The organism is Candidatus Filomicrobium marinum, from assembly GCF_000981545.1.
GTDB lineage: Bacteria > Pseudomonadota > Alphaproteobacteria > Rhizobiales > Hyphomicrobiaceae > Filomicrobium > Filomicrobium insigne.
This window is the reverse complement of sequence record NZ_LN829119.1, coordinates 3,777,345-3,833,997: the sequence shown is the minus strand read 5'-3', so window position 1 is coordinate 3,833,997 and position 56,653 is coordinate 3,777,345. Positions and strand designations below refer to the sequence as shown.

At 57.4% G+C, this 56,653-nt stretch carries 56 protein-coding genes (2 of these 56 only partly in view); 18 read left to right on the top strand and 38 right to left on the bottom strand.

Going from position 1 to position 56,653, the window contains the following annotated elements; genetic code table 11:
* Positions 1–539: the end of a ribonuclease D gene (rnd, locus tag YBN1229_RS17905; RefSeq protein ID WP_046479524.1), read on the top strand. 631 nt of this gene lie to the left of the window's left edge; only the last 539 of its 1,170 coding nucleotides appear in the window; its start codon lies off the left edge, out of view; its stop codon occupies positions 537–539.
* 13 nt (positions 540–552) lie between these two features.
* On the opposite strand, the gene YBN1229_RS17900 is transcribed toward rnd, so the two are convergent.
* The 7 genes from YBN1229_RS17900 to YBN1229_RS17870 form a co-directional block, all read right to left on the bottom strand.
* The gene (locus YBN1229_RS17900; protein WP_046479523.1) at positions 553–1,458 is read right to left on the bottom strand and encodes a DnaJ C-terminal domain-containing protein; all 906 of its coding nucleotides are present in this window, start codon (positions 1,456–1,458) and stop codon (positions 553–555) included.
* A 119-nt stretch (positions 1,459–1,577) separates the two neighbouring features.
* Positions 1,578–3,113, bottom strand: a complete 1,536-nt coding sequence (locus YBN1229_RS17895) for a Ppx/GppA phosphatase family protein (protein ID WP_046479522.1) — start codon at positions 3,111–3,113, stop codon at positions 1,578–1,580.
* On the bottom strand, positions 3,110–5,329 hold the full coding sequence (locus YBN1229_RS17890; RefSeq protein ID WP_082101207.1) for an RNA degradosome polyphosphate kinase: 2,220 nt from the start codon (positions 5,327–5,329) through the stop codon (positions 3,110–3,112). The genes YBN1229_RS17895 and YBN1229_RS17890 overlap by 4 nt, the downstream gene beginning before the upstream one ends.
* A 253-nt stretch (positions 5,330–5,582) precedes the next feature.
* Positions 5,583–6,269 (bottom strand): HdaA/DnaA family protein, encoded by a 687-nt coding sequence (locus tag YBN1229_RS17885; RefSeq protein ID WP_046479521.1) that lies wholly within the window; start codon positions 6,267–6,269, stop codon positions 5,583–5,585.
* 43 nt (positions 6,270–6,312) lie between these two features.
* Positions 6,313–7,401: an AI-2E family transporter gene (locus tag YBN1229_RS17880; protein ID WP_046479520.1), complete on the bottom strand. Its 1,089-nt coding sequence runs from the start codon at positions 7,399–7,401 to the stop codon at positions 6,313–6,315.
* A gap of 32 nt (positions 7,402–7,433) precedes the next feature.
* Positions 7,434–7,967, bottom strand: a complete 534-nt coding sequence (locus YBN1229_RS17875; RefSeq protein WP_046479519.1) for a CDP-alcohol phosphatidyltransferase family protein — start codon at positions 7,965–7,967, stop codon at positions 7,434–7,436.
* 154 nt (positions 7,968–8,121) lie between these two features.
* Positions 8,122–9,234: a DUF2066 domain-containing protein gene (locus YBN1229_RS17870; RefSeq protein ID WP_052744068.1), complete on the bottom strand. Its 1,113-nt coding sequence runs from the start codon at positions 9,232–9,234 to the stop codon at positions 8,122–8,124.
* 249 nt (positions 9,235–9,483) lie between these two features.
* Between YBN1229_RS17870 and purM the strand changes: the two genes are divergently transcribed.
* The 3 genes from purM to YBN1229_RS17855 all read left to right on the top strand — a co-directional run bounded on the left by purM (position 9,484) and on the right by YBN1229_RS17855 (position 13,057).
* Complete coding sequence (purM, locus tag YBN1229_RS17865; protein WP_046479518.1) at positions 9,484–10,602, top strand: phosphoribosylformylglycinamidine cyclo-ligase; 1,119 nt, start codon at positions 9,484–9,486, stop codon at positions 10,600–10,602.
* Positions 10,599–11,276 (top strand): phosphoribosylglycinamide formyltransferase, encoded by a 678-nt coding sequence (gene purN, locus YBN1229_RS17860; protein WP_046479517.1) that lies wholly within the window; start codon positions 10,599–10,601, stop codon positions 11,274–11,276. Before purM ends, purN begins: the two co-directional genes overlap by 4 nt.
* A gap of 425 nt (positions 11,277–11,701) precedes the next feature.
* Positions 11,702–13,057, top strand: coding sequence for a cytochrome P450 (locus tag YBN1229_RS17855; RefSeq protein WP_090228073.1), 1,356 nt, complete (start codon positions 11,702–11,704; stop codon positions 13,055–13,057).
* Between the two features lie 62 nt (positions 13,058–13,119).
* Here YBN1229_RS17855 and YBN1229_RS17850 read toward each other — a convergent pair whose 3' ends face one another.
* The gene (locus YBN1229_RS17850) at positions 13,120–13,638 is read right to left on the bottom strand and encodes a dihydrofolate reductase family protein (protein WP_046479515.1); all 519 of its coding nucleotides are present in this window, start codon (positions 13,636–13,638) and stop codon (positions 13,120–13,122) included.
* Positions 13,639–13,689: 51 nt separating this feature from the next.
* Positions 13,690–14,112 carry a nucleoside-diphosphate kinase gene (ndk, locus tag YBN1229_RS17845; RefSeq protein ID WP_046479514.1) on the bottom strand — a complete coding sequence of 141 codons (423 nt, stop codon included), beginning with the start codon at positions 14,110–14,112 and terminating at the stop codon, positions 13,690–13,692.
* A gap of 345 nt (positions 14,113–14,457) precedes the next feature.
* Between ndk and YBN1229_RS17840 the strand changes: the two genes are divergently transcribed.
* Complete coding sequence (locus YBN1229_RS17840) at positions 14,458–15,915, top strand: DUF4339 domain-containing protein (RefSeq protein ID WP_046500987.1); 1,458 nt, start codon at positions 14,458–14,460, stop codon at positions 15,913–15,915.
* An 85-nt stretch (positions 15,916–16,000) separates the two neighbouring features.
* The gene (locus YBN1229_RS17835) at positions 16,001–17,908 is read left to right on the top strand and encodes an ABC-F family ATP-binding cassette domain-containing protein (protein WP_046479510.1); all 1,908 of its coding nucleotides are present in this window, start codon (positions 16,001–16,003) and stop codon (positions 17,906–17,908) included.
* A gap of 366 nt (positions 17,909–18,274) precedes the next feature.
* Here YBN1229_RS17835 and YBN1229_RS17830 read toward each other — a convergent pair whose 3' ends face one another.
* The 4 genes from YBN1229_RS17830 to YBN1229_RS17815 all read right to left on the bottom strand — a co-directional run bounded on the left by YBN1229_RS17830 (position 18,275) and on the right by YBN1229_RS17815 (position 22,377).
* Positions 18,275–18,691: a gamma-glutamylcyclotransferase family protein gene (locus YBN1229_RS17830; protein WP_052744067.1), complete on the bottom strand. Its 417-nt coding sequence runs from the start codon at positions 18,689–18,691 to the stop codon at positions 18,275–18,277.
* A gap of 240 nt (positions 18,692–18,931) precedes the next feature.
* Positions 18,932–21,142 (bottom strand): glycine--tRNA ligase subunit beta, encoded by a 2,211-nt coding sequence (gene glyS / locus YBN1229_RS17825; protein WP_046479509.1) that lies wholly within the window; start codon positions 21,140–21,142, stop codon positions 18,932–18,934.
* Between the two features lie 6 nt (positions 21,143–21,148).
* Positions 21,149–21,418 (bottom strand): hypothetical protein, encoded by a 270-nt coding sequence (locus YBN1229_RS17820; RefSeq protein ID WP_046479508.1) that lies wholly within the window; start codon positions 21,416–21,418, stop codon positions 21,149–21,151.
* The gene (locus YBN1229_RS17815) at positions 21,415–22,377 is read right to left on the bottom strand and encodes a glycine--tRNA ligase subunit alpha (protein ID WP_082101205.1); all 963 of its coding nucleotides are present in this window, start codon (positions 22,375–22,377) and stop codon (positions 21,415–21,417) included. The genes YBN1229_RS17820 and YBN1229_RS17815 overlap by 4 nt, the downstream gene beginning before the upstream one ends.
* Before the next feature lie 182 nt (positions 22,378–22,559).
* On the opposite strand from YBN1229_RS17815, the gene YBN1229_RS17810 reads away from it, so the two are divergent.
* Entirely contained in the window at positions 22,560–22,766 is a 207-nt protein-coding gene (locus tag YBN1229_RS17810; protein ID WP_046479507.1) for a dodecin family protein, read from the top strand.
* A gap of 42 nt (positions 22,767–22,808) precedes the next feature.
* On the opposite strand, the gene YBN1229_RS18795 is transcribed toward YBN1229_RS17810, so the two are convergent.
* The 4 genes from YBN1229_RS18795 to YBN1229_RS17795 form a co-directional block, all read right to left on the bottom strand.
* Positions 22,809–22,997 carry a hypothetical protein gene (locus YBN1229_RS18795; protein WP_046479506.1) on the bottom strand — a complete coding sequence of 63 codons (189 nt, stop codon included), beginning with the start codon at positions 22,995–22,997 and terminating at the stop codon, positions 22,809–22,811.
* A 46-nt stretch (positions 22,998–23,043) separates the two neighbouring features.
* On the bottom strand, positions 23,044–23,817 hold the full coding sequence (locus tag YBN1229_RS17805) for a S49 family peptidase (RefSeq protein WP_348270693.1): 774 nt from the start codon (positions 23,815–23,817) through the stop codon (positions 23,044–23,046).
* A 178-nt stretch (positions 23,818–23,995) separates the two neighbouring features.
* Positions 23,996–24,811, bottom strand: coding sequence for a tRNA1(Val) (adenine(37)-N6)-methyltransferase (locus YBN1229_RS17800; protein ID WP_090228089.1), 816 nt, complete (start codon positions 24,809–24,811; stop codon positions 23,996–23,998).
* Positions 24,795–25,028, bottom strand: a complete 234-nt coding sequence (locus YBN1229_RS17795) for a DUF2007 domain-containing protein (RefSeq protein ID WP_046479503.1) — start codon at positions 25,026–25,028, stop codon at positions 24,795–24,797. Before YBN1229_RS17795 ends, YBN1229_RS17800 begins: the two co-directional genes overlap by 17 nt.
* Positions 25,029–25,142: 114 nt before the next feature.
* Here YBN1229_RS17795 and YBN1229_RS17790 point away from each other — a divergent pair, with 114 nt between their 5' ends.
* Complete coding sequence (locus tag YBN1229_RS17790) at positions 25,143–26,159, top strand: polyprenyl synthetase family protein (protein ID WP_046479502.1); 1,017 nt, start codon at positions 25,143–25,145, stop codon at positions 26,157–26,159.
* 9 nt (positions 26,160–26,168) lie between these two features.
* Here the strand turns inward: YBN1229_RS17790 and YBN1229_RS17785 are convergent, their stop codons facing one another.
* The 3 genes from YBN1229_RS17785 to YBN1229_RS17775 all read right to left on the bottom strand — a co-directional run bounded on the left by YBN1229_RS17785 (position 26,169) and on the right by YBN1229_RS17775 (position 30,869).
* Complete coding sequence (locus YBN1229_RS17785; RefSeq protein WP_046479501.1) at positions 26,169–27,050, bottom strand: 4-(cytidine 5'-diphospho)-2-C-methyl-D-erythritol kinase; 882 nt, start codon at positions 27,048–27,050, stop codon at positions 26,169–26,171.
* Positions 27,051–27,192: 142 nt separating this feature from the next.
* Positions 27,193–28,998: a tetratricopeptide repeat protein gene (locus tag YBN1229_RS17780; RefSeq protein ID WP_052744066.1), complete on the bottom strand. Its 1,806-nt coding sequence runs from the start codon at positions 28,996–28,998 to the stop codon at positions 27,193–27,195.
* 185 nt (positions 28,999–29,183) lie between these two features.
* Positions 29,184–30,869 (bottom strand): electron transfer flavoprotein-ubiquinone oxidoreductase, encoded by a 1,686-nt coding sequence (locus YBN1229_RS17775; protein ID WP_046479500.1) that lies wholly within the window; start codon positions 30,867–30,869, stop codon positions 29,184–29,186.
* Positions 30,870–31,007: 138 nt separating this feature from the next.
* Between YBN1229_RS17775 and YBN1229_RS17770 the strand changes: the two genes are divergently transcribed.
* The 3 genes from YBN1229_RS17770 (at position 31,008) to moaB (ending at position 33,289) form a co-directional block, all read left to right on the top strand.
* The gene (locus YBN1229_RS17770; protein ID WP_046479499.1) at positions 31,008–31,913 is read left to right on the top strand and encodes a uracil-DNA glycosylase; all 906 of its coding nucleotides are present in this window, start codon (positions 31,008–31,010) and stop codon (positions 31,911–31,913) included.
* Between the two features lie 146 nt (positions 31,914–32,059).
* On the top strand, positions 32,060–32,554 hold the full coding sequence (locus tag YBN1229_RS17765; protein WP_082101203.1) for a GyrI-like domain-containing protein: 495 nt from the start codon (positions 32,060–32,062) through the stop codon (positions 32,552–32,554).
* Positions 32,555–32,749: 195 nt separating this feature from the next.
* The gene (moaB, locus tag YBN1229_RS17760) at positions 32,750–33,289 is read left to right on the top strand and encodes a molybdenum cofactor biosynthesis protein B (RefSeq protein WP_046480816.1); all 540 of its coding nucleotides are present in this window, start codon (positions 32,750–32,752) and stop codon (positions 33,287–33,289) included.
* Between the two features lie 44 nt (positions 33,290–33,333).
* Here the strand turns inward: moaB and YBN1229_RS17755 are convergent, their stop codons facing one another.
* From YBN1229_RS17755 to YBN1229_RS17745, 3 genes are all read right to left on the bottom strand, one after another.
* A complete protein-coding gene (locus YBN1229_RS17755; RefSeq protein WP_046479497.1) occupies positions 33,334–34,116 on the bottom strand; it encodes a hypothetical protein in 783 nt (260 codons plus the stop codon).
* Positions 34,117–34,277: 161 nt separating this feature from the next.
* Positions 34,278–34,937 (bottom strand): TIGR04282 family arsenosugar biosynthesis glycosyltransferase, encoded by a 660-nt coding sequence (locus tag YBN1229_RS17750; protein WP_046479496.1) that lies wholly within the window; start codon positions 34,935–34,937, stop codon positions 34,278–34,280.
* Positions 34,937–35,692, bottom strand: a complete 756-nt coding sequence (locus YBN1229_RS17745; protein ID WP_076605357.1) for a TIGR04283 family arsenosugar biosynthesis glycosyltransferase — start codon at positions 35,690–35,692, stop codon at positions 34,937–34,939. The genes YBN1229_RS17750 and YBN1229_RS17745 overlap by 1 nt, the downstream gene beginning before the upstream one ends.
* Positions 35,693–35,868: 176 nt before the next feature.
* On the opposite strand from YBN1229_RS17745, the gene YBN1229_RS17740 reads away from it, so the two are divergent.
* Both YBN1229_RS17740 and YBN1229_RS17735 read left to right on the top strand, forming a co-directional pair.
* Complete coding sequence (locus tag YBN1229_RS17740; RefSeq protein WP_046479495.1) at positions 35,869–36,972, top strand: PA0069 family radical SAM protein; 1,104 nt, start codon at positions 35,869–35,871, stop codon at positions 36,970–36,972.
* A 134-nt stretch (positions 36,973–37,106) separates the two neighbouring features.
* A complete protein-coding gene (locus YBN1229_RS17735; protein WP_052744065.1) occupies positions 37,107–37,790 on the top strand; it encodes a ribonuclease HII in 684 nt (227 codons plus the stop codon).
* 33 nt (positions 37,791–37,823) lie between these two features.
* On the opposite strand, the gene YBN1229_RS17730 is transcribed toward YBN1229_RS17735, so the two are convergent.
* From YBN1229_RS17730 to YBN1229_RS17685, 10 genes are read right to left on the bottom strand one after another with little or no spacing between them, the layout of a single operon-like run.
* On the bottom strand, positions 37,824–39,512 hold the full coding sequence (locus YBN1229_RS17730; RefSeq protein ID WP_046479494.1) for a Na(+)/H(+) antiporter subunit D: 1,689 nt from the start codon (positions 39,510–39,512) through the stop codon (positions 37,824–37,826).
* Positions 39,502–39,762: a hypothetical protein gene (locus tag YBN1229_RS17725; protein ID WP_076605429.1), complete on the bottom strand. Its 261-nt coding sequence runs from the start codon at positions 39,760–39,762 to the stop codon at positions 39,502–39,504. Before YBN1229_RS17725 ends, YBN1229_RS17730 begins: the two co-directional genes overlap by 11 nt.
* Before the next feature lie 2 nt (positions 39,763–39,764).
* A complete protein-coding gene (locus YBN1229_RS17720) occupies positions 39,765–41,270 on the bottom strand; it encodes a proton-conducting transporter membrane subunit (protein ID WP_046479493.1) in 1,506 nt (501 codons plus the stop codon).
* Entirely contained in the window at positions 41,270–42,766 is a 1,497-nt protein-coding gene (locus YBN1229_RS17715; protein WP_046479492.1) for a monovalent cation/H+ antiporter subunit D family protein, read from the bottom strand. Before YBN1229_RS17715 ends, YBN1229_RS17720 begins: the two co-directional genes overlap by 1 nt.
* A complete protein-coding gene (locus YBN1229_RS17710; protein WP_244464962.1) occupies positions 42,763–43,131 on the bottom strand; it encodes a cation:proton antiporter subunit C in 369 nt (122 codons plus the stop codon). The genes YBN1229_RS17715 and YBN1229_RS17710 overlap by 4 nt, the downstream gene beginning before the upstream one ends.
* On the bottom strand, positions 43,128–43,544 hold the full coding sequence (locus tag YBN1229_RS17705) for a Na(+)/H(+) antiporter subunit B (protein ID WP_046479491.1): 417 nt from the start codon (positions 43,542–43,544) through the stop codon (positions 43,128–43,130). Before YBN1229_RS17705 ends, YBN1229_RS17710 begins: the two co-directional genes overlap by 4 nt.
* Positions 43,541–44,143 carry a DUF4040 domain-containing protein gene (locus tag YBN1229_RS17700; protein ID WP_052744063.1) on the bottom strand — a complete coding sequence of 201 codons (603 nt, stop codon included), beginning with the start codon at positions 44,141–44,143 and terminating at the stop codon, positions 43,541–43,543. The genes YBN1229_RS17705 and YBN1229_RS17700 overlap by 4 nt, the downstream gene beginning before the upstream one ends.
* Positions 44,140–44,517, bottom strand: coding sequence for a monovalent cation/H(+) antiporter subunit G (gene mnhG / locus YBN1229_RS17695; RefSeq protein WP_197540869.1), 378 nt, complete (start codon positions 44,515–44,517; stop codon positions 44,140–44,142). Before mnhG ends, YBN1229_RS17700 begins: the two co-directional genes overlap by 4 nt.
* Positions 44,514–44,801 (bottom strand): monovalent cation/H+ antiporter complex subunit F, encoded by a 288-nt coding sequence (locus YBN1229_RS17690; RefSeq protein WP_046479489.1) that lies wholly within the window; start codon positions 44,799–44,801, stop codon positions 44,514–44,516. The genes mnhG and YBN1229_RS17690 overlap by 4 nt, the downstream gene beginning before the upstream one ends.
* Positions 44,801–45,277 (bottom strand): Na+/H+ antiporter subunit E, encoded by a 477-nt coding sequence (locus YBN1229_RS17685; RefSeq protein WP_046479488.1) that lies wholly within the window; start codon positions 45,275–45,277, stop codon positions 44,801–44,803. Before YBN1229_RS17685 ends, YBN1229_RS17690 begins: the two co-directional genes overlap by 1 nt.
* A 484-nt stretch (positions 45,278–45,761) precedes the next feature.
* On the opposite strand from YBN1229_RS17685, the gene YBN1229_RS17680 reads away from it, so the two are divergent.
* From YBN1229_RS17680 to YBN1229_RS17665, 4 genes are all read left to right on the top strand, one after another.
* A complete protein-coding gene (locus tag YBN1229_RS17680; RefSeq protein ID WP_139165310.1) occupies positions 45,762–46,151 on the top strand; it encodes a hypothetical protein in 390 nt (129 codons plus the stop codon).
* 334 nt (positions 46,152–46,485) lie between these two features.
* Complete coding sequence (locus YBN1229_RS17675; RefSeq protein WP_046479486.1) at positions 46,486–47,619, top strand: site-specific DNA-methyltransferase; 1,134 nt, start codon at positions 46,486–46,488, stop codon at positions 47,617–47,619.
* Between the two features lie 223 nt (positions 47,620–47,842).
* Positions 47,843–49,231 carry a YiiX/YebB-like N1pC/P60 family cysteine hydrolase gene (locus tag YBN1229_RS17670; protein ID WP_052744062.1) on the top strand — a complete coding sequence of 463 codons (1,389 nt, stop codon included), beginning with the start codon at positions 47,843–47,845 and terminating at the stop codon, positions 49,229–49,231.
* Between the two features lie 173 nt (positions 49,232–49,404).
* The gene (locus YBN1229_RS17665) at positions 49,405–49,803 is read left to right on the top strand and encodes a c-type cytochrome (protein ID WP_052744061.1); all 399 of its coding nucleotides are present in this window, start codon (positions 49,405–49,407) and stop codon (positions 49,801–49,803) included.
* 31 nt (positions 49,804–49,834) lie between these two features.
* On the opposite strand, the gene YBN1229_RS17660 is transcribed toward YBN1229_RS17665, so the two are convergent.
* The 5 genes from YBN1229_RS17660 to YBN1229_RS17640 all read right to left on the bottom strand — a co-directional run bounded on the left by YBN1229_RS17660 (position 49,835) and on the right by YBN1229_RS17640 (position 55,930).
* Positions 49,835–50,080 carry a hypothetical protein gene (locus YBN1229_RS17660; RefSeq protein ID WP_046479485.1) on the bottom strand — a complete coding sequence of 82 codons (246 nt, stop codon included), beginning with the start codon at positions 50,078–50,080 and terminating at the stop codon, positions 49,835–49,837.
* Positions 50,081–50,121: 41 nt separating this feature from the next.
* Positions 50,122–53,586 (bottom strand): chromosome segregation protein SMC, encoded by a 3,465-nt coding sequence (gene smc / locus YBN1229_RS17655; protein WP_046479484.1) that lies wholly within the window; start codon positions 53,584–53,586, stop codon positions 50,122–50,124.
* Between the two features lie 75 nt (positions 53,587–53,661).
* The gene (locus YBN1229_RS17650; RefSeq protein ID WP_046479483.1) at positions 53,662–54,459 is read right to left on the bottom strand and encodes a DsbA family protein; all 798 of its coding nucleotides are present in this window, start codon (positions 54,457–54,459) and stop codon (positions 53,662–53,664) included.
* 19 nt (positions 54,460–54,478) lie between these two features.
* Positions 54,479–55,159: a DsbA family protein gene (locus YBN1229_RS17645; protein WP_244464961.1), complete on the bottom strand. Its 681-nt coding sequence runs from the start codon at positions 55,157–55,159 to the stop codon at positions 54,479–54,481.
* 192 nt (positions 55,160–55,351) lie between these two features.
* Positions 55,352–55,930, bottom strand: coding sequence for a DUF721 domain-containing protein (locus YBN1229_RS17640; protein ID WP_160298735.1), 579 nt, complete (start codon positions 55,928–55,930; stop codon positions 55,352–55,354).
* 118 nt (positions 55,931–56,048) lie between these two features.
* Between YBN1229_RS17640 and mutY the strand changes: the two genes are divergently transcribed.
* Positions 56,049–56,653, top strand: the 5' portion of a protein-coding gene (gene mutY, locus YBN1229_RS17635) for an A/G-specific adenine glycosylase (protein ID WP_046479482.1). Its footprint extends 499 nt past the window's final position; only the first 605 of its 1,104 coding nucleotides appear in the window; its start codon is at positions 56,049–56,051; its stop codon lies off the right edge, out of view.

The window sequence follows — 56,653 nt, the reverse complement described above, 5'->3', positions numbered from 1 at the left end:
CCCTGGGCGTGTTGATGGAGCTTGCCGCGTGGCGCGAAACCGCGGCCCAAAACCAGGACGTTCCCCGCCAACGGATTATGCGCGATGACGCGCTTTACGATATCGCCAACCAATCGCCGACGTCGGTAGAACAACTCTCGGGATTGCGCTCACTCTCCGATGGGTTCGCGCGATCGGCCCGCGCCAAGGAGATCGTCGCAGCCGTTCGTCGCGGCCTCGATCGCGATCCGTCGACCGTACCGCCACTAAGTCAGGGGCAACCCCTGTCGGCGGAAGCGACGGCCACACTCGAACTCCTAAAAGTTCTATTGAAATCGGCTGCTGCGCGTCATCGCGTGGCCCCACGCCTCATCGCAGATGCCAGCGACCTGGAACGACTTGCGCGCGAAAACGAGCCTGACGTAGCGGCGTTGACGGGCTGGCGTCGTCAGCTTTTCGGTGAAGACGCCCTGCGATTGAAGAACGGCGAACTGGCTCTAACCCTGAAGGCCGGAGACGTGCGCATCGTGACCACCAACGATATCCGCGTTGAAACCTGACACCACCGGTGTATTAGCGCGGCCCTGGATCGTAGCGATGCTTCTGCCGCCAGACCGTGAAGAAATAGCTTAGCTCGTCATCGATCTCATTCGGGAGCACGATGCGTACCGTCACCATTTGATCGCCCGTATGACCGGTCTGACGGTTCTTTACACCCTTCCCCTTGAGACGAAATACCCGTCCGCCTGACGTACCCTTAGGCAACGTGAGCTGAACGCGGCCATTAATGGTGGCGACTTCGATTTTGCCCCCCAAAACAGCCTCGTCGATCGTAATCGGAACGTCGATGTGAATATCATCGTCAACACGCCGGAATCGTGTGTGCGGCCGAACCTTGATTTCCACCAGCGCGTCGCCCGGCTGACCGCCCCCAAGGCCTGGACCGCCTTTGCCCTTTAGGCGCAGAACCTGGCCATCGTGAACCCCTTCAGGCACCGTCAGATCCAGGACGCCGCCCTCCGGCATAGTTACTCGCTTTTTGACGCCGGTTATCGCCTCGACGAACTCGACATCAAGGGTATAGCGAACATCGGCACCACGCTTGGTAAAGCCGCCACCAGCGCCGGCATTACGGCGTCCGGAAAACATCTCGTCAAAAATGTCACCGAAACCAAACCCGCCAGCGAACCCGGACCCAGCGCTCGCACCTTGCGCCCCGCTGTATTGCGGATGCTGAAACCCGCGCCGAGGCTCGCCCTGTGCATTGATTTGTCCGGTATCATATAGCTTCCGCTTTGGCGGGTCCCCGAGGATTTCATAGGCAGCCGAGACCTGCCGGAAACGGTCGGACGCCGTCTGATCCTGTGGATTAAGGTCGGGATGCAGCTCTTTCGCGAGCTTGCGGAAGGCACGGCGAATATCCTCGTCCGAAGCGTTCCTTTCAACGCCCAGAACCTCATACGGATCTATCACCGTCATCTAACGTGCCCCGAAACGATCAAGTCGGCATTGCCTCAATGTAACAACAATTGTGGCGGACCTGCGCTTAACATCTACCAGCGAGCCGCAATGCAATCAGTCCACACACATTTTTGAGGCTAGACGATACGCACTTCTGGCTTACGCGCGACAAGTTCGGCCAAAGTCGCAAACCGCCGACGCAACCGCTCGCCATCAAGAGCAGCTCGCGCACGCGGAATTGACAGGACCAAAGAGTCGCCGTTGTACGACAGAGGCGTATGACAAACAATTCCCGGCATGCCCGCCGACATCATATGTGCAACGCGAATTGCCGCGCCTAGCACCCGGGCGCGCAAAAGCGAACGCCGGCTGGCGGCAGCTTTGAGCCGTCCGGACAGTTGATCGTTCCCCCCGGTTGATTGCCCTGCGTGCCGGAAATAAACGGCAAGTGCCAGGAAAATACGCCCTGGATGATCGATGCCGCTCAACGCAGCATGCGCCACCACGTTGAGGCTCTGTTCTCCGCGATAATCGGGATGCGCACGCCAACCGATGTCCGACAAGAGGCATGCGGCACAGCGTAAGCGGCGTTCCTCAGGTGTTTCATCAAAACCCGGTCCCTCGAATAGCGGGTCCGTCCAGCTGCAAAGCTCCTGTGCATGCTCCGCCGAGCGGGAGCGCAATTTCGCGTAGTCCTGGCAAAAACTCAGAAGCGGGTCTCGGGCCATCTCCGCTGCCGACAGAAGATTGTAGATGTAGCCCTCACGCACGCCGAAAACGGAGATCTGTACCTTTTGTGGAGCCAGCCGCACTAAGAGGCGCTCAAGAACAGCCGCCCCCATGGGAAGCACCTCACGCCGCGCTTTGGCCACCTCTGAAATGCCGCGCAGACTGGTGAGTTTCTTCGCCTTGCGGATCATCCCGGCGTAGTCGATCAGTTCCTGGGTGGGGACCACATAGCCGTGCATGACATGGAGGGGATAATCGATCTGCGCCATATGCATGGCAGCAATCGCGCGCCAGGTGCCGCCCACCGCATAGAATGTACGGTCCCGACCCTCCGGGAGCCAGTCGACACGATCGAGCTGTTCATCGATCAGACTCATGGCCTTGTCGATTTTGTTGCCCGTTGCGTCGATCAAACGCAGACCGCCGAGCGGTAATGTCGTCGCTCGGCGAAAGTCATTATCTCGCAGATCGATAAGTTCGAGGCTGCCACCACCCAGGTCGCCAACGATGCCATCAGGGTTGGAAATCCCCATGACGATACCCTGAGCGGCAAGCCGTGCTTCTTCTTCACCTGTAAGCACGCGAATAGGCGCGCCACATACGCTTTCACCCTCGTCGATAAATGCAGCGCCATTTTCCGCTTCACGAGCTGCAGCCGTAGCAAACACCTGCAACGACTTGACCTTGAGAACGTCGGCAAGCGCGCGGAATCGCGCAAGGGCCCGGATAGCACGTTGGACAGCCTCGTCACCTAACCGACCCGTCGTCGCAACATTCCGTCCAAGACCGCACAGCACCTTCTCGTTGAACATCACGACTGGTGCGCGTGAAGCCCCCTCATAGACAACCAGCCGAACGGAGTTCGAACCGATATCGATCACAGCGAGAGGGGATAGATTCGAAGACCGACGCCGATCCTCGAACAACTGCTTCACCAGCGTCACGCGTCTCCCCCCACTTCAGCCGCCTTTGCCACACCGCTAAAGCGACGCGGGAAGTGCTTCTGCAGAGCCTCTCCCCGCCCGGAAAGACTTGGATTCGTCATGAAATACTCATGCGCGTTGAAGGGTTCCTCTCCGCGTTCCGGCATTATGCGCTGCGACGAGCCATCAGGCAGGATGCGCCAGCTCTGCTGATTATCCTTGAGGTTGGCAACCATAATTTGATTGAGCACCTGCTCATGGACTGTCGCGTTGATAATCGGGGTCAATGCCTCAACCCGCCGATCCAAATTGCGCGGCATGAGATCCGCGGAGCTGATGTAGACGGCGGCTTGTGGCGATGGCAACCCCTTGCCTCGTCCGAAGCAATAGATTCGCGCGTGCTCCAGGAACCGGCCAACCATGCTCTTCGCGCGAATTCGCTCCGACAGCCCTGGCACCCCCGGACGAAGACAGCAGATGCCGCGTACGACCAGATCTATCTCCACGCCTGCTTGGCTCGCCTCATAGAGTTTATCGATGATCTGCGTATCGACCAGCGCGTTCATTTTGAGCCACATAGCCGCAGGCCTGCCGGCCTTGGCATACTCAATCTCCTCTTCGATGTGATCGAGAATGCGGCGCCGAATTCCGTACGGGCTTGCGGCCATGAGTTCCAGCTCACCTGGCTCTCCATAACCGGTCACGAAATTCAGAACACGTGTGACATCGCGCGCAATTTTGGGGTCATCGGTAAAAAGCGAGAGGTCGGTGTAAATTTTCGCGGTTTGTGGATGATAGTTGCCCGTCCCAATGTGCGAATAAGTGACAAGGTCACTGCCTTCCCGCCGCACAATGATGCCCAGCTTGGCGTGGGTCTTGAGCTCAATGAACCCATAGACAACGTGGACGCCCGCCTTTTCGAGATCGCGCGCCCAACGAATGTTCGCCGCCTCGTCGAACCGTGCCTTGAGTTCTACGACAGCGGTAACGGACTTTCCTGCCTCGACAGCATCCTTGAGCGCTTCCACAATTGGACTGTCATTCGATGTCCGGTAAAGCGTCCATTTGATCGCCATCACGTTGGGATCGTTCACAGCCTGTCGTAGGTATTGCACCACGACATCGAACGACTCGTAGGGATGATGAACAACGAAATCTTTCGCCTTGATCGCCGCAAAGATGTTGCCGTCGAACTGGCGGACACGCTCCGGGTAACGGATATTGAACGGCTTGAAGAGCAGATCAGGACGCTCAGGTGTGATGAGCTGTGTCGTATCGGCAAGGCCTAAAAGACCTGACTTCACAAACACCGCATCGTCACTCACGTCGAGTTCCTGGATCACAAGATGCCGCAAATTCTCCGGCATCCCCTGATCGATTTCGAGGCGAATGACATTGCCACGCCGGCGCTGCTTCAGCAGCTCCTCGAAGGTAAGGACCAGATCTTCCGCTTCTTCTTCCAGCTCGATATCGCTATCACGCAAGACACGGAACGCCCCCTGAGACAGGATATTAAATCCTGGGAACAGCGTATCCATGAACATGCCGATCACGGACTCGACCCGGATGAACCGCATCTGATTTGCGTCATCCTTGTCGGTTCGCAGACGAATGAAGCGTGTAAGTTGACTCGATATCGGAACGAGGCCGTTCTGCCGCTTCCCTTTGGTCTTGTGCTCCATCAAGGCAGCTAACGTCAGCCCCTTGTTCGGGATGAAAGGAAACGGGTGCGCCGGATCGACCGCAATCGGCGTGAGCAGCGGGTAGATGTTCGACAAGAACTGATCACGCAGCGCCGTCTCTTCCTGCTCGGTCAGTTCATCAGGTCCCACAATGAAAATGCCGGCTTCTATCAGCTCTGTGTTCAGTCGGCTCCACGTCTCCTGCTTCTTGGCAACGAGATCGTTGACGAATGCATTGATCTGCACAAGCTGCTGCGAAGGCGTCAGTCCATCCTTCGACAAGGAGGTCACGCCATTGATTATCTGGCCGTGGATACCAGCCACACGCACCATGTAAAATTCATCGAGATTTGAAGCGGAAATAGAAAGAAAGCGCAGCCGCTCGAGCAGCGGATGGCGTTCATTGCTCGCTTCCTCCAGCACTCGGCTATTAAACTGAAGCCAGGATAACTCCCGATTGTAATAGCGTGACCTACCCTCAAGTGCGACATCCCCTGACTCAGGTATCACTTGCGGTTCCGGTCTGACGGGAGGCGTTCCTTTGCTAACAGGCATTGTTATCTCCGCTCAGAAAGATCGTCTCTTGAACTGAATATCGAGCATACCCGCCACCTACCGATTGGCCAGGTTCCCCGCGCTCAAAAGCCAGACCAAGCGTCACCACCCGGCCTTCTTACGGCATCGGCTTCTCAATTGGGACTCGGGAGTATTCGACCCGTTTAATCGAAGTGAATATCGGGCCACCCAATTGCCAGCTGGGGAATTTCTAAGCCTCCGGTGGCCGGGCGCGAGGACGAAGTCCCGGCTACTATTTACCGCCGCTTGCCATCTGCTCCAATGCCGTCTGCGCAAGCGGCTTAGTCACCTTCCGATGCATCGCGAGTGCCAATCGATCAATTTCATCGACCACAGCGTTAGCTGCCTGCATCGACCGCTCCATACGTAGCGTCAGGAACTTCACAACGGCCGGTTCGACTGCCAGTTGCCGGTCGGCAAACAATTTTACCAGAACGGCCTGCAAGAGCGAATCGTCAGGAGCCTGTATCTCTGCGATTGGTAAAGCACGTGTCCGCGACCGAAGATCCGGCAGCGCCAACGTTAACTGCCCGGGTGCGACACGCGACGTCATGAGCACCAATCCACGTCCCTGGCGAGCCATGTTGAGCAGATGGAACAGGACTTGCTCGTTGGCAACTCCCCGTTCCAAATCCTCCACCACCAACGCGCCGGCCGTCTCCAGCTTACCAATCGCCTGTTCATTGAGGTCAGATGCAGCAATCAGATCAGAGCTGTGCGACAAGCGAAAGACATTCGCCAAATGGCTCTTTCCAGAGCCTTGTGGGCCAATCAGAAGCAACGCGCTATGCGGCCACGCCTGAGGTTCATCAATGAGTTCGACCGCCGCAGCATTCGACTGGCTGATCAGAAAGTCTTCCCGATCCAGAGCCGAACGATGAGACAAATCCAGAGTCAGTTGGCGCGGAGCGGTCGTCATGGCTTCGTTTGCATAAATCTTAGATCAAGCGAAATGCTGTTCATCAAACAGGCGGATCGCCCGGAGCAGCAGGTGCCTCTCCCGTATATACCGAACTGGCAAGATAGGCTTTCAGCCCATATCGGACGATAACACCCACTGCGGCCGCCAGCGGTACTGCAACAAGCGCCCCGACAATCCCAAATAGATAGCTAAACGCAAATAGGGCGAAGATCAGCCACACCGGATGTAATCCGATCTTTGAACCTACGATATTGGGACTAAGGATGCCGGCGTCGAGCGCTTGACCTGCCAGAAAAACACCGAGGACCAACATCACCGGCAGTGTATCGGGCCAGAACTGCAGCACCGCCAACGTCATCCCAATGAGTGTACCAATCGCCCAGCCGAGCACCGGTACGAACGCCAACACTCCTGTAGCAAAGCCGATAAGCGCCCCGTAGTGCAGGCCGACGGCCCACAAACTGAGCGCATAAAAGCAGCCAAGGATCAGACAAACCGTGCCTTGCCCGCGAATAAACGCACTGACTGCACCGTTGATGTCACGTGCCATCTGACGCAAGGGTGCCGCATGCTCTCGCGGTAACCATCGGTCAACCTCGCCCAGCATACGCTTCCAGTCGACCAGAAGATAAAACACAACAAGCGGCGTGATGAGGACCAACGACAGCACGTTGAAAAGCGCGCGTCCCTGCGTCCACAGCGATTGAGCAACCCAAGATGCAACGCCCTCCCAGTTCTCGGACAAAGAGGTGAGCACCGAGTTGAAAGCCTGAAGGGCTGCAGGAGAATGCGTTCCCAATTTCTCTTGAGCCCACGTTTGGAGAAGGTCCTGCAGCCGTTGCAGCTCGGTCGGTAAAGCATTCGCAAACTGCGTGACATGCTCCACAAGAACCGGCCCGACAAACACAATCACCAGCACAATCGCGATGACGAGAAGCGCGACAATCGCAAGACAGCTGACCACGCGCGGCAAACCAATCCGTTCAAGCGCATCCGCTACCGGATTCAGCCCATAAGCAAACAAAATGCCGAGTACGAAAGGTAGAAGAATCTCTTGCAGAAGTCCGATAAGCAAAACAAGGACCACCGCCGCAATCAGCCAGAACAGAGCTTGCTGCTCAACACGCATTGCCCAAGCCCCCCGTATGCCAGGCTAGAAGTTTAATCCCGCGACATATGCACCAGCCAACTGCGCAGGTACGCTGCCAACGACAGGATGGTCAAAACTGCAGTGACCCACACAAGCCCCTGTCGATAGGCGCCAACATTAAGCATAAAGCCTTCATCCGCCAGCACCAATGCCGCAAGCGCCAATTGCGCAAAGGTTGTCGCTTTGCTGACGGCAAGCGGATCAATCTTGATCGGTTTGTTCAACAGCCACGACACGATGATCGCCAAGAGGATCAACAGATCTCGCGAAACAACCGCCACCACGAGCCAGGACGGCAAATCTCCTCGCACGCCCAAAGCCAGGAAAATGCTGACAATTAAAAGCTTGTCAGCAAGTGGATCGAGATACGCACCAAGTTCCGTCTGCCAATTGAAACGCCGTGCGAGCAGGCCATCAATCCCGTCCGATACACCAGCAATAACGAAGACGACGAACGCCGCTTTGATATAGCCCGCAAGAAGCAGCCAAAACACGACGGGTACCAGAATGGCCCGCATGAGCGTGATCAAATTGGGTATGGTCACGTGTCGGCGGTCCAAAAACAATTGCGATTCATCGATCAGATCCCATCATTGTCGGCGCGCGGCCCTGTAACCGGAATTGTCACCCCGGTTGAACCACCGTGTCGAGACTTATTGAAGTTTAATGCCGCATTTGGCGCAGGCGTAAGCGTGGAAATCAGTAGCTCTTACGCATAACCCACTGTCCACCGTTGTTGGTGAGCGAAATACCCTCACGCGCCAGAGCGTTGGCAAGTTGTTGTCCGCCCCCCGGAAAACGCAGCACAACTTCAGCCCCACGCGCCGAAACCGACCCAACCTGAAAATCCTGCACGCCAGGCCGCCCCGAGATGTTTTGTTGTAGGCGATACCATTCAGCAGCGCTGTTGAAAAGCACCTGAATATGTATCTGCGCCGCAGGACTGGCCATTACATCAAGCCCGCCCATATCGCGTGCCTTTATCGCCTTCCAGCGCCCTTCAAGCACGCCGAGAGATACCACAGCCGCGTACTCCATAGCATACGCCACATCGCCGTCACTGATCCGATAGCTGTGCTTCCATGAGATCGGACCGGCCGCGTCGCGGCCGCTCAACGTCACATGAAGCCGCGCCGCAGCCTGATCGACTTCCGCTTCAGCCACAACAACGCGATCACCGCCATAAGCAGACCCGAGATGACGCATGGCCTCGCCCGCACCATCATTCTTGAGCTGTTGCAGCGTGTTGGTCGGCAGACTGTCGTTCCAGCCCGTCACCCGCAAAGGCGAAACGGTATTGACGATATCTAGCCCAGACCAAACGCTGGCCCAGTTGTTTGCCCCTTGAGCCGGGACACCACCTTGCGAAGGGATAACGATCGGCACCAGCGTAAGAGAAGGCGCCTGTTCATCAACGAATGGAATGCCCTCACGCTGAAGCAGGTCGCGAACGGCGTTGGCAGAAAAGGAAAAATCCAAGGATGCGTAATACTGCGTCGATGAGTTCTGCTCCGAGCGTACCGACATCCCCGAAATGTACTTTGACGACTGCACCGCCTTGACGCGATCCAGCCCAGCATAGGCCGTCACCGGGACAATTCGCTTCAACAACGACTTGAAAGCCGCCGTCTGACCATCCTCGATAGCCAGGCGTTTGGCGGTCACCGCATCCTTGGCCTGCCCCTGCACTGGATAATTCGCAACAGTAAAGACAGGCGATTCGGCCGCCAGAACCCGGTTTACCGGCACGAAAACGACGGCAAGAAGCAGCAAGCTCCGCAGGATTGTGTTCAACTGCCCGCAGTATTTCACGTCGCCTTCTCCCCTCTGCCACGCCTCGAAGCGCCCCAATCGTGCACCCGAATTCTAACTCGACGATTGACGGATCGCGTCGATTAAGCTTCATGCCGTCCAACGTCCGCAAATCGGTCCCGGCCAGCTATATCGCCGGACTTGGGGCCAAATTGGGTGAGCCATCGAACTCCGATAAGCTTAACCCGTCTCCGCAGTCCCGCTGCTATAACAGAACCTGCGCACTTCACGCGAGGTCCCCCTGACGCGATGACAGATAACACCGAACGACCCATCACCTATCGCGACGCTGGCGTCGATATCGATGCGGGAAACCAGCTCGTTTCCGCGATCAAACCTTTGGTACGCGCCACCCAGCGCGCAGGTGCTGACGGTGACGTCGGCGGCTTTGGCGGCCTCTTCGACCTCCAGCGCGCCGGCTATAGCGATCCGATCCTGGTCGCAGGAACAGATGGCGTAGGCACCAAGCTCAAGATCGCCATTGAAACCGGTCGCCATCATACGATTGGCATAGATCTAGTCGCGATGTGCGTAAACGACCTGATCGTTCAGGGCGCGGAACCCCTGTTCTTCCTCGATTATCTGGCAACCGGCCATCTAGATGTGGAAACCGCACGCGACGTCGTTGGAGGCATTGCCTCGGGATGTCGTGAGGCTGGATGTGCGCTCATCGGCGGTGAAACCGCTGAAATGCCAGGCATGTACCAGGGCTCCGATTACGACTTAGCGGGGTTTGCTGTCGGAGCAGTCGAACGCCGCGATCTTTTGCCTCGCCGGGACATCGCCATTGGTGATGTGCTCATTGGCTTGGCCTCTTCCGGGGTACATTCCAATGGATACTCCCTCGTGCGCCGGCTCGTAGACGAAGCACAATTGAAATGGTCGGCTCCCGCTCCTTGGCAACCCAACACGTCCGTCGCCGAAGCGCTGTTGACACCCACACGCATCTACGTGAAGCCCATCCTCAGCGCGCTACGCGAAACCGGCGGCATCGACGGACCAATCAAGGCAATCTCGCATATCACTGGCGGCGGTCTTACAGAGAACGTGCCACGGGTTCTCTCACCTAGCATCGGAGCACGGATCGATCTGTCCAGCTGGAACGCACCGGCTGTCTTTGGATGGCTCGCGCGCACAGGTCGGCTCGATGAAACCGAATTACTACGTACCTTCAACTGCGGGATCGGCCTCGTAATCGTCGCTGACCCGGCCGGTGCGCCCGCTGTGCTGGAAGTGCTCGCGCAAGCTGGTGAAACAGCGAGTATCGTCGGGGAAATATCAGAACCGACCGGGCAGCGCACGCAGGCCAAGGGCCACGGCGAGACAGAAGCCGTAACGTATATCGGTCGTTTGGAATTCGCATCATGAGCTCGACCGAAGCGGGCTCCAAACCCGTCAAAAAGCGCGTAGGCGTGCTAATCTCCGGCCGCGGCTCCAACATGATGTCCCTGGTCGAAGCCACAAAGGCACCCGACTATCCTGCTGAGATTGTCGTTGTTGTCTCAAATCGTCCGGAGGCTCCGGGGCTTGCCTGGGCAAAGGACCGCGGCATTCCAACAATCGCGCTGGATCACCGCACGTTTCGGTCCCGTGAAGAGTTCGATGATCAGCTCCACCGGCTATTACTCGCCGCCCGGGTTGAGATCGTTGCCTGTGCCGGCTTCATGCGCTTGATGACCCCAGAACTTGTTGCGAACTGGCACAATCGGATGATCAACATTCATCCCTCTTTACTACCTTGTTTCAAAGGCTTGCATACGCACGAACGCGCGCTCGCAGCAGGGGTGAGAATATCGGGCTGTACCGTCCACGCAGTTCGACATGAAATGGACACGGGCCCGATTCTTGGCCAAGCAGCGGTTTGTGTAGCTGCAAATGACACCGCAGAATCTCTCGCTGCGCGGGTGCTGGCGGCGGAGCACAAGCTCTATCCCCAAATACTGCGGCTATTTGCTTCAGATCAAATCCTGTTGGATGAGAATGCCGTAATCACGAAACATTCATTTCCAGAGTCTCCGGCAATATTTTCCCCGAATATTTAACCGTACATTCAACATCTTAACGACTTTACTTAATCTATTGCGCCAAAATGTAGCGGAAGCCAGGAGACTAATAGACTCTGTCAACCCTCAGGTGATAGAGCCTGTCTGTTTCGCACGATTGAAATGCGGATCATTGGGGGCCTTTCGCATCACGTTCCACCGTTTTCCAATTTGGAAACGTCGAAAAACCATGCCTGCCGTTCGATGATTTCGCTAACTGTGCCGCGCGTAACACACTTTTTTTGCGGACTTGGCATTAGATTCCATCTTGGTCCACGACCGCTCGTTAACGACGCCATTAGTTACTTTGTGCGAAGTAACACCGCGCGTTTCACATGGCCCCGCCAGCATCTCAAGTTGGCCCGGCCATTGCAGTGCCGATAACTCGTATGCAAGACCGCGCCTGCCCGTTAGGAGAATGAACCATGAGTATGATCGAAAGCCCTTCCAGCCAGTTTGGCGAGGAGAGCATATGGTTCAAACTGTCGCCACTTCTCAAAGATCCCACCAATCCGATGGGCATGCTCATGCAAATGTCGGAGCGCTATGGACCGGTCATTCCGGTCAACATGGCCCGGCAGCGGGTCGTGTTTATTAGCGAGCCGGAATACTTCAAGCATGTGCTCGTCACCAAGACCGACAATTACGTGAAGTATTTCGACGGTCTGATTCCGATCTTCGGTAAATCGATGATCACTTTGGATGGCGCTCTTTGGCAGAAGATCCGCATGCCCCAACAGGCGGCGTTTCATCCCGATATGTTTGCGGAATACATCCCGTATTTCAATCAGGCAATCCAGGCAAAGCTACAAAGATGGGCTGATCTCGCTAAGTCCGGTGAAGAAATCGAGATGGTCGAACAAACCTGGACCCTTGCAGCCGACATGATCTGCAAGGCACTATTCGACCGCGATATGCCGTTCAACCCGCATTTCATTTTCAAATGCGTAAAAACCTATACCGACGTCAGCAGCCACAAAGAAATTCGCGTTAAGAAACAGCATGGCGAACTCTTTGAAGTTGCGGGTGCCGACACTGCGAAAGCGGTCGAGAGCTGGTGGAGCGTTCCGCCGGCCGTTATGGGCGCTGATCCGCGTGAAGAACGCGAGCAGACGCTCCTGAAAATGATCGAAGCTGCCGCAGCTGACCCCGAGATGCCAGAGTTCGATCATCAGCAAGCCATCGACGAACTCAAGCAATACCTATGGGCCGGCACCGAAACCACAGCTCTGGCCCTGGCGTGGGCACTCTATCTCGTATCAAAACATCCTGAAGCTGCCGAACGCATCCGCCGCGAAGGCGAAATGGTTTGCGGCGACCGCGAACCAACGGCGCACGATTACTCCGCACTCGTCTATACGCGCGCAGTCATCCAGGAAACGATGCGTATGTACCCGCCGGTCTGGAGTCTCATCCGCACCGCGGCAGGCCCGGACGAGATCGACGGCAAGAAAATCGAAGCTGGTGACCGCATCGTGCTGTTTAGCTACGGAGCACACCACAACCCGCGCTTCTGGGACGCCCCTGAGGAATTCCGCCCCGAACGCTGGATGGGTGACGCGGCTAAAAAACGCGTCAAATACTCCTACATCCCATTCGGAGCCGGGAAACGCTCGTGCATCGGCGGCGCCATGAGCCAGGTTGAAAACACCCTGGCACTCTCTGTTCTGCTGCGTCGCTTCCGTCCTGAGTACGTCGGTCCCGAACCGGCACCGCTCAACGCGACGGTGACCCTGACGCCGAAAGGCGGACTCAAATTCCGCATTCGTGAACTAAGCTAAAAAGCACCAAACTTTTTACGAGGGGCGGCCGATATTTCGGTCGCCCTTTATTTTTCACGAGGTCAACGCTTTGTCCCGTAGCGTAATTTCACAACCCCACTCTCAAACGTCTGAATACCGTCGAAATCGAGATCGGCACGCCGCTCAAGCGACATGAGCATCGTCAAGCCTGCACCAAGCAGGACCGGTGCTACGCAGATTTCCACCAAATCCACAAGGTCGGCCTCAAGAGCGGACTGCATGGTCAAAGCTCCGCCAACCACCCAGATGTCTTGCGTCGTGACACAACGCGCAGCCTCAACCGCCGCCCCAATGCCAGTCTTCACCACCATTGTATTCTCGGGCAAACTGGAAATCTGCGAAGAGCTCAGGACGTAGGCGCGCTTGCCCGCATACGGCCAACCATTGAATGCCTGCATAATTTGATAGGTACGCCGTCCTAAAATAACGGCACCGACTTCTCCCATGAAGCCGGTGCCGAAAATAGCACCTTGGTAAGGCAGCAACCAATCGGTATCGCCTGTGTTATCGGCGATAAATCCGTCCAGACTCGTTGCTGCGTACAGCCTTACCTTCGCCATCGAGACTCCGCGCCGTTAGCACTGCCCCGCAGCAGGCGCCGGACCCCTGAATTATCCGACAATCTCGCTATCACTGAAGTTGAGAGCGATTTCGCGTTGTGCCGATGTCGGACTATCTGACCCATGCACTGAATTCTCACCCTTGGAAAGAGCAAAAAGCTTCCGGATCGTACCTTCGGCAGCTTCAGCTGGGTCCGTGGCGCCCATAACCTCGCGATACTTCGCGATCGCATTTTCGCCCTCGAGCACTTGGCACACGATTGGTGCCGACGTCATAAAGTCACAGAGTTCACCGTAAAATGGGCGCTGAGCGTGCTCCTCGTAGAACTTCTCAGCTTGCTCGCGGCTCCAGAGAACCCGCTTTTGCGCGACGATACGCAGGCCAGCTTTCTCAATAACGGCGTTGACAGCCCCGGTGATATTCCGGTTCGTCGCATCCGGCTTGATAATGGAAAAGGTCCGCTCGATGGTCATCTCGGGCTCTCTCGTTTCTGTTTGTTGAAGGCTCGGCGCGGTTTATAGCTGTGCCCTGGTTTGATCACAAGGCTCGATAGAAGGCACCGAGTGGATCGAGGCAATATGTTTGGACTTGCGATCGCAACCTAAGCGCGATGGCCATGTAAAAGCCCGGTTTTTAATGTGATGAAGCAGAAGGGGCGCTCAAATTCATGCCATTCGCGCCTGAAATGGGTGAATGGCATTCAGGCCTGATCGTTGACGCGGCGCGCCGATCGGAGGAAAACGAAGCGGCACACCAGTGGTCCCAATATTCATGAAGCGATATCGCTTAAAATACGCCGGCTCGGCTGTGAGAAACGGATGACCGAAACACCCACGGCAACTCAGTGGTACATCGCCCGCGACGGTGCGCAGCATGGCCCCTTGTCCGATGCTGAAATCCGCATGTTCGTGCAATCGGGGCATATGCGCCCGACAGACCTCGTCTGGCGCCCCGGCTTTGCCGAGTGGCAACCGGCACAGAGCGTATTTCCGCCACCGGCCCCCACACCACCAGCGGCACCATCAGAACAAGCCCCGCAAAGTCCTTCTGCCCACCAGGCACCAGGACCGCGGCCTCATCATAGCGAGCCATCACAGCCAAGACCCGAACAACGGTCTCCACAAGCTCCTTCCAGTCCGGCAGCAGCACGGCCCGCCGCAGGCAATCCAGCCAGCAATCCGCCAGGACACGCAGGAGCTGGAGGTCATCCAGGTCATCGCCCCACCACCACGGGTGCACCCAACAGAGCATCTCAGGACCCTTATTCTGCAAGACAAGCGGGACCTCATCCGGCAAGCACACATGTCGCGCCGACAGAAAACGAAGAAGAATATCTTGAAGACGAAGCGCCACCGCCGCGCCGCCGCTCACGCGGCGCGATCGCCCTCGTCGCAATTCTGGTGCTGATCGGCGCAGGCGGCTGGCTCGCTGCGACGAACCAGGACACCATCCTCGCGATGGCAAATATGACAACGAACGGCGACAACGGCCCACCGGTCGTGAAAGCTGAGGGCGAAACCAAAACGGCCGCGCTCGATAACAGCCAGTCAGCAGCCAATTCGCCCGCGCCTCAACCTACTCCGGCGACACCTCCGAGCCAGTCCACGCAAAAGCCGACTGTAACGCCGCAGATGATCGACGAGAACTTCCAGCGCTCACAGCTCTGGCAGCAGCTTAAGGCCGACTTCCCGGAGTGGTACCAGACGAATATCGAAGAGGCAGCACGGATCGTCTCGGCAGGCACAGAAGCCGACATGTCGAAGCACTTGATCGTTCAGCTTGTCGAACTGCGCCGCAAGAACGCTGAGCATGCCCTCGCGGCCGACACATCGAAACTCATCAACGTCGCACAATCCTTTCTCGCGAATTTGAAGAGCTTGGCCAGCCATTCCGCCGCCACCTGCTATTCGTTTATTGGCCAGGGGGAATCGAGTCCTGCAGTAATCGAACTCTTCCCACAACGCGGTTATGGCGAAGCGATCGAAGCTCAAATTGCAGCGATTTTTGAAGCCGTCTCCGATGGCCGCAAGTCGCCGGTGTCACGCGTACGAGCGACAAAATCCGATTATGATGTTCTCGCTGCCGAGCTAACCAAGCTGGGATGGTCAAAAGCTGATCTGCGCGTGTTTGCTGATCCAAAAGCACTGGCTCAGACTGAGCACGAGAAGGTCTGCAAGATGGTCCAGGATTGGTTCTCCGCACACCTTGCAATCTCCGATGCCGCAGTTCAGGAGCGCTTGCTGTTTGAGACCTTGCGCCCCATCGTGGCAGGCTAAAAACGGCGCGGTTTCCATGCATCTCCAGCTAAGGGCAACCATCCCGATTTCGCGTCGGACGAATATGCTCTATTGCATGTAGACCATGCTTCATATCAACGATTTGACATATCGGATCGAGGGCAAACCCATCCTCGAAGGCGCGACGGTTGCGATCCCCACTGGCCACAAGTGCGGGCTCGTGGGCCGCAATGGCGCTGGCAAGACAACGCTCCTCAAACTGATCACCGGAGAACTGAGCCCAGACGACGGCACCATCAACGCGCCACGCCACGCCCGTATCGGCCACATTGCTCAGGAAGCCCCCGGCGGCGATTTCAGTCTGATTGATTGGGTGTTAACTGCCGATACAGAACGCTCAAGCTTGCTGGCAGAGGCCGAAGTTTCTCAGGACCCGGCACGTATCGCGGCGATCCACGAACGGCTGGTGGACATCGACGCGCACTCAGCACCAGCACGTGCCGCACAAATCCTGTCCGGCCTCGGCTTCGACGAAGACGCGCAGCGGCGTGCGTGCAAAGAATATTCCGGTGGTTGGCGCATGCGGATAGCGCTCGCTGCCGTGCTGTTTCTGGAACCCGAAATTCTTCTGCTGGACGAGCCGACGAACTATCTCGACCTCGAAGGCACGCTTTGGCTTGAGAACTACCTGCGGACCTACCCGCACACCGTTCTTATTGTCAGCCACGATCGCGACCTTCTCAACCAGGCCGTCGGCGCCATCCTGCATCTCGATCGCGGTAAGATCACCATGTACGCCGGCGGCTACGATGACTTCGAGGAAGCTCGGCGCGAGCAGCAACGCCTGCAGTTGAGACTGCGAAAGAAGCAAGACGAACAGCGTCGGCACATCCAGGCTTTCATTGATCGCTTCCGCGCCAAAGCGACCAAGGCGCGTCAGGCTCAAAGCCGCATGAAAGCCCTCGCGAAGATGCAGCCTATCGCAGCTGCGACGGAAGACCGGGTCGTACCCTTCGCACTGCCGGCTCCGGAGAAGATGATCGCAAGTCCACTGCTACGTCTGGAGGGAGCCTCCGTCGGTTACGCACCGGACCAACCTATCCTGACAAAACTCAATCTGCGCATCGACAATGACGATCGCATCGCCCTGCTCGGCCAGAACGGCAACGGGAAATCGACATTTGCGAAACTGATCGCCGGGAAGCTCGCGCCTCTATCAGGCGAAGTTTTCGGCGCGGCCAAAGTTTCAGTCGGGTACTTCGCGCAACATCAACTCGACGAACTCGATCCCGCGTGGACGCCCTACCACTACATCGCGGACTTGATGCCGGAGGCCACTGAGGCCGCAAAACGCGCGCGCCTGGGAACCTGGGGCTTCGGCGCGGACAAGGCCGACACCGCTTGCGACGATCTTTCCGGCGGCGAAAAAGCCCGGTTGCTTCTCGCCCTGACAGCGTTTCACCGTCCCAATCTGCTGATCCTCGACGAGCCCACCAACCACCTCGACGTGGATTCCCGCGAGGCCCTGATCCATGCGCTGAGTGACTATGAGGGGGCAGTCATTCTCATCAGTCACGACCGTCACCTCGTCGAAGCGACGGCCGACCGGCTTTGGATCGTCGCCGGCGGCACCGTCAAAAGTTACGACGGCGACATGACGAGCTACCGAACGGACTTGCTCGCAGAGCGAGCAACGCGCGCCCCCGCTGCAAAATCAGGTGACAGTGGAAACGACAAGACCGACCGTGCCGCAGAACGCCGATTGGCAGCCGACCGGCGCGCCGAATTGGCGCCGTTGAAGAAGGCGGTCCGCAGCGCCGAACAGAAACTCGAAAAGCTCAACGCCGAGATTGTAAAACTGGATACAATCCTGGCCGACGAAACCCTCTACACGACCGATCCGGCGCGCGCACAGAGCACGGCTCAGCAGCGCGGACGTTTAGCCAAGGAGTTACAACAGGCTGAGGAAACTTGGCTTGAAGCAAGCGAGGCTTACGAAAACGCCGAAGCACTTCAGAAGCAAGCTAGCTGACGTGCGGATCATGATGTTTATCATTTAAAAACAACGGATAAGATCTGGGATACTTCATACCTCCGCAGAGCGGTTTAAGACGCTTTACACACAGCTATCACCAACGTTTTCCCCAGACGCTTTTCGAATCTAAAGAACTAATCAGTTTTGCCATCCGTGAGATAGTCACCCCACTCCTTTTCCGATATGACGGATTTGCGACGAGGAAGCCCTGACCGCGTATAGCGGGGTACGTGCCGAATTTGTTTAGAGGGCAAAAGCGGGTTCGTCAGGGCTCCCCGCCGCGGCCTTCTCTCCATCACTCTCCATCAGAATTGAGTTGCAGTCCGGCTCATGATCGAGCCCGACCCAACTGTAGTGGCGGGCCTATTGCCACCGACCATTGGAGAGAACTTTCAATCCATCAGGCGCGCGACGCAGCGTGTAGATCCAGCAACCTCTGCGCGTACCATTGGCCAGAGTCGCGCACGTCAGGATGCGTCGATAGAGATCCGAAGGACTGCCACCAGGAGTGACGTCCTCATACGGATCGAGCCACCTGAACACAGCATCGGGATCAGCAAGGCGCATGACTTCGCCGTGCACCACAACGCCGCGATTTTCATCCGCGAGCACCGCACCGGGATAGCCGCCAAGATCATAAAGTTGACCGGTTACCCAAGCTGCACCCAACGTCGTCGCTCCACACGCGAGACGTTGCCGCTCCCGCGCACCGAGGGCGCCACTAGCAGCGCGCATAAGCGTGCCATAGACGAACAAGTGATATCGGTCGTCCTCGCTCATGCCGGGACAGTCTCCAGTCCCACGCTGATCGAATTGCGAGCATCGCTCACCGCTAGCTCCTCACATGGCGGGGAATTTTGGCTCCCATCCCCAAGCCTGTCATCCCGGCAATAAATGCCGGGATCCAGCTGTCCACCGGGAGACCTCTGCGGCATGCGCAGAACCTTCGCAATAAAGACCCAGCCAAACCTTGGGCACGAGTATGACATGACGGCTCAGCGCACAGCGAGAGTGCCGTCTCTACCCCGCAATCCTCGAGAAGTCCGCAACCGTCAACGTCGCGGCCCGGATCTCCGAGAGCAGTTTCAACCGGTTCTCGCGCAAGGCCGCATCCTCGGCATTGACGATCACTTTATCGAAGAAATGATCGACAGGCGCTCGTAGCTCCGCGAGCGCGCGCATGGCACCTTCAAAATTCTCGACATTGATGGCCGCCTGCGTATCGAACTTGACCTTGGCGATGGCAGCCGCAAGTTCGCGCTCAGCGGGCTCAACAAGCAGCCGGCCCTTCGGCTCGCCCGAATAGCTCGCCTTGTCCTTCTTCTCTTCGATGGCCAGAATGTTGTTGGCACGTTTAACGCCTGCCAGAAGGTTCGCGCCGTCATCCGTTTCGAGGAAGGTCGACAATGCCTCGACGCGTTTCACGATCAGCGCCAGATCATCCTGTCCCGGCAGCGCAAAAACGGCATCGATCAAATCATAGCGCTGCCCCTGATCACGCAGATAGACTTTGAGGCGGTCGGCGAAGAAATCGAGGAGGTCGTCGGCAATCTGGACTGAACGCGCAAACTTCTCCGTCCACCCGGAACCAAACGCACTCTTGAAGAGCTGATTCTCAACCTGCATTTCGAATAGTTCTGTTTCGCGAAGCTCTGGCGGTAAGTCATAGAGTGCCTTCAAAACAGCATCGCTCTCCGAACCTGCGATTTGTTCGCCCATGAGCATCGCGTGATCTCGCAGGCGTTTGAAAAGCCCCAACCGCAGATCGTTCTCCAACACGATCCGAATAACACCTAGCGCCGCACGGCGAAGCTGATAGGGATCACCCGAACCCGTCGGCTTTTCGTCAATCGCCCAGAAGCCCACAAGCGTATCGAGCTTGTCCGCCAGCGCCACCGCAACCGACACCGGTGCCGACGGCACGCTGTCACCAGCACCTTTCGGCTTGTAGTGCTCTTCAATCGCCGAAGCGATCTTGGAATCGATGTGTTCGGCTTCCGCATAATAGCGGCCCATCAAGCCTTGCAGCTCGGGGAACTCCCCGACCATGCCGGAAACGAGATCTGCTTTGCACAATTGCGCAGCGCGGCGTGCCAATTCAGGCTCAGCATCCGCCGCTCCCGCGATCTGATCGGCGAATTCCGCAATCCGCTCCGTGCGATCCCATTGCGTGCCAAGCTTCTCGTGGAAGGTGATGGCCTTAAGCTCAAGCCGCATATCTTCCAACGGATGCTTCTTGTCCTGCTCCCAGAAGAACTTTGCATCCGAGAGCCGCGCGCGCATGACCTTCTCGTTACCCGCAATGATCGCAGAACCTCCGTCCTTCGCGATCAGGTTGGAAACAAGAACAAAACGGTTCGCCAACTTGCTCGTCTCAACGTCGCGCAGAGAGAAGCACTTCTGATGCGTCTTCATCGACGTCATCAGGCACTCCGCTGGCACCTCAAGAAATTCTTCGTCGAACGTGCCCATGAGCACGACAGGCCATTCACAAAGCCCGGCGTTTTCGTTGAGCAGCGCGTCATCTTCAACCAGCTCAAGACCGGCGTCCGTCGCAAGTGCCCGCGCATCCTCCGCGATCATCGCTGCGCGTTCAGACGTCGGCAGAAGCACCTTTTTTTGTTTCAGCTTTTTGCCGTAGTCGGCAAAATCCGAAACAGCGAAGGCATTGCCTCCGTGGAAGCGATGGCCGCGTGTCGTATCTCCCGCGGCGATGCCGGCGATCTCAAAACCCACGACCTTGCCATCGAGCAGGCAAAGAACCGATTGCAGCGGCCGGATCCATTGAAAGTCACCGCTCCCCCAGCGCATCGATTTCGGCCACGGAAAGCGGCCGGCAACTGCCGGCACAACCTCACTGATAAGATCGACGGCGGAACGGCCCGGCTTATCTATTTTGGCGAGATAGTAGTCACCCTTCTTCTCATCACTGACGATTTCCGCAGCCTCGATTGAATCCAATCCAGCCGCCTTCAAGAACCCTTGGATCGCTTTATCCGGTGCCCCAACGCGCGGGCCTTTCCGCTCCTCGGAAATCGCAGGTGACGCCTCCGGCACATCCTCGATGACGAGGCTCAAGCGACGCGGCGTCGCAAACGCCTGCGCCGCCCCGCACGTAAGACCGTGCGCACCGAGGCCTTCGACCACCAGCCGCTTCAAATCGTCAGCGGCCCGCTGTTGCAAGCGGGCCGGAATTTCTTCCGAAAAGAGTTCGAGTAGGAGCTGTGCCATACGCCCTCAGTAGCCGCTAGGTGCAGGAGCGTTGCTCGGCTGAGGTTGACCCACCTCACCTGGCTTCGGCACGCCATCACCAAGCGGATAGATCTTGTCCACCTCAACCAACACGGCGTTGCCAAGTTCAACGTCGGCACCCGTGTAGTGCAGATAACCGATACCAACCGCGATCAGCACCGTGAGAAACCAGAACACCGGCCGTTTTAGGATTAGTGCCGCAATGAGCAGCACCGGCACCACGATGATCGCAATTCCGATCCAATGGCTCATCATAGTCCACCACCTTCTGTTTTCAGCCATGCTCCGCAGCAGGCTTTTGTGAGTTCACGTACCCTGAGGATATAACTCTGCCGCTCCGTCACGGATATGACGCCGCGTGCATCCAGCAGATTGAAGATGTGGGACGCTTTGATGGCCTGATCGTACGCAGGCAACACCATGACGTGCCGATCACCGTCGGCTCCCGCCTCGAGCAACTTCTGACAATGCATTTCGGCATCTTTGAAATGACGCAGAAGCATTTCGGTGTCCGCGTACTCGAAGTTGAAACGTGAATATTCCTGTTCAGCCTGCAGGAAAATATCGCCGTAGGTCAGCTTTCGCTCATCATCCCGCCCGTTGAAGTTGAGATCATAGACGCGGTCGACGCCCTGAACGTACATGGCCAGTCGTTCGAGCCCGTATGTGATCTCACCCGCAACCGGACGGCAATCAAAGCCACCAACCTGCTGGAAGTAAGTGAACTGCGAAACTTCCATTCCGTTGCACCAAACTTCCCAGCCCAGCCCCCACGCCCCCAGCGTCGGGCTCTCCCAATCGTCCTCAACGAAACGTATGTCATTGATCGTCGTATCAATTCCGATCGCATCCAGACTTTCCAGGTAGAGGTCCTGAAAATTAGCCGGCGACGGCTTCATGATGACCTGGAACTGATAGTAATGCTGAAGGCGGTTTGGGTTTTCACCATACCGGCCATCCTTCGGCCGTCGCGACGGCTGCACATAAGCCGCGTTCCACGGCCGCGGTCCAAGAGAACGCAGTGTCGTCGCGGGATGAAACGTCCCGGCCCCGACCTCCATGTCGTAAGGCTGCAGGATGACACAGCCTTGGCGCCCCCAGAACTGCTGCAGCGTTAGGATGAGATCCTGAAAGGATTGGGCAGGCCGCAGCACCGCGTCGGCGCCCGATCCATGCGCAGTCTTTGCCGATTTTGTGGCGGCAGAACTTACCATAGGGATTTTGCGTTTCTCATAAGGCTCAATGGAGCGGCGAATATACGCGCTTCGACGACCTTGTCACCATGCTCACCATGCCGCTCCTAATCGCGGCAAAATAATGCGCGCCTGCAGGAATTACGGAACATCAGGAGCATACGGACGTTGTATGATCATTCTCAAGTGGTGGAGTGCATACCATGACCGTCCTTAAAGTTATCGAGTTGATGTCCGAGTCCGATGAGAGCTGGGAACATGCAGCGCAAAAGGCTGCCGATAAAGCGGGAAAGACCGTGAAGAACATTCGCTCCGTATGGATCAAGGATTTTGCCGCGACTGTGGGCTCAGACGGCAAGCTCGACACCTACCGAGTAACCTGCAAAGTCTCCTTCGAGGTCAAAGACTAACCCAAACAGTACACGTTTACCGATCAGCGCTATCTGCCGAGCCTAATGCCGTGGCCGGTAAATTCCGCTTGCTGGGTCGCGTTCGAGCGCCCCCATATCGCGAGGCTCGGCCTCAGCCACATCACTGGGAAACGAAGAACGGTTGATCGATTTGTGTACTCCACTGCGAACCAATCGGTACCCGGCATAAGCGCCAAGGCCCGCGACAGCCAAGAGGATTAGAGGTGGCATCTTTAAAGGCCTCTCAACACTGGCCGATCACGGCCATGCTGGCATCCTACAATCCATACCGCGACCAGAGCCCACGCGCCTCGATCGCGGACACGAGATCATCTGCCAACGATCCGGGATTTGCAATGAACTCCTGAGCAGAAGGTGGACGCCGCATCGCGCCGAGCAACCCACTGCGCGCCGTCGGAACCATACGCAGAACAACCTTATCGCCATGAAGCTCACGCATCTTCGTGCGCACGTCCGTGATCCCGTCGATCAACCCGATGTCCAGAGCACGCTTCGCAGACCAAAAAGCTCCGGAAAATACTTCCGAATCTACAACGGCAAGTTTGCTGCCTCGACGCTCCTTCACGACGCCGATGAACACATCGTGCACGTCACGCTGTAAATCTTTAAGCCGCTCGACATCCTCCGGCTTCTCGGGCTGAAATGGATCGAGCTGCCCCTTAGCAATCCCCGCTGTATAGACGCGCCGTTGGATACCCAGTTTTTCGATGGCGTCAACGAAGCCAAACCCAGCGGAAATCACCCCGATTGACCCAACAATAGAGGCGGCATCCGCATAAATTTCATCTCCCGCGACAGCAAGATAGTAGCCGCCCGACGCCGCCACATCCTCGCAGAAGACATAGATCTTCTTGTCCTTCTCCTGTGCGAGCTGACGTAAACGCTTGAAAATCAGGCTTGACTGAACGGGTGAGCCACCGGGCGAATTAATCAGCACCGCCACCGACGGCAATTTCGATAGGCTAAACGCACGCTCAATTGCTGCCGCTGTCGCCCCCAGGGACAAACCCGGACGCAAGGGAGTCGACATTCCGATAGGTCCCGAAAAACGTAGCACAGGAACCACAGGGCGACGGCTAAAAGGCCACATATAAACGTCCTCACTTAATGGAAATTGTGAACGCGGGGCGTCCGTCACTTTAATGTTCTGACAAGGCCCTCAAGAGCCGAAAGGTGGGATTAAGTCGTCTCCTCGGCTATCTCTGCGCTCATTTAGGGTACAAGCCACGGCCTTCCCGCAGAATAGCTTCAGCAGCAGGTGTAAAACCATTACCGTCTCCGTGCAGAACAAAGCCCGGCAAGACACTCAACGGCGCCTTGCTGCCCCTAATTCCGCTGACGATAACCCGGTTTGCATTTTCCCCCGGCCTGGGACGTATCGGTAGCACCCTTATACGCCCGAAACGCCCCTCGAGTCCGGCGAGAACTTTGGCCAGCGCGTCGGCCTTATGAATGACAAGCGCCTGTCCGGCAGGTCCGGCCATACGCGCCAAAAACCGGCCCCATACTTCGAAATCGCCACCATCCATAACATGAGCCGCCGCACGTAACTTCGACGCACTACGTGTTGCCGATCCGCCATCGAAAAACGGCGGGTTAGCGAGCACATGCGTAAAGCTACCGTCTTTCAATCCCTCACGCTCAAGATAATGCCCCGCACGCGCGCCCACCTCGCCCAAACAGGCTCGCACACGGCCTTCTAGCCCGTTTCGCGTGATATTTTCCCTGGCAAGATCCACCAACGCGGCTTCACGCTCGAACAACACGACTTCCGCGAAAGGCAGCCGCCGCGCGACGCATAATCCCACCGTCCCGACACCTGCCCCGACATCAAGAACCCGCGTGCGTCGATCTGAGTTGGCCTCCACGGCGGCAGCCAACAATACGGCATCCAGTCCGGCGCGGTAGCCACGAACTGGCTGCAACACCTTCAATTGCCCGCCCAGGAAGTCGTCATCCGTGATTTCACTGCGGCACAATGGCGCTGTGTCACCCTTTTGCGAAGTATCAACGTCGTGCATCATCGCTCAACCATTGATCCAAGTCCGCATCCTGCAACACCTTGATTGCCTTGGGGAGATGGTGTTCCGCAACCATGGCTCGACGCGGCAGTACGCCTAATGAACCTTCTAGAATGCTCATATTGACATCCAGAACCGTGACGTCGATACCCACCTCCGTGAGGAGTGCCTCTACGTAGCTAAGAAGCACCGGATCGTTGGTCCTCATCAATTCGCGCATTCGCGATGACCTCATTCCTAAGTTTCTTGTGCGAAGTAGGCAAAGTGTCTTTAGTGTTTCCGCGTCTCGCAACCTCTTGCAGGCCACGGATAATAGCAGACTGAGGAAATAGCATTGGGTGTTGTCGTCCCGATCGGTGAAGCCCGCGATCCTTCGCAAAGCATCAAGCCGTTGCTTGATCTCGTCGCGACGGACATGGCTGGTATTAACCGCCTGATCCTTGATAAGGCGATTTCCGATGTTGAACTCATTCCTCAGCTGGCCCACCACCTGATTGACTCGGGCGGTAAGCGTTTACGCCCGATGCTGACCATCGCAGCTGCAAAGCTTGTTGGCTATGACGGTGACAGCCATATCCGCGTCGCCGCCGCTGTTGAATTCATGCACACAGCCACGCTCCTCCACGATGATGTTGTTGATGAGAGCGACGAACGCCGCGGGAAGAAAGCTGCACGCATACTGTGGGGCAATCAAGCCAGCGTCCTCGTGGGAGACTTCCTGCTTGGTCAGGCCTTCCGCATGCTCGTGGACGTTGGTTCGCTAGCCGTGCTGCGCATTCTGTCCAATGCCGCCGCAGTTATTGCAGAAGGTGAGGTCATGCAGCTTGCCGCTGCCAAGAACCTGGCCACGACCGAAGATGAATACCTCGCGATCATTGACGCCAAGACAGCAGCGCTCTTCTCAGGTGCAGCCGAATCGGGTGGCGCAATCGCCGCTCGCCCAATCGAAGAACTCACTGGTCTGAAGTCCTACGGCCGCAATCTCGGCATCGCCTTCCAGCTCATCGATGACGCCCTCGACTATGCCGGCGACACCAAGAATCTTGGCAAGGAAATCGGTGACGATTTCCGCGAGGGCAAAGTTACCCTACCTGTCATCCTCGCCTACCGCCGCGGCAACGCGAGCGAACGCACATTCTGGACGCGTGTCATCAGCGAGGGTGATATTCAGGAGGGGGATCTGGAACATGCCATCGCCCTCATGCATCAGCATGACGCGATCGAAACAACGATCGCACGCGCACGGTCCTACGGCACCATTGCACGCGACGCCCTGGCGATTTTCAACGATTGCTCCGAAAAACAAGCCATGCAGGACGTCATCGCCTTCTGCATCGACCGTGCGCACTGATCGCGCCGTCTAACCGAGTTCACTGGCAACCACCCACCAATCCGGTCGACGAGCGGTAAGCACCATAGCGGCTTCCTTGGCTGTTTGAAGATCGTCATACAGCCCAAAACACGTGGGGCCGGCGCCTGAAAGCGCCGCATACCGACACCCATGGTTCGCACTGAGCTCGCGCACAACGTCACTGATCTGCGGAGCAAGCGAGAGTGCTGGACTAGTCAAGTCATTCCCGACACTCGCCACATAAGCAATCAAATCATCACGTGAAGAAAAACATGTTCGCGGCTCATCCGATCCGCCCGTTTGATATTCCGGCGCTGCCAGACGTTTGAAGACTTGCGCAGTTTTGTCTGACGGCATCTCTACAAGAGAATTGGCGAGCACAATCGCCAACGGGGGGAAATCCGAAAGCGGGAGGACTTCCGTACCCACGCCGCGCACAAAGCAAGCCCGACTTTCAAGGCACATCGGCACATCGGCTCCGAGCGCGGTCGCACTCCCCACCCAGTCGACCGTAGAAGCCAAGTCCGCGTTTGCCACACGCAGCGCACGCAGAACTGCTGCGGCATCTGCGGACCCACCGCCGACACCTGATGCGACGGGAAGCCTCTTATCCAAACTAACTTCGCCGAGCTGAATATCCGGGACCACGTCGAAGATACGCGCCAGCACCGTCTCCACGATGTTTGTCCCCTTAAGCGCCGAAGCAAACGGCCCTGAAAGGTTTAACTTCGGCTCTCTCCCAGGCGTGAATCGCACCTGATCAGCCGCTGAACGAGCGAACATCACAAGACTTTCGATCTCGTGATAGCCGTCAGCACGGCGCCCAAGCACGCGCAGACTGAGGTTCACCTTGGCTGGCGCTGTTTCGAGTATGAGGTTCGATCGTGGCATGCACCGGACATCCGTATTATCGGGTCCGCAGAACTAGCCGATATGTCAGCCCAGGAACAGTGACGCGACGCCAAGCTAGAATTGTGCAGTGAGGGGCAAGGGGGACCCGCAGTTCTTACGAGCGCGTATCCTGCCCTCAACGTTACCGACGAGCCGGGAGCGGGACTGAGGATTGCCCCTCGGAGGCCGCAGCCGCCGGCTCGTCGCTGACCGCCTGAGCAGCGTTTGCCTGCCGCCGAATCGGCAAACCTTCCGACAGCTTTTTCTTGATCTTGACGAGATCATCAGGCTCGGGATTGAGGCTTATTGCTTGATCCCATTGGAAACGAGCCTCGCGATGACGACCCACGCGCCAATAGGCGTCGCCAAGATGGTCATTTAGAACAGGATCTTCCGGGCGCAGCTCAACGGCCTGCTCCAAGAACCCGACCGCGCGCGAGTAATTGCCAAGCTGGTAATGCGCCCAACCCAAACTATCGACGATGTAGCCATCATCAGGCTTAAGCGAAACAGCCTTCTCGATGAGCTTCATGCCCTCTTTCAGATTCTTGTTCTGATCGACCCAGGAATAGCCGAGATAATTGAGAGCAAGCGGCTGATCGGGGTTAAGCTTCAGAGCCTGTTGCAGATCTTTCTCCGCCTCGGGCCAGCGCTTTAACCGCTCGTAGCACGTACCGCGCGAATAGAAATGCACCCAATCCTTCTGCTCAAGGTCACTGCCGAGCAAATCGATCACACGCGTATAGTAGACAACGGCTTCGTCATACCGTTTACGGGCGCGCATGATGTTGCCGAGAGTATCGAGTGCCCTGATGTCCTTCGGGTTCTTCGTCGCAACCTTCTCGAGAAGCACTTTGGCTTCATCCACTTTATCCAGTGAATTGAGATTCAACGCGCGGCGAATATCAATGGCAGCCTGCAGCGGAGTGCCATCGGGAATGCGCTGATAAGTATCAATGGCCACGTCGTAGCGCTTCGTCGTCTCGTGAGCATTAGCCAGAGCCGCGAGCGCAAACGGTTGCTTCGGTTCAAGGAACAGCGCCATTTGCAGATAAAGCACGCCAATGGAAACGCCGCCTTCTCCAGTCAACGCCTCGCCCAAACCATAAAAGACTTCCGAAAGTCCTTGCCGGGGAGTGGCGATGAGTAAATCGACCTTTTGACCCTTCCCGAGCTCATCCATCAGCTCGTGCGCCAACGGATGACCGTCTCCGCTGGTCGCTTCAAGATGGTTGCGAAGGATCGTCTTCGCTTGCTTCAAATTTTTACCGTTTGCCGCATGCCGCGCAAAAGCGAGGGCGGTACGCAAAGTCCGGCTATCTTGTTCGAAGACCTGATTGTACGCATCGCGCGCAACCGATCGCCGACCGCCGATATCCGCGATCAGAGCCCGATGGTATTGCAAGTAGAATTGCGCCCAATCCGCCTGCCGCGGCAGCTTGAGCTTATTCAATGCGCGGTTCGTATCGCCTTCCGCAAGGATCACCCATGCCTGAGCGATTGCGCTCGTCAGCTCGCCGATTGGGCCCGTCCCAGCCTTTTTGAAGTGAGCTTCGGCCTTTTTCAGATCACCGGCATCGAAGGACTGAAGGCCCAAGACGAGGCGTGCGACGCGGTGGTTCGGCTGTCTGACAATGAGTTGCTCAGCCAGCTTGATAGCTCGATCGAAGTGTCCCTCGGAAGCTTCCATGAGAAAGCTCTGCTCCAAGAGAATATCGCTTTCAGGATCTTGCACCAAAGCGTTGCGATAAAATTCTGCAGCCAGACCCGTCTCATGGTTGGCCCGTGCAAACCGCCCCGCCAGATAGCTCCCAGCCAAGGAATGCGAAAGATAGGTGTCGTCGGTTGTCCGGGCCTGCACGCGCGCATCGGACCAAAAGACAGAAAGCACCAGAGCTGAACAGGTCAACAAAGGCAAGCCAACGCCAGAACTGCGCGAGAATCTCATGCCAACGGTTCCTTGATAGCTCTTCCAGACGAGACCATGCCTGATTCCCCTAGCCGCTAGGCTAACAACAAAAGAGGTAGGTTGGCGACTCGTTATCTCCGAAAGCGGCCATGCGATGGCCATGCCTTCAAAAAAGCATGTTAATTTCGTCATTCTGCCCATTCTGCTATGGCCAGATTGAAGCTCTACATGCTGGGATAATTGGGCCCGCCACCTCCCTCAGGACACACCCAGTTAATATTCTGACTGGGATCTTTGATGTCACACGTCTTGCAGTGAACGCAGTTCTGCGCGTTGATTTGGAAGCGCGGATCACCCGCACCATCATCGATGACTTCATAAACGCCCGCCGGACAATAGCGTTGTGCGGGCTCCGCGAACTCAGGCAAATTCACCGAAATCGGAATATTAGGGTCGGCCAATCGTAGATGAACAGGCTGATCTTCCTCATGGTTGGTTCCTGAGAAAGAAACGTTCGTGAGCTTATCAAAGGTAAGAACGCCGTCGGGTTTCGGATACTCAATCTTACGTGCGGACGCCGCACGGCGAATAGTCGCGTAATCCGGCTTTCCATGCTTGAGGGTATAGCCGAAGCCGACACCCTTGAGGATCGTATTCGCCCACATATCGATGCCGCCGAGCATGATCCCCGCGAAGGTTCCGAAACGCGACCATAACGGCTTCACGTTTCGCACAGGTTTCAAATCGCGCGCGATGGCCCCGGTGCGCACCTCCTCCTCGTAAGCTGCGAGAATGTCGTGAGACCGCCCGTCCTGAATGGCTGCGAACGCAGCTTCCGCAGCCGCCTTGCCAGACAAAATGGCATTGTGGCTTCCCTTGATGCGGGGAACGTTCACCATACCCGCCGCGCATCCAAGCAACGCGCCACCCGCGAAGACCAACTGAGGAAGCGACTGCCAACCGCCCTCCGTGATCGCGCGCGCGCCATAGGCGATGCGCTTGCCGCCTTCGAAGATTGGCGCGATCGCGGGATGCGTCTTGAAGCGCTGAAACTCATCATAGGGCGAGAGATAAGGGTTCTCGTAGTTGAGATGAACAACAAACCCAACGGAGACAAGATTCTCTCCGTAGTGGTAGAGGAAGGACCCGCCACCCGTCTTATTGTCTAGCGGCCAGCCAAAAGAATGCTGCACCAGCCCCGGCTGATGATTTTCCGGCTTAATCTCCCAAACTTCTTTGAGGCCGATACCGTATTTCTGCGGTTGGCAACCCTCATCCAGCTTGAAGTCTGCCGTCAGCTGCTTGGTCAGTGAGCCTCGAGCTCCCTCAGCGAACAAAGTATACTTGCCGCGAAGCTCCATACCACGGGTAAAGCTGTCCTTCGGAACCCCGTCGCGACCAACGCCCATGTCGCCGGTCGCCACGCCGACGACGGCACTGCCGTCCTCGCTGTAGAGGATCTCGCTGGCTGCAAAGCCCGGATAAACTTCGACGCCCAACTCAGCCGCCTGTTCACCGAGCCAGCGCGTCAGATCCCCGAGGCTGCCGATATAATTGCCGTGATTGTTCATCAAAGGCGGCATCAGGAAATTCGGCAGAGCCAGCTCCCCGGCGGCCCCGAGATAAAGGAAGCGGTCTTTTTTGACTTGCGTCGTAAGCGGCGCACCTTTGCTTCGCCAGTCGGGAATAAGGCTATCGAGCCCCGACGGATCAATTACAGCGCCGGACAAAATGTGCGCACCGACCTCCGACCCCTTTTCCAGGACGACGACAGAAAGTTCCTGTTCAGCCTCTTGGGCGAGTTGCATGAGACGGATGGCTGCCGCAAGCCCGGCTGGCCCGGCCCCGACGATCACAACGTCGAAATCCATTGAGTCCCGTGGTGCCCGTTCAGCCTCGTTCCGTTCCATCTCACCTTCCTAATGTATCGCGTCAAACCCTTGGATTAGGTTGCCTGCCCCAATACCGTCAAGCAAACCGCAAGTCGCATCTAGCTAGAAGTTGCCAAAGTCGGTGTATTTCGACAGCCAACAGGCTAAACAAGAGCTATGTTGGAAGGTCCTGACCGCACACAGCTCGTCTCCCTCCTCGCCTGGTACGGCGAATTGGGCATCGACAGCGTGCTTGCCGACGAGCCATTGAACTGGATGGAACGCCCCGGAACAGCTCCCGGGGAGGCGGTTCGTGCTGCCCTAAGCGGCGCTGCCCACCAGGGTACGGGAACAGCCCCCACCTCACCCTCTCCGCCACCTTCTCCGCCCCCGACACCCAACCGTCGTGCGACTGGCGGCGAGCAGCCCCCAAGAACACAGCAAGCGTCGAGATTCACGCCGGTCACGCCACAAGCGGCCGGCGCTGGCAGCGCACGGCAAGCGGCTGCCGCGGTCAATTCACTCTCGGAATTACGCGCCGCACTTGAACGATTTGAAGGCTGCGCGTTGAAGGCGACCGCCAAGAATACGTGCGTTTATCGTGGCGCAGAGCAGGCCCGTCTCATGATCATCGGAGAAGCACCCGGCCGCGACGAAGATCTCGAGGGGCGACCATTTGTCGGCCGCGCCGGCAAGTTGTTGGACCGTATGCTGGGCGCAATCGATCTCAGCGAGAACGATGTCCACATTACCAACATCGTTTATTGGCGCCCGCCTGGAAACCGCACGCCAACGCCGCAGGAAGCTCAGGTTTGTCGACCGTTCTTGGATCGCCAGATCCAACTGGTCGCCCCTGAGATAATTCTCGTCCTGGGCGGTGCCGCAGCGAAGTCGATGTTCAATGCCAGTGAAGGAATTATGCGCCTTCGCGGCAAATGGAAGCAGATCGAAGTTGGCGACGCATCCATCAAGGCTTTTGCAAGCCTGCACCCGGCCTATCTGTTGCGCACACCTGCCGCCAAGAGACTCGCATGGCGCGATCTTCTCAACATCCGCGAAGCGTTATCGAAGTCATCGGACTGACCTCAACTCAGTTAAAATTCGCATAAAATATTCATATAGTTATTGCCGAGAACTTAGGTCCTGAAAAACAAATTTCGCGGACAACTCGCCTCAATTGCTGACAGTCATCGCGAAATCGAAATCAAAGGCCCTGAGGGAACACCAACGTGTCAGTGGGTTTAGTCTACCTTCGCCCAAAGCAAATTACGTGCACGCGGGTCAGCGGCAATGGCACCGTGGCGGCGCGCACGGCCTGGCAGCGCATTGAGGCCTGGCTGCAACGGAACGCCATCTCGGGACTCGTAACCACACGCTACGGCCTTGAGTTCGGCCCTGCGATGACCGAAAGCTACCACGGCAACAGCTACATCGCTTGCGTCGAAATTGACGGCATTCGGAAATTACCGCCCCTGGACGACTGTCCGTTTGATCGTCTGCCCGGCGGAGCATTCGCCCGCAGTCGCTTTGTTGGACCGTGCGCCGAAATCTCCGCCGCGTTTGCATCGATACAATCTCACCTGGCGGGCACCAACCATTATGCGGCCGATCGCAGCCGTCCTTTGATTACGATCTTTCTCGACCCTCCGGATTTTTCCGCACCCACGACTGTCAAAACCGATTTGCTCATCCCCGTTGCCACTCAGAGTCGCAACGCGGCTTGAACTAAACGAGCTTCTCATAGACAACGCGATCCGCGGCTCCAGACTCTCAACTCCAGTGTCTGCCGTCCGAGGCTTTACTGGCCTGCTGCAAGCGGCCAAACTGACCCGGCCCGCGCTTGTCCGGTGCGCCACCTCTTGCGGGGCCGCCGGCACGCCCCGGCCCATTGAATGGCGCAATCAAAGGCAACGAACGCAATGTCGAAGATCGATGAATCTCGTCCCTTTCTACCGGTGCGCATCGCAGTTCTGACGATGTCCGACACCCGCACCAAGAAAGAAGACAAATCCGGCAGCTTGCTTGCGGAGATGATCACAGCCGCTGGCCATGAAGTTGCAGATCGCAATCTGGTCGCCGACGATGTTGCCGCCATACAGACTGTGGTGAAGGGTTGGATTGATGATCCCAATATCGACGTCGTCATCACGACTGGAGGAACCGGATTTACCGGCCGGGACGTGACGCCCGAAGCCGTTCGTCCTCTTTTCGAAAAAGATATCGAAGGCTTTTCCGTCGTCTTCCATATGTTGTCCTACCAGAAGATCGCGACATCAACGATCCAATCGCGCGCCTGTGCTGGCGTCGCCAAAGGGACCTATATCTTCTGCGTGCCCGGCTCGCCCGGAGCTTGTCGCGATGCCTGGGAAGGAATTCTCAGGTGGCAGCTCGACAATCGCCACCGGCCCTGCAACTTCGTGGAGATCATGCCGCGCCTGGAGGAACACCGCGCGAGTTGATGGGCCATCGGCCCGAAAGACCCAGAACAGAGAATGGGTGAGCTCTATCGCCCCGACTTCGTTCGTTCCATCTCCACCAGTTCGCGGGCTGCGCTTGCAGAATCGAAAACAGCGCGGCCCAACTGGGACACAAACAGCAATATGACACCTGTTACGATGGCCCCAAGCCCGAGCTCGACGCCCAGCGGCAGCCCCAGAAGCCCCGCCGCACTGAAGGAAGCAGGGACACCGGCAAGCCCCGCAAGCAGCACCACCAGTCCAACAACCAGCAAGAACCAGCCAACAGCAGCCAGCACGACCGCCATAAACCGGCCGATCCGATACTCCGGCACGCCATGCGCGTACTCATCTTCATCTGATCTGCCTGCGCGCGCGACAAGTCGCGGAAGCCGTGCATCGTCTTCTAGCTCATCATCGTGAACAGGCGCCGGAAGCGACGACCTCGCGGATGCGATGTTCCCCGCCAAATTGGGACGCTCTGGCTGCGCCGCCTGTGGCCATTCGTGACGAGGGCCAGGTTGCGCCGTCCTCGCCGCGCCGCGCCCTCCTGTTTGCGACGAAGGTTGCCTCTGTTGCAATGGATAGGATGGTGAGGCGTCCCGCCGCGGAGCCTGCGGCTGAGGGTTGTGCGTCTGGGCCGCTTGCGCCTGCACATAGCGTTCAATGCGCTGCAGCCCATACAGCGCTTCATGCGCTTCGGGCGTATTTCTGTAATGGTCTGCAAGATGAGAATAAAACTGCGTCGCGTAGTCAAACTTGCCCTCGGCTTCGGCACGCTGGCCGATCGCCAAGAGCTGTGCCGGCGAGTAACTTTGTGACTCAGACATTCGTGCCCCAACCCGACTCAGCGACTCCCCGGTCGCCGACGCGAAACGCAGTCATTCCAATATAGCGAGCATAATCCGCCGCAGAAACCCATACTGGCGATGTAATCTTGACTGAGCCCAATGTGTCACGTGATCCACATGGGCCGCAATACAGATCAAAGTCAGGAAAATATGTTTGGCGGGCTCGGAATACGACGCCCAGCACGTTCGCTTAACCGCGCAAGATCATCGGCGTCATCCACATCATCAAGCTGTTCGAGCCAACACACTTGTAACCCGACTGCGTTGGCCAAAGTATCAGATAATGTTTCCGCATGCGACCAACGCACGCGGTCGAATATGCGCGCGATACGCGGACGCCGCCGCAAACCGACCAGCCAATACCCGCCGTCCGGAGAGGGACCTAGCACCACGTCCGCGCTTGCCAGAATTTTAAATGCGCTGGCGATGTGTTCGGATCTTATTTCTGGAACATCCGAGCCGATGATGACGACAGGGCCCGGTGGCAAGCCATCCATGACCCGCTGCATGCGTTGACCGAGATCGCCTCGGCCCTGCGCAATGCGGCGACAGGAGATCGGCCACACCGGTTCGTAGATACCTGAATCCGGCGCAACAGCGACGTAGGTCGTCCAGCGTCTCGCCTGACTGACGCGGCCGAACGCAGCAGCCAGACCCGCGCGATAAAAACTGACAGCCCGTCCAACACCGACACCCCGCGCTAACCGCGTCTTCACGCGTCCGGCAACGGGAAGCTTCGCCATCACAACGAGATGCCGCGCGAACGCAGTCGGGCTACGGCGAGCGCTTTCTTCCTTCATCAAGATTTCACGTCGGATTGTACGGCCTCTGCCGCAGCGTTGCGTTCATCGTCACTTACCGAGACGCCCTCGTAGAACCGTGCGATGCGCGTCACCGGGACACCCAACATGTACATCGCCAAACAAAGCTGATTGCGCGCGATACGTTTGAAATAGCCATCCTTGCGATAACGCGCAGCTGACGTGATCGCCCGCGACCGCAAGACGGCCAATCTGCTCCACCCAAGCCTGCGAACGATATCGAGGTCTTCCATGATGGCCATCGGGCGGTAACCACCGATCTCATCGAAGAGCTTTCGCGAAATCAGCAAGCCCTGGTCGCCATATGGCGCCCCCATCAAGCTCGCGCGTATATTCACCATCGTTTCCAGGAAGCGTGGCAGAGCCCCGTCATCATCGAGGGCATAGCGAAACACAGCGGCTGTCTGAGACCGCCGGCCACTCTCCACCTTTTCAATGAAAGCTCCGACCTCACGCTCCCATCCGGACTCGAGAATTGTGTCCGCGTGCAAGATGAGCAACCAATCTGAACGAGCCAGCGAAGCACCGCACGTGATCTGTTGACCGCGCCCACGCTCGGACTTCTGCCAGCGTGCGCCAGCCTGGTCCGCAATCAGCGCCGTCGCATCCTCGGAACCGCCATCTGCGATGATGACCTCGCGGACGACTCCGTCAACCGCACCCGGAACGAGTGCAGCCAGGCAGCCAGGCAGTGAGGCCTCGGCATTGAGCGTCGGGATGACTACGGAAATCATAGTCTTTGTCTCGCACGGAGCATCCTCGGACAACAAGCCATGTCGGCCCAACTCGATACAGCGAGTTGCAAGTCAGCCTCTATGTTCTTGATTTGTTCCGAGAACAGTTTTAAGTTTTGGCACTTTAGAACCCCTCTCCGCGAATTGCAGCCGTTTTGAACACCCGGTTTGACATCATGTCCCATCCCAACGAGACACCGCAAAGTTCAAGACTGATCCATGAGGACCGGCGCCGGGGGCGCGGCGCCCGCTCCAACGCCACCGGTCGTTTTGAAAATCAGACCCGCGAAGAATTCGACGATGGCTGGGAGGGCTTGCAAAGCCTGGACGGCTTCACAACGCGACTTCGCACCGATACCGCCCGAACCATCATCACAACTAATGACAGCCCTGACATCTCGTTCGACCAATCCATAAATCCATACCGAGGCTGCGAGCACGGCTGCATCTATTGCTACGCACGCCCATCCCACTGCTACTTGGGACACTCCGCTGGCCTGGACTTCGAAACGGAACTCTACGTAAAGCCGGAAGCCGCGCGCTTGCTGGAACGGGAACTCGCCAAGCCAGGCTATCGTGTCAAAACGATCGCGCTTGGAACCAACACGGATCCGTACCAACCCGTCGAACGACGATTAGCGATTACGCGCAGAATTCTCGAAGTCTTGGCCGCGACCGACCACCCCGTGGCCATTGTGACCAAATCCGCTCTCGTCACCCGTGATATCGACATACTTGCGCCAATGGCGGCCAAGGGCTTGGCCAAAGTTGCCCTATCTGTCACGACGTTGGACCGCAAGCTCGCCCGTGCGATGGAACCGCGCGCCGCGACACCTCCCAAAAGACTCGAAGCCATCCGCCAACTCAGCGCTGCCGGCATCCCGACCTTCGCAATGGTCGCCCCCATCATCCCAGCCCTCACCGATCATGAAATCGAAGCCATCCTCAAGGCCGTCCACGACGCTGGAGCCTTGGCGGCTGGCTACGTCCTGTTACGCATGCCCCTAGAAATCAAAGATCTTTTTCGGCAATGGCTCGAAACCGAGTTCCCTGACCGCGCACGGCGCGTGATCGCGTTAATGCAATCCATGCATGGCGGCCGCGACTACACGTCAACCTTTCACATGCGCCAACGAGGAACCGGCCCCTACGCCGAGCAGATCGCAAAACGATTTCGTCTGGCACTTAAACGCATCGGAATGGATACGCCCAACCTGCCGTTGCGAACGGATCTGTTCCGCAGGCCCACACCTCAAGGCGGACAATTTCCCTTGCTCTAAGGCACGTTGAAACGCTGGGTTAGATGCGTAAAACTGCACCCGCGAGTCTCAATGCGGTAACAGGCGTCGCCAAATCCCGTTGAAACTCGGCGTACGCGCTTTGCTTCTGAACCCCGGCACGGGAAAATCGCGGAATGAAGATTCGCGATTCACGCCTGCTGCCGACATTCGAGCTGGAGAGCGCCGAAATGGCTCTCATTCCGGGACCTATTGCCGGCATTGATGAAGCTGGTCGCGGACCTTGGGCAGGTCCGGTGGTAGCGGCTGCCGTGATTCTCGACCCCGACAACATCCCGGACGGAATTACCGATTCCAAAGCTCTCGACGAGAACGGGCGCGAAACGGTCTACGCGCGGATCGTAGCCACAAGCAGTTTTGCGGTAGGCATCGCAGACGTCGCACGCATCGACACAGACAACATCCTCAACGCCACGATGTGGGCTATGAGCCATGCTGTATCCCAATTAGAAATCGCCCCAAGGTTGGCTCTGATTGACGGCAACCGCGCCCCGAAAATCAAGTGCGCCACACGCACCATCGTCCGTGGTGACGCGAAATGTCTTTCGATCGCAGCAGCTTCGATCATCGCCAAGGTCACGCGCGACAGGATCATGCGTAAGCTCGCACGCGACTATCCAGCCTATGGGTTTGAACGCCACAAGGGTTATGGCACCCCCGAGCACCGTGAAGCTCTGAGCCGTCACGGCGTCACACCCCTGCATCGTCGCTCATTCAGACCCGTGCAATACGCACTGGGCCTCATCGCCGATCCAGATAACAACGCGACCCGTGCCACAGCGGAAGCCGACCTGATTTAAAACGCCCGGCAAACACGCGGACATTCCGCGTGCTTACTGGAAGTACGACATGATGACGACAGCGCCGAGCATCACCGTTGTCCAGAATGCCATCGTGCCGGTGGGCCACGTCCGTCCAAAAATGCCCTGTGGCCCATGATGGCTATGCACGAGGCGGTAAAGCCGCATCGCTGTCGCCGTCACCAGATCCACAAACCATTCCCAGGTGTATCCAGCAAAGCGATCGAGGAAAGCCGCAATGGCCGGTCCTGGCCGCCGCCATAGCCAATCCACGTCAAGCGTAATCGTGTTGGTTTGCTTCAGCCAGCCGAGCGTCAGGTAGAAGGCCAACGCGCCGAAGAGCAGGAGCTGAAGCTGATAGACGATATGGTCCGGCGTATAGGGCTCGTAATCCACCGGGTAGGGAAGCATCCCGTAAAGGGCTGCCGGGAACACCCCGATCCCGACGCAGAAGATCGACAGAATGATCATCGCCAGGCCCATATTCCACGGCGGATCTTTCGGCCGGAGACCAGAGTCCTTGTGGAAAAAGACGAACCAGGGAACCTTGATATCGGGCAGGAGAACACCTGCGGAAGCCACGACCAGCAGGAGATACACAGTCTCCATATGCTCTTTCGCAGCAGCACCGCTGATCAGTGATTTGGCGATAAAGCCTGACGTCCAGGGAAATGCCGAAATCGAAAGCGCGCCGATGATGCAACACACAGCCGTCAGCGGCATCGAACGGAAGAGGCCTCCGAGTTCCGTGCACTTGCGCTTACCGGTGGCCAGAAGCACTGATCCCGTCGCCATCAGCAACAGCGCTTTGTAAATGATGTGAACGAAGGCATGTGCCGCAGCGCCATTGAGCGCCATCTCGGTGCCGATACCGATCGCGATCACCATGAAGCCAACTTGGTTGACGATCGAATACGCCAGGATGCGCCTCACGTCGTTTTCCAGGATCGCGTAGATAATCCCGTAAAACACCATGACAAAGCCGATGGGAATTAGAATTTCCGTTCCGGGAAAACCGCGCAACAGAACGAAAACCGCCACCTTTGTCGTGAACGCGGACAGGAACACCATCCCCGTCCAAGACGACTCTGGATAAGCATCTGGAAGCCACGCCGATAACGGTGGCGCGCCGGCGTTGATAAGAATTCCAGCCAGGATGAGCATGCGCGGCACGGTCGACGTATCCATCGCTGTAAACGCCGTCGATCCAGTGGCAGCGATCTCTCCTGCAATACCTGCCATGAGCAGAGCGCCGCCCAGCATATGGATCGCGGCATAGCGCATCCCTGCCGGTCGCGCTTTCGCGCCGCCACACCAGATAACCACCGTGGACGCGATCGCCATCACCTCCCAGAAGATGAAGACGGTAATCAGATCGCCGGCCATAGTGACGCTGATGGCGCTTCCCGCATAGACAAACGCCGCAGCCAGTTCGAGCGTATTTTGCTGCCGAAGCGCGAAGAGCCCGCCCAAGAATCCCATGAGGGAAAACACAGTCGCGAAAACGCGCGCCAGTTCGCTTGTCTGAACGAGGATGAGCTCAAAGCCAAGGAAGGGAGTTGTCAGCGTTGCGCCCAGCGGCGGCGTCCAAACGAGCCAAAGCGTCACAACAGGCAACACAATGAGCACGAGCGAGCGCAAGCCGACGCGCGCTAACAGCGGCATCAACAGGCCGCCTAAAATGAGGACTAAGCCGGGAGGGATGATCAGACTAGTTGTCATAGTAGCTGTCTGGCCTCTTGAGCAGCGTGCCGAACATCTTTGCGACGGCGATGAGTGCCATGCACGTCACGAAACCAACCCACGCCCCAAATCCAAATGTGCCATCGATGCCGAAGTACGAATGATGCTCAACGGTAAAGTCGGCGAGCACGAGGAGAACAAGCGCGGCAATAAACAGCTTCTTGAGCAACCCGATCGTCGCGGGCCTCGCGAGCCAATAGTCTTCGCCTCTTTCTCTATCTTTGCTCACGATCACCCCGCCACCATTAGTTGCGCCAGATTGAAGGGCACGCTCGGGAAGAAGAACAACAGCACCGTCATCGATGCCGTCACGGTCAACGCAACGACGATGGGCCAAGGCGCCTCGCCGTGATCGTCATTATGACCGGCGTATTGCGCGCCCACTGCGTGCCCGGCAACGACCTTTTCGGGCTCGCGAAAGAATGCCCGGATAATAATGGGCAAGAAGTAGCAGGCGTTTAGCACCGTAGACAAAACGATGACCGCGATGACGAGCCAGTCCTGTGTCGTTGAGGCAGCCGACAACATGAACCACTTTCCGAAAAAGCCTGCTGTGGGCGGCAGGCCAATCATCGCGAGAGAACCGACAGCAAAGGCTGTCATCGTCCAAGGCATCTTCCAGCCGATGCCATTGAGCTCGCTAATCTCGGTCTTATGCGCCGCCGTGTAGATGGAGCCTGCCGCAAAGAACAACGTGATCTTCGCCACGGCGTGCCCAGCGATATGCATCGCCGCCCCGATTACGGAAATCGGCGTCAGAATCGCCGCTGCCAACACGATGTAGGAGAGTTGCGAAACCGTTGAATAAGCCAAACGCTTTTTCAGGTTGTCCTGCCGCAGCGCGATGATCGAAGCTGTGAGAACCGTGAAACTCGCAGCCCACAAAAGCCACGCGCCAGTTCCGGCCTCCGCAAGCGTCTCGATACCGAAAATGAAAACGATCACCTTCAGAACCGTGAAGACACCAGCCTTCACCACGGCAACGGCATGGAGAAGGGCGCTGACGGGAGTCGGCGCGACCATCGCTGCGGGAAGCCAGAAATGACCTGGCATGAGGGCTGCTTTTCCGATGCCGAAAATAAACAGCACCAGAAGGCCGCCCATAAGGACCGGACTGACCTTGTCAGCGAAAATGCCGCCAGGCGTAAAGTCAAGCGTCCCGGCAAAAACCCATGTCGCGATGATCGCCGGAAGCAAAAGCACCATCGACGTGCCAACGAGCATGAACAGATAGACGCGCCCCGCCTTGAAAGCGTCGGGAGTCGCTTTGTGCGTCACCAACGGATAGGTCGAGAGAGTGAGCAGCTCATAGAATATGAAGAGCGTGAAGAGGTTCTTCGAAAAGGCGAGCGCGATCGTGGCGCCCAGCGCAACCGCAAAGCAAACATAGAATTGTGTCTGCCGCGGCTCGTTGTTCCCGCGCATATACCCGATCGAATAGACCGAGTTCACGACCCACAAAGTCGAGGCCACGAGCCCGAACAGCAGCCCCAATGGCTCGACCTTGAAAGCAAAATCGAGCCCAGGGGCAACGCTGAACCCAACGATCTCAGGCCGCGCCCCATCGATGACGTGCGGATAGAGATTCCAGACGACCGTCGCGAGTGCGACCGCCGCTACGAGCGTGACGCCCTCCCGAATATTCGGCACGCGCCAACACAGCGGAATGAGAACCGCCGCAATGTAAGGGATCACAAGAGCGGCGAGCATCAGTTGCTCAGGTGTGAGGCTAAGCATTATTTGAGCCCCCCAAGCAGCAACGTCGCGATCTGGTTGCCGATATCGACCGTCAGGCGCGTATCAAAACCGAGATAAATAGTAGCCGCAGCCAGGAGAAGCAGTGGAACCAGCATCGACAATGGCGCTTCCTTCGCCTCTGCCGCCGCTGGCGAAGGTGCACGAAGCCACATCACCTCAACGAGCTTACCGACATAGATGACAGAGATAAGCGAGCTGGCCACGATCAAAAACACAAGAAGCCATGATCCTGCTTCGAGCGCTCCCATCGCGAGATACCATTTGGAAATAAAGCCTGCGGTACCCGGCGTACCCATAAGTCCGATACCCGCGATCACAAGCGCACCCATCGTCAAAGGCATTCGCCTGCCGATTCCTTCCAGATCGCTGAAGCGCACGGAACCGATACGATAAAATGCTGCGCCGAGAGCCAGAAACAAAGCCGTTTTCATAACCGCGTGGTTCGCGACATGCGCAAACGCCCCCGTAAGACCGGCCTGATTGAAAAGCCCGATGCCGAGCGTGATGTAGCCGATCTGCGCAACCGAGGAATAGGCCAGCATCCGCTTGGCGTTATCTTCGAACACCGCACTGAAAGAAGCGATGAACATGGCAGCCACAGATAGTACGATAAGGATCTCAGCCACCGGCAAGCGATCAAACGTGAGCGCGACGCCGAACACCTCGAACATCACCCGCACCAGCAGATAGATCGCCACCTTTGTGGCCGTGCCCGCGAGGAACACCGTCGCGAATGATGGCGCATAGGCGTAGGCATTGGGCAGCCAGACGTGCAACGGGAACAACGCGAGCTTCAAACTCAGCCCGACAAAGATAAAGGCCAACGCTGCCAGCAGCGGCTCCAACGGCCAAACCAGATCCGACGTCAGTCGCGCTGCGATATCGTCGAAGTTCAGCGATCCTGTCAGCAAGTATAAAAGGCCGACACCTATGATGTAGAGCGTCGCGCCGATCGTCCCCATAATGAGATACTGGTAGGAGGCGACAAGGGCGCGCCGATGCCTGCCCAACGCAATGAGGACGTACGTCGACAGTGACGACACTTCGAGGAAGACGAAGGCGTTGAACGCATCATTCGTAATGATGATCCCAAGCAGGCCCGCAAGGCACAGCAGATACATCGTGTAGTACCAGGACTGCTGATGGGAATCGATCTCACTGGCAACGCTCTTGCGTGCAAACGGCATGATGACCGCAGCCGCGCCCGACACCAGGCACAGCATGAATGCGCTGAGGACATCGACTTTGTAGACGATGCCAAAAGGCGCTTCCCAATTACCGAGTTTGTAGTAAATCGGCGCGCCGGCGGCCTGCACCTGCAAGAACAAAGCAACAGCAATAAACGGCAGAGTCCACGTGACAATCAGCGTCACAAGCCAAGACAGCGTGCCACGACGAATAAACGCTGTTAACAGCGATCCTAAGAGCGGGATAACGACCTGCAGGATCGGCAAGTGCGGCTGCAGATCGATCATATTTCCCCATCTTTCGAGAAGATTTCGTCTTCTTCGACGGTCCCGTACGCTTCATTGATGCGCACAGCGAGGGCCAAGCCGAGAGCAATCGTCGCCACACCGACCACGATTGCCGTAAGCATAAGGACGTGCGGCAAAGGATTAGCGTAGACTTGATATGCCCCATCATAGATCGGGGCCGTGCCACCGACGATTTTACCTGGAGACAGATAGAGCAGATAAACGGACGTCTGGAATAAGGATAGTCCTACCAGCTTTTTGATCATATTGCCGCGCGCAATCACGATGTAGAGGCCGGCGACCATCAAAAAGATCGTCACGAAGTAGTTGTAGTGCGTGGCGAACTTTTGGAGCGCTTCCATCATCGCCCCCTCTCGGCGAAAGCGTAGAACATAGCAATCATGGTTCCAGACACCGTTACCAAAACCCCAAGCTCAACGATTAGAATTCCCCATTCGTGGGCACGCAGAAAATCACCCGCAAACCCTGTGTAGTCCAAGTAGTTGTAACCGAGCAGCAAACTCACGATGCCCGTCCCGGCGTAGATCAGAACCCCCAACGGAATCATGGCTTCAACAAGAGCCTGCGGTACAATGTGCTTGGCTTTGTTCACCCCGAAGATGATTGCGTAGAGGATCACCATACCCGCCGCGATCACGCCGGCTTGAAAGCCGCCGCCCGGCCCATAATCACCGTGAAACTGTACGTAAAGCGCGAAGACCAGAATGAACGGCAGCAAGATCTTTGTGCCGACACGTAAGACAAGGTCGAGTTTCATGCCTCACCTTTCTTCTCAGTATCATCCTGTCCCTGCATTTTCTTCACGCGCCCTTTCAGCAGCAGCAATACACCGATGCCCGCCGTGAAAATCACGGTGGTTTCACCCAAGGTGTCGAAGCTACGGAAATCGGCCAACACAGCCGTCACGATATTCGGCGGCATCAGATGTTCTTTTGCCATTTCAATATACCGCGGCGCCGTGTGGGTATGAATTGGGGTATCCGCGATGCCGAACGGCGGAAGAGAGATAGACCCCCAAATCAGCGCACCAGCAACGACAATACACACGAACAATGGAAGCGCGACCTGCCTGACCGCAGGATACTCGACCGATTTTGTCAGGTGCAGCGTCGCGAGCAGAATGACTGTCGAAATACCAGCGCCAACAGAAGCCTCCGTCATCGCAACATCAACCGCATCGAGCGCGATCATGATGCTCGCCATCAGGAAGCTGTAGATGCTCGACAAAATCACAACGCTGAAAAGGTTGCGTTGTCGGATAATTGCCAGCGTCACTGCCGCGAGCAATGTCAGCAGCACCATGATGACGAAAACTTCGGGAGTGGCGACGACTTCAGGAGCAGCCTTTGTGTTCATGTCTTCGGCTCCACGGGGTCTGTTTCATTTTTTTCCGCCCCGCCCGGAGGCTCCCTGTTGCGTCTGTCCTCATCGAGCATTGGCTCTACACCAGCGTGCAACGCTGCTTGCGCCAACGCATGCGCCGCAACCGGCCCGATAAAGAAAAACAACAGCAATACGAATACGAGCTTTGCGCTGACGAGCGTAAAGCCTGCCTGCAGCATCAGACCGACGACAAGCAACGTCGCACCAAGAGTCTCAATGACACTTGCCGCATGCATGCGCGTAAATAGATCCGGCATACGCAGCATTCCTGCTGCGCCGGTGATAATGAAGAAGCTGCCGAGCACGATAAGGATCCAGCTGGCGATATCGACGATCTGCTCCATCATGCTTTCGTCTCCCTCTCTTCTTCTCCGTCATAGGCAAGGTCTCCATGACGGAAGAATTTGAGGACGGCGAGCATACTGATGAGATTGAGCAGGCCGTAGGTCAGCCCGACGTCAAGCCATTCTGGACGTCCGGTAAGAAAGCCGATCGCTGCAAGCAACAAGATCGCAAGGGTGCCGATGGCGTTTGCCGCAAGCACGCGATCGAACACAGTCGGCCCTCGGATTGCGCGCACCACCACGAGTATGATGGCAACGAGAATAGCGGCGGAAGCGACGAAAAACATTAGACGCGACCTCGCTCGAAGCCGCTGACATGTCGATCCATGTCGCCCCCCTCCAGATCGTCCGCCCCACCCCGAACGAGCGCATGGATCGTTAAAACGTTGCCCTTAACGTCAGTCGTTATGGTGCCCGGCGTGAGTGTAATTGAGTTGGCATAGGTTGCGATGCCGGCGGGCGTCTTTTGGCTCGCCCTCACTTTGGTCATGGTCGGTGAGATCGGCAGCTTCGGATCGATGATGATGCGCGTGACAGCCCACGCGGACTTCATGATCTCAATGTAAAGCCAGACAAGATAGCCCAACCACCTGCTGAGCAAGCCGATTGGATGGCCTTCAGCATCCACCACCCGCATGCGCGATGAGACGTAAACGGCCAGAGCGACGCTGCCGAGCCCGATAGCCAGCAAGAAGGGAGTGTAGTGCCCAGATAAAATCAACCAGAACGCGAACAAAAACAGCCCTAGGCTGACTTGCCTCATACACTTCCTCCTCGCCTCCGGGATGACGCCTGGCGGCTGGCCGCGACGTGCTAAGGCTTTTGCTCGCCCCCCATTATGAAAACAATCAGCGCGATGATCCGCGATCGCCGGGGGTTTCTCTGGTATCCCACCAAACGGGACGCCCCGCGTCAACCGACTAAAGTGCACCAATTCGTGAGTTTTTGTACAAAAGTCATCAGAATGAGGAGGGTGGGCAGTATCCCGTAAAGCTCAAAATGAGCATGGGAACAAGAGAGCGTTCACTGTAATTGAAAACAGCAGGATCGATACAGCACTCCCGCTGTTTTGCTGAACGTCCTTGTTCATCCTGAATTCACAATCCCGCCTCTAAAGTATCTCATTGTTTCGGAACATGCGGCAGCAAACTACGTTGTAGAGAGCAATGCCGCGCGACGAGATTAAATTGAGATGTCCCGCGTCGCATGATTGCATCATTGCCCCGGGGTAAGTAGGGAGACTAGAGATGAAAACTATCATGAAGTTCTTCGGCGTCGCGGCCCTCGCGCTTTCGATGCCCTTTATGGCGGGCCAGGCGTCAGCCGCCGAGGCTCGCATTGACGCTCCTGTCCAGCAGTCGCTGACGGGCAATGCAACGCACAACAAGGGCATGATCGTCGCCAAATCCGACGCGAGCGGAGAAAAGATCGTGGTCGCCGGCCGCCGTGGCCGCTGGGTTGGCCCAGCAATCGTCGGTGGTGTAGCCCTTGGCCTGGCACTGGGTGCAGCAAATCGTGCCCACGCGCATGATCACCGCCACTATCGTGGCCGCTATGATCGCTGCGATCGTTGGGCTCACCGTTGCCGCCGTGGTAATGACAACGCTTGCTATAAGCTAGACCGCTATTGCTACTAAGTTCAGCTTGATGGTGCGCTGAGCGACACCACCGCCAAGCTAAAAGATAAAATGGGCTGTATCGCGAAAAGCGGTACAGCCCATTTTCATTTATGCCCCACTATTCAAGGCCAAACTTCGAACCTGACGCCTTCATACGATCATGATATGTTCGTCATGCGTTCGCCTGAATCCGACACTACCAAGAGTCTGTGGATAACTTGACGTACGCCTTGGTTACGACTCGTTAACCACCCCTCCGCGATGGTGACGCTCGCCATCCTTCTGTACGGGCACTCAACCACCCGTCAGGTTTATTCTGTGGTCGTTTCAGCGTTTGGAAGTTACGTAGAACATGGTCTTGCGTCGGTCCCCCAAGTCTGCCCGCCCTCAACGTGATCGCATCATCATCGGGGACAGCCTCGAACAGCTCGCAAAAATCCCCGACGCCAGCGTCGATTTGGTCTTCGCGGACCCTCCTTACAATCTCCAGCTCGACGGCGAACTCCTGCGCCCCAACAACACCCGTGTGGACGGTGTCGACAACGACTGGGACCGCTTTGCCAGCTTTGCCGACTACGACGCGTTTTGCCGGACGTGGCTTGGCGAATGCCGCCGCATCTTGAAACCCGATGGCGCAATCTGGGTCATTGGCTCCTACCATAACGTCTTCCGGCTTGGGGCAACGATGCAGGATCTCGGCTTCTGGATCCTCAACGACGTCGTTTGGCGCAAGGTCAACCCGATGCCGAACTTCCGTGGCCGCCGCTTCACCAATGCGCACGAAACGCTGATCTGGGCCGCACGTGATCAGAAGTCACGCTACACTTTCAACTATGAGTCTTTGAAGGCTTTTAACGACGACTTGCAGATGCGCTCGGACTGGCTTTTCCCAATCTGCTCCGGACCTGAGCGCCTGAAGGACGATGACGGCCGCAAAGCTCACCCGACCCAGAAACCTGAAGCCCTGCTGAACCGCGTGTTGCTGGCCTCCTCCAACGTGGGCGATGTCGTCCTTGATCCGTTCTTTGGCACCGGCACGACAGGCGCCGTCGCCAAACGCCTCGGGCGCTCCTACATCGGCATCGAACGTGACAAGGACTACGCGGCAGCGGCCCGTGAACGTATCGCTAAGGTGCGCCAACTCCCCGCATCCGCCCTGGAAACACAGCCCTCGAAACGCTCTGAACCGCGCGTCCCATTCGGCACCATTATCGAGCTTGGCATTCTTAAGCCCGGCTCCGCCCTGTTCGATCCCCGCCGCAAGATCCGCGCCGAAGTTAAGGCCGACGGCACTCTAAGTTGGCAGAAAAGCCAAGGATCGATCCACCGCCTGGGTGCCCATGTTCAAGGCAAACAAGCCTGCAATGGCTGGACGTTCTGGCACTTTGAGACCGGCGGAAAACTCAAGCCGATCGATGAGTTGCGCGAACGCGCCAAGCAGCAACTTGGGCTCGCACGCATGCCAGCGTTGATCGCCGCCGAGTAGCAAAGACCCGATTGATAACGCCGGACGCGCCACCCAATTGTCTGTCCGGCGACATATTTGAGGCGACCAATCGCGCCAGAGTGGTGCGTGTTTGCAATTTCGCTACTGCCGAAACCGAACTAGGCTCTGGCCCAGTTGATCTTGCTCCGCTATCTGAGCAGGGGGAGTACGCATTTTGCGCATCCGAACTTAATCGGGATCGCAGATTGTGGAGGAGTTTTGCGTGAACACGTCCACCGGACCGGCTAAATTGTTGAACGACGTCACCGCGTTCAAGGCCGAAATAACCAAACCTGTCTCGACGACGAGCCAGCTCGCTTCAAACCTCGATCAGCTCTACCAGGCTTTCGAGCAGGTTGACTTTGCCCAATACGATATCGCCCAGCATCGCGAAACCGCGCCAGAAATCATGGCCGCGCTGTTCGATCTGCGCGTCGCCCTGCGCGGGCAAGTCGGGCAATGGCACGACGCCGGAGCGATGTCGCGGCACGCCATCAAACGTGCACGTGATTGCCTGCGGGCACTCCGCTACGCATCGGACATCGTCGGTGAATTATGGATCGGGTTTGCCAGTCTGCCCGCCGACGCAAAGACGTTCCGCGCCTTCACCGGCCCTCATCACAACACGCAAGTACCTGCTGCACTGGCCGGACCGGCGCGCCTACCGTTCCAATCCGGAGACGTCGTCCTCGTCCGAGGCCGCCTGCATAACTCGGCCGCGATCGCACGCATCGGCGACATCGACTCTCAGTTCAGTCACGTCTTCATCATTTACGTCGATCCCAACGGCTCGCACTGGGCCGTAGAAGCTCTGATCGAAGACGGCTCTGTCATCCAGCCGTTGGCGAAGGTGTTAGGCCACGACCTCGGGCGGGCCATCGTTTTCCGCCACCGCGACCCGGCTCTCGCCCAACGCGCAGCCTACGTGATCCATGACCGCGTTCGCCTGTCCTTGAGCCCGCAGGGCAAACACATCCCCTATGATTTCACCATGCGCCTGGACAACGATCCGCGCGCACTCTTCTGCTCGAAGCTGGTGCGGCGCGCCTATAAAGAAGCAAGCGACCACAAATTTATCCTGCCCACATTCCCGACGCGCCTCGACATGAAAAATCGTGACTTCGTCGATCGTATCGGCGTGCAAACGACCGAAACCTTCGCACCGGGTGAGATGGAATTAGAACCCGCCTTCGACGTCGTCGCCGAATGGCAGGACTACCGCGTAACCTCTGACCTGCGTCTGCAGGACATCGTCATGGACAAGATCTTTGAATGGATGGAACGCGACGGATTCCGTTTTAGCGAAACCTTCAAGATCCGTCTGATCTCAATATTCGGGCGCTTGTCGAGCTATCTCTCGAACGACGTCAAAGACATGATCGACAACATCATTCCCAAAGTGCCCTCGAACATGAAGAGAAGCGCTGTTGCGGCGATCGCGATGTTGCATCAGACGGCGCAGCCGCTTCTCGAAGAACTTCGCAAGTTGGAAGCGGACCGCATCCGTCAATCGGATCTGCCGATGCACCCGCGTGAGGTGAGAGACCACCTAGAGCGCATGCGCCAGGAAGCTGGCAAAGAAATTGGATATTTGAAGATCCCGCGCCGCTGAGGATAGATTTGTAATTTTGACATTTAAAATCAGGAATACATTATTCGCCCCTAAGAGCATGCGAACAATAGAAAAATAAAGCCATTTACCTGCGGCCTGCCGACACGGGAACATTGAAACCTGTCCCCGCGTTTCCTCGATGATGACTGAAAATCAGGCCTCGAGAGGTAAAAATGGCTGATCGCGACCTTTTAAGAACCACTGCCGCCGCCCTGTTGACGGCGGGGTTTATTGTGGCCCTCGACAAACAAACGGAAGCACAAGAAAAAAACGAAGGCCAAATCGCCTACAACAATGCTTGCCGCACATGCCACACTACGGATGAAGGCGACAATCGGCTAGGCCCCAATCTGCACAACATCATAGGGCGCAAAGCCGGTGCAGCCGAAGGATACAATTATTCATCAGCAATGAAAAATGCCGGCTTCACTTGGGACGAGGCAAAGCTTGACGCATTCATCGCAAATCCGGACGCTGTCGTTTCAGGCAACAATATGAAGCCGTTCTCCGGCATTACGGACGAGGCCGAGAGAAAGAAAATCGTCGACTATCTCGCCAGCGAGGGAAAATAGGAAACCCTCAGATCCAAAAAATGAAACTGATTTATGATTTCCTGGATCGACCGAACATAAGTGATAGCGCCGTGACAATTAAAAACGGCGCTATTCCAACGACCGCATAGCGCACAACGTGCATAATCACGGCTTGATCATAAGCAGCTTGAGTTCCGGCATCACCGTGGCTGAGGTCCAGGGAAAGATGCGGCCAGCTGACCCAAGCCTCGTAAGCAACTGCACCAGCCCACGCAAGGCACAGTAGAATGGCTATTGCGATCAGAAGGCGTCCCATAAAAAATTCCCCGAATCACTCAGTCAGGATGCGCGGTAGCCTCAGCTAGCCTCGCGGAACTCTTGCGCTGTTTGCAGATCAACCGAAACAAGTTGCGACACGCCCTTTTCAGCCATAGTGACACCGAACAGGCGCTGCATCCGCGTCATCGTCATCGGGTGGTGTGTGATAACAAGGAACCGCGTCGCGGTTTCCTCCGCCATCTTCTCCATCAACGTACAGAACCGGTCGACGTTGGCGTCATCAAGTGGCGCATCGACTTCATCAAGCACACAGATCGGTGACGGATTCGTCAGAAACACGGCGAAGATCAGAGAGAGCGCCGTCAATGTTTGTTCGCCGCCAGACAACAACGAAAGAGTTGCAGGCTTCTTGCCAGGCGGCCGCGCGATAATTTCAAGCCCACCCTCCAGAGGATCGTCTTCCGACTGAACCATCTCAAGGCGCGCTTCACCGCCGCCAAACAGGGTGCCGAACAGCCGCTGGAAATGTCCATCGACGGTCTGGAAAGCTTCATTCAACCGCTTGCGGCCTTCGCGATTGAGCTGACCGATACCCCCGCGCAGCTTGGCAATCGCCTGCTCAACGTCGCCCCGCTCAGATTCCATGCTCGTGAATTGGTCGGAAAGCTGCTCCAGGTCTTCATCCGCCTGCAGATTGACGCCGCCCAGCCGCTCGCGATCCGCTTTCAGGCGGTTCCATTGCCGGTCAACATCGGCCAGCGCTGGTAATGCATCTCCCTCACCAAGCTCAGCGAGCGACAAGCACGCCTCGGGCGTCACATTGAAGGTTTCATGAATACGGTGCGCCTCTTCCTGGCAACGGTTGCGCGCCGCTTCCAGCTTTGCCTCGATGCGCGCACGATCTTCACGTGCAGCACCGACATCACCTTGCGCCTCGCGCAACGCCGAAGCCGCGTCCGTGCGAGCCGCATCGCCACGCTGCAAGGCGTCGCTGGCTTCCTTTTGCTGGCGTTCAGCTTCAGTCAATCCGTCGAGCAACTTCTGACGGCGCGCCTCGATTTGTGCGGGCAGCCCTGCAAGCGTCTCGAGTTCGACACGGGCCTCATCGCGGCGCCCGCTCAATGCCGACATCTGTTCGCCTGAGCCCGCTAGTCGTGTGCGCCAACGTTCGAGGTCCGACGCCAAACTCGCCCTCTTATGAGCCCGCTCCTGACGCGCACGGGTTAAGGCCGCAACGGATGCACGCAAATCAGCGACATGCGCACGTTCTCCCTGCGCCTTTACCAGAATGGCCGAACGTTCCTCTTCAAGCGCCGCGATTGCGGAATCGCTAAAACGTTCGGCGACTGCTGCAGCCTCTGCCGCACGGCTCTCCGCTTCTTCGAGATCACGTTCAGAACTCGTACGTGCGCCCGCGATCGCCGCCAGCTTGCTTTCAATCTCGCGTCGCCGCCGATCGATTTTCTGCAAGGTCGCCTGCGCGGCGGAAAGTTCATTCTGCGCGTTGCGCCAATCCTGCCGCAGCCGCTGCTCTTCACCCTGCACATCTCGCAACAATGCGGCCGCCTGGACTTCTGCTGCGGCATCCCGCTCAGCTTGCTCACGCGCCTGCGTTTCTTCCTGAGCCAACGCTGTAAGCCGGTTACGTTGGCTCAGGCGTTGCGCGGCAGCTGTCATTCCGTGTGACGCCGCAACGAAGCCATCCCAACGCCAAAGATCGCCTTCTCGGCTCACCAACCGTTGCCCCGGCCGCAAGTAAGGCTGCAAATCAGCACCTGCATCGCTCGCAACAACGCCAATCTGCCGAAGCCGTCGTTGCAGCTCAGGCGGCGCTTTGACGTGAGCATCAAGCGGATCGACGCCCTCTGGCAACGGCGGGTCGTTATCATCGCCTTCGATCAACAGCCAATGCACGGCCGCGGCGGAATCGGCTGGCGCGTCAAGGTCATCGCCGAGCGCGGCACCGAGCGCGGCCTCGAAACCGGGAGCCACGCGCACTGAATCGACGATCGCTGGATAGTCACCGCTGTCCGGCACTAACAGACGCGCAAGCGTCTCACGTTCCGTCTTGAGAGCATTGGCCGTCATCCGCGACTGCGACGCGGCTTCGCGGCGCTCCGTCACAGTTTCGGCCAGCCCCTCATGCCTCATTTCCGCATCGCTTGTGCGCTGCTCGATATCGGCAATCAGTTCGCCAAGCCGCGCCACATCCGCCAGCACCCGCTCATGGTCAGCGGCATCATTACCACCACCGCCGATCTCGGAAGCTTGACGGTCCAGCGTCTCCAACTGCGTTTTGACTCGCTCAACGCGCTGGCGCGCCTGCGTCAGAGTGGATTGTGCGCTGTCGCGTTGTGCGCGTTCTTGCGCGACCGCCGCAGTCAAGCGTGAAAGTTCGGCTTCCGTGGCCTCAAGTGCCGCGGCCGCATCTTTAAGATCAACTTCAGCCGACAGAGCCGATGTCTCAGCGTTGGTCTCCTCGCCCTCGATAGCGTCGATCTCTTGTTCGAGCCGGGCGATGGTGTCCACAGCCTCGGTCTTGAGCGCCTCCTCACGCGCCAAGTCGCGTTCCAACTGCGCGATCCGATCTTCGAGTTCCGAAGCCCGCGTCGTTTGCCGTTCCGCCTCGCGTTCGAAATTTTCAGCCTCGATGCGCAGACGCGCCAGCAAGGCGCTCGCTTTCCCATCAGCCTCACGCAGAGGTAACAATTGCGCAGCAGCTTCAGCCTCCGCCCGCAGAGACGCTGCCTCCGCCCGCGTCGCCTCACCCAGCCGAACCAGAACTTCGCGCAGCCGCGCTTCCTCAGCCTCAGCCGCTGCGTAAGCATCACGCCACGTCAGATGCATGAGCAGGGCTTCCGCCCGCGTAATCTCCCGCGAGAGATCTCGATACCGCCGCGCCTGCCGCGCTTGCCGCTTCAATGATTCGATCTGCGAGTTGAGTCCACCGAGCACATCGTTGAGGCGCGCGAGATTGTTTTCCGCAGCCTTCAAGCGCAACTCAGCTTCGTGACGCCGCGAATGCAGGCCCGCGATCCCCGCTGCATCCTCAAGAATTCGGCGACGCGCCTCAGGCTTGGCATTGACGATATCGCCGATCTGCCCCTGACGCACCAGCGCTGGAGAGCGCGATCCGGTTGCCGCGTCTTCGAACAGGATCTTGACGTCGCGAGCACGCGCTTCGCGACCATTGATACGATAAGCAGACCCCGCCTCGCGCTCGATGCGTCGCGTAATCTCGATGGTATCGCTGTCGTTGAATTCGACTGGGGCCAAGCGTTCCGAGTTGTCGATAAAGATCGTCACCTCGGCAAGGTTCCTCGCCGGACGCGAACTCGTACCTGAGAAGATAACGTCGTCCATTGCTGCTGCACGCATGGATTTGTGGGACGTCTCACCCATCACCCAGCGCAGCGCTTCGAGAAGGTTGGACTTGCCACACCCGTTAGGACCGACAACACCAGTCAGTCCCGGTTCGATGACCAGTTCGGTAGGCTCGACAAATGATTTGAAGCCGAGCAGCCTAAGCCGGCTGATGCGCATGAGCCTGAACTCCCCAGCTTCCGCAGACCGAAAGCACTAGGACCGCGAGCCTCGAAAACGAAGCTGCTCTCAATTTCAACGCGTGTCCGCTGTATTCTGTGCGGCTACGGGTACGCCAAGAAGCGGATCAATCATCGCCTTCAAGTCGGCATACGTAAGGACCTTCTTGACCAGCTTATTCTGGACAAAAAAGTTCGGGGTTCCGATCACGCCCAACGTGCGCCCGCGATCCTTGATCCACTCAAGCCCCTCGATCATGGCTTGATTCTTGAGGCAGGCGTCAAATTCTGCACGGCTAAGCCCCACTTGAGCTGCCACCTTGTGGATAGCATCAAGCCGAACCTCCTGGCTTACCCAGGAACCCTGTTGCTCGAGAAACTTGGAGTAGAGGGTGAAATAGGTCTCGGGACGGGCGCATCTCAACGCGATCGTCGCATTGCCCGAAGACCGTCCGATCGGAAATTCGCGAATAATGAACCGCACTTTGCCGCGATCAATGTAATCGCGCTTGAGTTGCGGAAACACCTCTTTTTGAAACTTGCGGCAATATGGGCAGGTGAGCGAGGCGTACTTGACAATCGTCACCGGAGCGTCCCCCCGCCCAAGTGACATTTCCGGCAAAGCCCCCACCTTCATCACCTCGTCCATCGACGGATTGGAGATGATTTGGCGCCCACCATAGGAGGTAGAGCTATGGTCCGCGAACGGGTTAAACGGCGCAGAGGTTTTTGTCTGCTTGCTCGCGCCTAATCCACCGTATGCGCTCGTGGACGATGTTTCGCCTTGGTTCGCGGCGTTGTTGGCCTGCAGCAACTGTTCCGACGCGCAGCCCGCGACGAGCGTCATGACACTGACGACCAAAACAGAAGACATCCGCCTCAACAAGACGACCTCACCCCGCGTTCAAAATAGGATCGATAACTTTGCTGAAGTCTTCGATGGAGGTGCCCCCCGCCAGCTTCTTGCCGTTGATGAAGAACGTCGGTGTCGAGTTAACACCGAACACAGAAGAAGCACGTTCGCGACGCTTCATGATTTTGTCCAAAAGATCTTCGTCTTTCAGGCACGCGTCGAAGCTTTCCTTCGTGAAACCAGCCTGCTTGGCAATTTCCCGCAACGCCGGCACCGGATTGGACTTCACAAACGCCCAATCGGCCTGCTTATCGAAAAGGACGCTGATAAGCGGGAAGGTTTTGTCATCACCTGCGCAGCGTGCAAGCATTGATGCGGCAGCCGCAAGATTGTCCAGCGGAAATTCCCGCATGACAAAATAGATCTTGTTCGTGTCGATGTATTTTTCTTTGAGCTCAGGAAACACGCTTTTATGGAAGCGCGCGCAGTGCCCACAGGTCATCGAAGCATACTCGACCACGGTCACTTTTGCGTCCGGGGAACCTAGAGTCAGATCCTTAAGACCATCGGGCTGCATGAGCTCCGCCACAGGCACTTCGTCCGCCGCCAGCGCAAACCGCGCAGGCACGATCCCGAGGCCGAATGCAACTGCCGCGGTGCCCGCACCGGCGAGAACTGTACGGCGACGAATTCCCTCGGGACGAAAATCGGATTGGGTCAAGGCGAAAGCTCCCTTGTTATTCACGCGATCGTGGCTAGCGTAATGATTGGTCCCGCATTAAGGCAATCTGCCGCTGAATGCCAACTGAATACTTTTTAAGGCGCCATCACGTCCGCGCGATTGAGCGTAGGGCATTCACAAACCTAGCCAAACATCGCCCGTCGCTCACCTTCAATCTGGTGAATAGGATTTCTATCGGGCCGCGTCTTGGCTAAAGCCCTTCTGAAGTCGCATCAGGGCATCCTGCAGAGCCTTATCCGCCACAACAGGCGCTTTGACCGGTTGTTCTGCGGGCGAAGCCGGAGGAGGAGCCGCACGCAGGATATCCGGCGTTTTGCCACCAATCTTCGCCTTCGGCTCAACTTCTACCGGCGCTTGCAGAATGCGCAGGTCGGCAATCGCGCGATACCCAAAATAGACGTTGATCCGCTCAAGGAGTTGCGCAGTAGAATATTGCACGTCGAGCGCCCGCGCCGGATCCACGCGTAGAATCAAGCATGCGCCGGGACGGCCCTCGCATCCACTTTCAACGTCACCGCGGATCGGCACGTTGCGCGGCCATTTGATCCTCTCCGGTCGCGTATAGGTCGCAAGATCCTTGCCTGCGATCGCCGCCCAGTCCGTCAACAAAGCAACTGTTGAAAATCCATACTTCTCGAAGGCCTTTTGCGTCAGTTGCGGTACGAAACTGCCGACGGTCTTAGCGACCGGCATCCCCCATCTGGAGCGCCGCGTGGTTGCCAGAATCGCTTTGCGAGGAGACGATGTCACTGGATCTGCTCCCGATTTTCTGCGGTGCTGGGATAACGGATAGACATCCATTCCCACGAACAGTCACCATGGGTACCATCTGGTAGACGATTCGTGGCTTCCGCCATGGGAGAATGACATGGGCGCTGTTGCTCGTAAGCAACTACCTCTCCGACCTGCCGGGCCGGATACTACGGCGGCCCTGTTAGACTGGTATGATAGTGAAGGCCGCGAGTTGCCATGGCGTAGCCCGCCTGGTCGCAAAGCGGACCCGTATCGTGTGTGGCTCAGCGAAATCATGCTGCAGCAAACAACCGTCAAAGCGGTCATTCCCTATTATCGCGAATTTCTTCGGGCTTGGCCGAACGTCCGCGCCCTGGCGGCCGCCAGTCTCGATGAAGTGCTGACCAAGTGGGCTGGACTTGGCTACTACTCACGCGCACGCAATCTGCATAAATGCGCCATCGCCATTGTGGAGGAACACGGCGGCCGCTTTCCTCGCTCCGAAGCCGCCCTTCGCAAGCTGCCGGGTATCGGCCCCTACACGGCCGCGGCCATTGCCGCCATTGCCTTCAACGAGGAAGCAACCCCGGTAGACGGCAACATCGAACGCGTTATCGCGCGCCTGTTTGCTCTGCGTCTCCCTCTTCCGGCCGCCAAGTCAGAAATCAAACGCCTCGCTTCTACGCTGGTGCCCAGTGACCGTCCCGGAGATTTCGCGCAGGCGATGATGGATCTTGGCGC

Coding starts and splice junctions, on each gene's coding strand:
- YBN1229_RS17900 (WP_046479523.1), bottom strand. CDS start 1,458: ATGACGGTGATAGATCCGTATGAGGTTCTGGGCGTTGAAAGGAACGCT.
- YBN1229_RS17890 (WP_082101207.1), bottom strand. CDS start 5,329: ATGCCTGTTAGCAAAGGAACGCCTCCCGTCAGACCGGAACCGCAAGTG.
- YBN1229_RS17885 (WP_046479521.1), bottom strand. CDS start 6,269: ATGACGACCGCTCCGCGCCAACTGACTCTGGATTTGTCTCATCGTTCG.
- YBN1229_RS17880 (WP_046479520.1), bottom strand. CDS start 7,401: ATGCGTGTTGAGCAGCAAGCTCTGTTCTGGCTGATTGCGGCGGTGGTC.
- purM (WP_046479518.1), top strand. CDS start 9,484: ATGACAGATAACACCGAACGACCCATCACCTATCGCGACGCTGGCGTC.
- purN (WP_046479517.1), top strand. CDS start 10,599: ATGAGCTCGACCGAAGCGGGCTCCAAACCCGTCAAAAAGCGCGTAGGC.
- YBN1229_RS17855 (WP_090228073.1), top strand. CDS start 11,702: ATGAGTATGATCGAAAGCCCTTCCAGCCAGTTTGGCGAGGAGAGCATA.
- YBN1229_RS17850 (WP_046479515.1), bottom strand. CDS start 13,638: ATGGCGAAGGTAAGGCTGTACGCAGCAACGAGTCTGGACGGATTTATC.
- ndk (WP_046479514.1), bottom strand. CDS start 14,112: ATGACCATCGAGCGGACCTTTTCCATTATCAAGCCGGATGCGACGAAC.
- YBN1229_RS17840 (WP_046500987.1), top strand. CDS start 14,458: ATGACCGAAACACCCACGGCAACTCAGTGGTACATCGCCCGCGACGGT.
- YBN1229_RS17835 (WP_046479510.1), top strand. CDS start 16,001: ATGCTTCATATCAACGATTTGACATATCGGATCGAGGGCAAACCCATC.
- YBN1229_RS17830 (WP_052744067.1), bottom strand. CDS start 18,691: ATGAGCGAGGACGACCGATATCACTTGTTCGTCTATGGCACGCTTATG.
- glyS (WP_046479509.1), bottom strand. CDS start 21,142: ATGGCACAGCTCCTACTCGAACTCTTTTCGGAAGAAATTCCGGCCCGC.
- YBN1229_RS17820 (WP_046479508.1), bottom strand. CDS start 21,418: ATGATGAGCCATTGGATCGGAATTGCGATCATCGTGGTGCCGGTGCTG.
- YBN1229_RS17815 (WP_082101205.1), bottom strand. CDS start 22,377: ATGGTAAGTTCTGCCGCCACAAAATCGGCAAAGACTGCGCATGGATCG.
- YBN1229_RS17810 (WP_046479507.1), top strand. CDS start 22,560: ATGACCGTCCTTAAAGTTATCGAGTTGATGTCCGAGTCCGATGAGAGC.
- YBN1229_RS18795 (WP_046479506.1), bottom strand. CDS start 22,997: ATGCCACCTCTAATCCTCTTGGCTGTCGCGGGCCTTGGCGCTTATGCC.
- YBN1229_RS17805 (WP_348270693.1), bottom strand. CDS start 23,817: ATGTCGACTCCCTTGCGTCCGGGTTTGTCCCTGGGGGCGACAGCGGCA.
- YBN1229_RS17800 (WP_090228089.1), bottom strand. CDS start 24,811: ATGATGCACGACGTTGATACTTCGCAAAAGGGTGACACAGCGCCATTG.
- YBN1229_RS17795 (WP_046479503.1), bottom strand. CDS start 25,028: ATGCGCGAATTGATGAGGACCAACGATCCGGTGCTTCTTAGCTACGTA.
- YBN1229_RS17785 (WP_046479501.1), bottom strand. CDS start 27,050: ATGCCACGATCGAACCTCATACTCGAAACAGCGCCAGCCAAGGTGAAC.
- YBN1229_RS17780 (WP_052744066.1), bottom strand. CDS start 28,998: ATGAGATTCTCGCGCAGTTCTGGCGTTGGCTTGCCTTTGTTGACCTGT.
- YBN1229_RS17775 (WP_046479500.1), bottom strand. CDS start 30,869: ATGGAACGGAACGAGGCTGAACGGGCACCACGGGACTCAATGGATTTC.
- YBN1229_RS17770 (WP_046479499.1), top strand. CDS start 31,008: ATGTTGGAAGGTCCTGACCGCACACAGCTCGTCTCCCTCCTCGCCTGG.
- moaB (WP_046480816.1), top strand. CDS start 32,750: ATGTCGAAGATCGATGAATCTCGTCCCTTTCTACCGGTGCGCATCGCA.
- YBN1229_RS17755 (WP_046479497.1), bottom strand. CDS start 34,116: ATGTCTGAGTCACAAAGTTACTCGCCGGCACAGCTCTTGGCGATCGGC.
- YBN1229_RS17750 (WP_046479496.1), bottom strand. CDS start 34,937: ATGAAGGAAGAAAGCGCTCGCCGTAGCCCGACTGCGTTCGCGCGGCAT.
- YBN1229_RS17745 (WP_076605357.1), bottom strand. CDS start 35,692: ATGATTTCCGTAGTCATCCCGACGCTCAATGCCGAGGCCTCACTGCCT.
- YBN1229_RS17740 (WP_046479495.1), top strand. CDS start 35,869: ATGTCCCATCCCAACGAGACACCGCAAAGTTCAAGACTGATCCATGAG.
- YBN1229_RS17735 (WP_052744065.1), top strand. CDS start 37,107: ATGAAGATTCGCGATTCACGCCTGCTGCCGACATTCGAGCTGGAGAGC.
- YBN1229_RS17730 (WP_046479494.1), bottom strand. CDS start 39,512: ATGACAACTAGTCTGATCATCCCTCCCGGCTTAGTCCTCATTTTAGGC.
- YBN1229_RS17720 (WP_046479493.1), bottom strand. CDS start 41,270: ATGCTTAGCCTCACACCTGAGCAACTGATGCTCGCCGCTCTTGTGATC.
- YBN1229_RS17715 (WP_046479492.1), bottom strand. CDS start 42,766: ATGATCGATCTGCAGCCGCACTTGCCGATCCTGCAGGTCGTTATCCCG.
- YBN1229_RS17710 (WP_244464962.1), bottom strand. CDS start 43,131: ATGATGGAAGCGCTCCAAAAGTTCGCCACGCACTACAACTACTTCGTG.
- YBN1229_RS17705 (WP_046479491.1), bottom strand. CDS start 43,544: ATGAAACTCGACCTTGTCTTACGTGTCGGCACAAAGATCTTGCTGCCG.
- YBN1229_RS17700 (WP_052744063.1), bottom strand. CDS start 44,143: ATGAACACAAAGGCTGCTCCTGAAGTCGTCGCCACTCCCGAAGTTTTC.
- mnhG (WP_197540869.1), bottom strand. CDS start 44,517: ATGATGGAGCAGATCGTCGATATCGCCAGCTGGATCCTTATCGTGCTC.
- YBN1229_RS17690 (WP_046479489.1), bottom strand. CDS start 44,801: ATGTTTTTCGTCGCTTCCGCCGCTATTCTCGTTGCCATCATACTCGTG.
- YBN1229_RS17685 (WP_046479488.1), bottom strand. CDS start 45,277: ATGAGGCAAGTCAGCCTAGGGCTGTTTTTGTTCGCGTTCTGGTTGATT.
- YBN1229_RS17680 (WP_139165310.1), top strand. CDS start 45,762: ATGAAAACTATCATGAAGTTCTTCGGCGTCGCGGCCCTCGCGCTTTCG.
- YBN1229_RS17675 (WP_046479486.1), top strand. CDS start 46,486: ATGGTCTTGCGTCGGTCCCCCAAGTCTGCCCGCCCTCAACGTGATCGC.
- YBN1229_RS17665 (WP_052744061.1), top strand. CDS start 49,405: ATGGCTGATCGCGACCTTTTAAGAACCACTGCCGCCGCCCTGTTGACG.
- YBN1229_RS17660 (WP_046479485.1), bottom strand. CDS start 50,080: ATGGGACGCCTTCTGATCGCAATAGCCATTCTACTGTGCCTTGCGTGG.
- smc (WP_046479484.1), bottom strand. CDS start 53,586: ATGCGCATCAGCCGGCTTAGGCTGCTCGGCTTCAAATCATTTGTCGAG.
- YBN1229_RS17650 (WP_046479483.1), bottom strand. CDS start 54,459: ATGTCTTCTGTTTTGGTCGTCAGTGTCATGACGCTCGTCGCGGGCTGC.